Below are 57,671 nucleotides of genomic sequence, written 5' to 3'. Positions count from 1 at the left end.
GATTCTGGCATCGCGTAGCCAAGCAACATGCGTTGAATACCAAATTGCCATGTGTTTTGACGGGTTTCCGGCAGTTCAAATTCGCGCCCGGTATTGGCATCCAATCCCCAGCGAATCCCCGACTCCTCAACCCATTGTTTGGCTTGTAAGAAATCATCTTCGCTGAGTTCAAAACGCTTTAATATCGATGGCGTTTCCAGAAGCTCGAGTAGTTCTGATGCCAAACAGCGCGTATTGGGTAAGTTCACCAACTGCATAAATGCGGCCAGAATTGGGCTCTCTTGATCGGCGGTTCGGTCAGAAATCGAATATGGAATAAAACGCTCACCCGGAGCGTTACCAAAGACCGCCTGAATCGCAGGGCTGTAAGCGTTGATGTCCGCGACCATCACGATAATATCGCGCGGTTTTAACGTTGGGTCAGCATCGAACATCGCCAATAGTTGATCATGCAGCACTTCCACTTCACGCATCGGGCTGTGACAAGCGTGTAGGCTCAGTGATTTATCACCCAAGCTAACCACTTGTTTGTGATGACTGTTTTCAATCTGTTGGTCATCTTGATGTTCTTCAAGATTGAGAATATCCGCTTGCAATTGATGGAGCAGACTGTCGCGCTCAACATCAACAAACGCTTCAATTTCATGAGACTCCAGCTGAGACAACAGATACATATTGTCACGCCCGAGTTTACCCATGGACGCCAACAGACTGTTTCCGACCACATCGGTGTGCAGCTCATCGATCACATTATCTTCCAATGAGCCTTTCAGTTGCTCAGTTTCACCTTGCACTTCCGAGTGATCGTCCTGCCACACAACGTGCTGACGATGTTTCGCCGCCAAGCGAGCCAGATATTTACGATCTCGAACTTCACCCCAGTAATAGCGACAAGGGTTGGTGAACATCAGATGCACATCGATGTGCTCACCAATTGCTTTTAGCGCATCCATATAGCGTGGCGGCAACGAGGAAATACCAAAAACAAATAAACGCTTGGGTATATGGTCAAAGTTGCCGTTAAAATTCGCTAATGTGTCGATAAAGTGCTCATAAAGGTTAGCGCGGTGATAAGGGGACTGCCCAAGCGACACAGTGTGATCGTACAACGCTTGCCATAAGATCGGCTGCCACGGATGCTCATCTTCCAGCTCTGCCACACTCTGCCCAGCTTCCCAACTTGCGATCCATTCCGGACGATACACCAAGTAACCATCGAAAATATCGGCAATTTTCTCAGCCAGCTGATACAGCTTAGAGTGGTCACTGTCATCTTTGAGGTACTGCGCTAACGGCGAAAACACGTCTTGGTTGAGAAGCCCCGGTAGCAGATGCATCAACTTCCACGTCATCGCTTCTTTGTTAAACGCACTGCGCTTGGGCACGTCTGGCAACACCTGCGTAAACATTTCCCAAATGAAGGTAGCAGGAAGCGGAAAATCAATGTTCGCGGCAACACCAAACTCTTTGGCCAATTCCATTTTTAGCCACTGGGACATGCCCGGACTTTGAACCAGAATTTGTTCTTTTTCGAACGGGTTTTCCAGCGGACTGATTCGAATCAGTTCGACAAGGAGTGATTTAAGAACGTCAACTTGGTTGGAGTGATAAACAGTAAACAAATTGGGAATACCGAGCGCCGATTGAAACTGTTAGCTAGCTTAGCACAGCCCCATTTAAACCCGCAGTGATCTCGCGTTCTGAAAAAACAAAAGATTATATATCACTCAAATAGAGTATGAATCTTCTTAATTTTCACATGTCAATCAATTCTGACACCTCCGTACAAAATGTGACATTCGTCGCAACTATTCCATAATAAAAAACACTGTTTTATAATCCCACTACCCATAATTTATAAACAAACAAAAAGTATGTTTCGCAAACTGTCTTTCAACAGCGCTTGGCTGATTGCTTTTTTTGCTTGCTTTGCAGTGTATCTGTCGATCGCTTGTTATCCTTTTGTGTTGTCTAACAATCAGAATGAACCACTAACCTTGTTGCAAGGTTACTATTTGGTTTCGACTCAATATGGCTGGCTGGGCTTGATCGCTCTTCCATTTATGTTGTTGAGTTTATTGCTCTCTTTTCTACCGACTCGAGCATTCAAAGGCATCGTGATCGCTATCGCGATCTGTCTATTGATCATGTTTAAAGTCGATATCCTCGTTTTTCAGCAATACAAACTTCACATCAACGCTCTATTAATCCGTATGTTTTTCGAAGGTGGCGGTGATGTCTTCGATATTTCTTGGATGAGTTGGCTGATCTTCATCAGTGAAGTTGCCGTTCTGGTGATCGGGCTCGCTTGTACCGTTTGGGTAAGTAATCAACTGGCACAAAGCCGAGCTAAGTTCGTTTTGATCAGCGTCTGGTTTGCTGTATTGCTCAGCACACAGATGATTCATGCGTACAAAAACGCGCTTTACGACGATGAAGTCAGTCAGTTTTCGAATAACTGGCCACTTTACTACCCGCTGACGGCTCGTAAATTTATTTACAAACACGACCTAGTGGATGAGAACATTGCATCGAAGAACCGCGTAGAGTTAACCAACATTGAACGTAGCTCACTCAACTACCCGCTTGCGCCCATTCAAGTGCAAAGCAAAGAGAAGCAGCCCAATGTTTTGTTTATCTTGGTTGACGCGTGGCGCTATAGTGATGCGACGCCGGAAGTCATGCCAAATGTCAGCAAGTTCGCCGAAAAAACGGTGAATTTCACACAACACATGAGCGGCGGCAACTCAACTCAAGCGGGTATTTTCAGCCTGTTTTACAGCTTGCCCGCGACCTACTGGGAAAGCTTTTACGCAAGCCAACGCTCTCCTGTTTTTATGGATACGCTGCAAGCAGAAGGCTACCGCATGGGCATTTTTGGCTCAGCACCGCTCACCAGCCCGCCACTTTCTCGCACGGTATTCAAAAAAGTGTCGGACTTGACTCTGAGACAAACTGGAGAAACGGCCGTCGAGCGCGATCAGCAGATCACAGACAAGTTCATCGAGTTCCAAAAGCAGGACAGCGACAAACCGTACTTTGGTTTTCTGTTCTACGATGCCGCCCACGGCACAGTATTTCCCGAACCTGAATTTGCGAAATTCAAACCATACTGGGAACGCGTTGACCACATTTTGCTCAACAACGATTTTGACGCTTCGCTTTACCACAATCGATACAAGAACTCGTTGTACTACATCGATAGCTTGATTGGTGATGTGCTGAAAAACGTCGACTTAGACAATACCATTGTGGTGATTTCATCTGATCATGGTGAAGAGTTTAATGACCATAAGATGAACTATTGGGGCCACACGGGTAACTACAGTGACGTACAAGTGCATGTGCCTCTTTACGTGTACATGCCAAATCGTCAACCAGAGCAAATTGATTACCGCACGACCCATTTTGACGTCGTGCCAACCATGATGAATACGCTGTTTGACGTTCAAGGCACAACGAGTTCATACAGTGTTGGTCATAACTTGTTTGATAACTCTGCCCCTCGCGATTGGTATATTGCTGGCAGCTACTACAACTATGCATTGGTCGGCAAAGAACTGATGCTTGTGGTCAATCCTGGCGGGCACTCTCAGCAACTGAATCGCCAGTTAAAAGTCGAGAAAGAACAGAAAGTTCCTGTCGATATCATTCGTCATTCTCTGGATGAGATGTCGCGATTTTACAAAAAAGGCTAGCGCCAACATCGACGCCGATTGAAATAAAAAAGCCTCTTGGTTGTAAGACCAAGAGGCTTTTTCCTATCTGCTATTTAAGCGTGATGAGCGTGCATCAAGCGTGGCTGAATCAATAAGTTGTTGATGTATTGTAAAGCCACATAAGAGACAACAAATGTTGCCACAATCAACTCAAGACCAGCTAAGCCTCGCACTTGTTGAACATAGTGCGCAGCCAATCCTTGCAACTCCATCCAATTCGCCATTTTAAACAGCGCCGTCGCACCGATCACCATCGGGAAAGTGAACGCCGCATAGCCTGGGCTAAATGGCAGTCTAAGCAATTTAAAGAATGCGAGGTAAATGATGGCTGTCATCAATACCGCGATACCAAATAGCATAGCGATGATCACTGGTGATGGTGTCGCAGTGACCGTTAAGTACCCCGCCAATGATAGACTTGCTGGCGCTGCCATGATTGCCATTGTTGGTTTCGCTGCATCCGGAATTTCATGGGTAAACATGAAACGGTAAATCATCATTGGCAACATGATCGCGTACGCCACCATACCAAACATCAATGCACCTTGTGCCACTGGCGCTAACATCGGGTTGCCAGAGAAAGACACATCCGCAACGATGATACCCACAGGCGGTACAAACCAACTTGGAACCATGTGGTGTAATTCAAAATCTTTGGCGCGATGGTAAACAAAGCTCACCAAGAACACGATGTGCAGAACCACCGCAATCAACCAAAGCACATCACCACCCAATGGGTAAAAATGGCCGAGAGAGTTCGATACCACCATAGTGCCCATCGCAAATGTCGGAACCACGCTGCCCACAACCGGATGAGCAAGATCTTGTCTCAATAGATGATTATGTAGCAAAAACTTGGTTGCCAATATAGCCAATAATACGCTCGCGATACCCGCACTAATCCACTGTCCGTAGCCATGTAATTCGGCGAAGTTCTCCCAACTCCAGCCCAAGCTTGCAATACCAAGAGCCAAACCCGCCATCGGAGTTGGTGCTCCCATTACTTTTGCTTTTGTTCTTTGAATCATGATGACCTCAACCAGACTCACTCTTGATGGAGCGTATAATACGCTTGCACTTCGTTCCGATATATCTAATTATTTAAAACAAACGTTCAAAATTACTTAACGGTGGGGTATGGCAAGTCACATTTCTCTTAAACAACTGAAAGTGTTTACGACGATCACGCAGCACAAAACGCTCACAGCAGCTTCTGATAGTCTCTTTTTATCGAAAGCCGCAGTGAGCATGGCACTCTCAGAATTAGAAAAACAGATCGGCCATCATTTGTTTGATCGTGTTAATAACCGACTAATTTTGAACCAAGAAGGTCAAAAACTGCTGCCACTGGCGGATGAATTACTCAACCGAGCCAAGGACATCGAGAGCATTTTCGATGGTGATCAAGCGCTGTCGGGCCAACTTCGCATTGGTGCCAGTGACACCATTGGCAACCAAGTCGCGCCCTATTTGCTTAGCGAATTTCGTCAGCAAACGAACCATCGTTCTCAAAGCCTGTTTATTTCTAACTCTGCACAAATCTGCGACATGCTGACCGATTACGAGTTAGACATCGCCCTAATTGAAGGCAAAACACTTCACCCTGAATTGCAGTCCACCCAGTTTAACGAAGATGAAATGTGCGTGATTTGCGCGCCAGATTACCCAGCCGCGCACGAAGGGCCAGTAAATTTAACCGAGCTAGAAAACAGCGAATGGATATTACGAGAGGCGGGGTCTGGTTCACGCGAATTTTTTATGCGCGTTGTCGCGCCGCGCTTGGAACATTGGCATGAAGCTTTTCAGCTCAATACCACCGAAGCGTTGATCAACTCAGTATCGGCGGGGTTAGGCTTGGGCTGCTTGTCACGCTTGTCTGCTGAGCCTGCTATTCGTGACGGTCGCGTGCAACTGCTCGACATGCCTTTAGATATGAAACGTCGCTTCTGGCTACTGGTTCACAAAGAGAAATACCAAAGCCCACTACTCAGAACGTTTATCGAATTTTGCCAAGATTGGGAACGACCAAATAACCTTTATCTAGAGAATACGCCCTCCAAGTGAAACGGAGATAGTTTAAATGCTGGTCAGTTAGTTGTACGTGTCTCTCATTCTTAGGCTTGTCGCTAGACTTAACTGGTCAAAAACTGTATAAAAAGCCAGTATCAATACACCAAGTTAGGGGACCAACCATGGCTGTAATCGTCAAGTACGTGGTAGAACGCAATGGAGAAGAGAAAATGACTTTTACCTCTAAAGCGGAAGCTGACGCATACGATAAAATGCTAGACATGGCAGACGAACTATTCACGCTGCTAGGTAAAAGTGAACTTCTAGAAGACGAAGGTAAGCAAGAAGATCTTGCGATGTACCTCGCTCAAAACAAAGAAGAAGTGCTTTACGCACTGGGTGCAAAACGCAAACCGGCACCAAAGAAAGCAAAAAAGCTTGAATCTGTAGAAGAAGACAAGCAAGAAGACGCTGCATAAGCCTCTCATTTGTTAAAGAAACGCCGCATCATGTGGCGTTTTTTATATCTGAAGGCACACATCATCATGGAAAGATCGCCCTTTCTTTCGAGCACAGATACGACAAATCGCCTTCTTTCATTTCAACAAACACCTGCTAATTGACCACCTCACAACCACATTTCTCATCAGACAGACATATCTCCCAAAAGACAAAAGGTATCCATCTACAGACTTTATCTATTTCCCCTCTTTAAACTCCCTAGCACTCTCATTATGATGGCTGACAACTTAATTATTTCTTGTCAGTGAACAGACGAGACACAAGACTCAACACATGGAGATCAACTATGGCTTTCTTTTCTCTAGCCTTTGGTACAGCGACTAAAAACCGCGATGGCAAAATCATTGAAGCGTTTTTTCCAAACCCAGTTCTTAACCCAAGCGACGCACTTGTTAACGCACTAGCAGCAGTAGCAGGTTACGAACAAGGCAACCAAGCTATCGAGATCTCTGCAGCACAAAGCGCAGAACTTGCGGCGGCTTTCGAAGCAAACGGCGATGCAGCAAACGCATCTTTCGCAACCAAAGCAGCAGAATCAGCACAGCCGCTTGTACTGGTTATTCTAGCTACGGATGAACAGCCACAATCTGTTGCTGAAGGCTTCCTAAAACTTCAACTTATCTCTAACCGTCTAGTTAAGCCACACGGTACAGTACTGGATGGCATCTTCGGTCTACTACACAACATCGCATGGACTAACGAAGGCCCAATCGACCTACCTGAGCTGGCTGAGCGTCAAATCGAAGCTCGCCTAGCTGGCCGTACGCTAAGCGTAGATTGCGTAGACAAGTTCCCTAAAATGGTGGACTACGTGGTACCAACTGGCGTTCGTATCGCAGACACTTCTCGCGTACGTCTTGGCGCACACGTTGGCGAAGGCACAACCGTTATGCACGAAGGCTTCATCAACTTCAACGCTGGTACTACTGGCGTGAGCATGGTTGAAGGTCGTATCTCTGCGGGTGTGGTTGTTGGTAACGGTTCAGACATCGGTGGCGGTGCATCGATCATGGGTACGCTATCTGGCGGTGGTAAAGTGGTGGTTTCCATCGGTGAAAACTCTCTACTAGGCGCAAACGCAGGTCTTGGCTTCCCAATGGGTGACCGTTGTACTATCGAATCAGGTCTGTACGTAACCGCTGGCTCTAAAGTACTCATGCTAGATTCTGAAGGTCAAGAAGTCGAAGTGGTGAAAGCACGCGACCTTGCTGGTGTTTCTGACCTACTGTTCCGTCGTAACTCTGTAACTGGTCAAATCGAGTGTCTTGCAAACAAGAGCGCAGTTGAACTGAACAGCGAACTGCATAAAAACAACTAATAAATAGTTAAGAAAAATCCCCCAGCAGAAAACTGTTGGGGGATTTTTTAGCTAAAAGCAAAATGCGTGAGTGCTGATTACTGATTTAAAAAGCTGACCGCTTTATCTGGGAAATCAGTAAACAAACCATCCACTTTCACTTGGTTGTAGTACACATCCATCATGCCTTCAAAGCTATCCGTGTACGCAGGAATACGTCCTGGATCGGCACGGAACGTGTATGGGTGAACTTGTAAACCAGCGTCTTTTGCAGCCTTCATCAACGGCTTAATGATGATGTTGTCTTTGGTTGACTTATCATCCACCAGCATCGGCTTCCAAGGTCCAATTCCTTCGGCGTAACTCGCCACTTTCTTCATGCCGTCGGCTTCGAACATCCAATCATAGCTGTATGGCGTTGCTGTATCGCCTTTGTACACCATAGTTTCGTTCCAATCGGTGTAAGCCATGAGCTGAACGAGCTTTAAATCCATGTCCATTGCGGGCATCAACTCACTGTTAATGCGTTGCAGTTCGTTCGCATCAAAACACTGAAGGTAGACTTTGTCGTCTTGCGAGCCGTAACCGTACTGCTTCAAGACTTTAAGTACTGCTTTAGAAATGTCCTTACCTTCATGACGATGGAACCAAGGCGCTTTAATTTCTGGGTAAATACCGATGTCATAACCCAGCGTTTTGTTTAAGCCTTGGATCAGCTCAATCTCTTCAGCAAACGTCGGCACGGTGAAATCAGATTTCCACATAGGGAATCGGGTTGGATAGCCCGCTACTTTGTTGCCTTTCTCATCGATGTTGAACCCTTCGGTAACTCGTAGCGATTTGATTTCCGCCAGAGTGAAATCAATCGCGTAATAACGGCCGTCTTTGCGTGCACGATCAGGAAAACGCTCCGCAACATCCGTTACGCGATCCAAGTAATGGTCATGCAATACGACCAACTGGTCGTCTTTCGTCATTACCACATCTTGCTCTATGTAGTCAGGTTTCATTGCGTAAGCAAGCGCTTTGGCTTCTAGCGTGTGCTCAGGCAAGTAACCCGATGCGCCACGGTGTGCAATTACAAGCGGTTTCGCAATCGCACCAGCAGAGAGGCTAAGTGCTAAAAAAGTAAGACATACTGACTTTGTTTTCATTGTTATTTCCTTGATAAAGCGAAGAGGCAGTATTCCACTGCCTCTTTAAATAAATATTACGCTAGCGCTTCCTTTTCGCGCTCTTTTTGCTCGTGGTGCGCACGCTCACCTAAGAAGGCGTACATCAAACACACAATAGAAGTAATACAAGAACCCACTAAGATGATAAAGCCACCATCCCAGCCAAAGTGGTCTACCGTGTAGCCCAGAATCGCGTTTGCGGCAACTGCACCACCTAAGTATCCAAATAAACCAGTAAGACCAGCAGCAGTACCAGCGGCTTTCTTCGGAGCGAGTTCAAGTGCGTACAAGCCAATCAGCATAACCGGACCATAGATTAGGAAGCCAATTGCAATCAGCGCCATCATGTCCACCATTGGGTTACCAGCAGGGTTAAACCAGTAAACCATCACTGCAACGGTCACTAACACCATAAATAAGATGCCAGCAGGTGCACGACGACCTTTGAACAATTTGTCTGAAATCCAACCACACAATAATGTGCCTGGAATGCCGGCCCATTCGTATAAGAAGTAAGCCCATGACGATTTATCTACCGAGAAATCCTTCGCTTCTTTTAGGTAAACAGGTGCCCAGTCCAGTACGCCGTAGCGAATTAGGTAAACAAATGCGTTTGCAATTGCAATCGACCAAAGCAGCTTGTTGTTGAATACATACTTAAAGAAGATTTCCTTGGCTGTCATTTCTTGTTCGTGCGACTTGTCATAGTCATCAGGATAATCGTCTTTATACTCTTCGATCGGTGGCAAACCACAAGATTGAGGCGTATCGCGAACCGTCATCCAAACAAACACAGCAACCAACGTGGCGAAAAATGCAGGAACATAAAATGCAGTGCGCCAATCATCGTTAAATGCCCACAGGCCAAGAATAAATAGTGGACCAATCAAACCGCCACCCACGTTGTGTGCCACGTTCCAAACCGAAACGATCTCACCACGCTCTTTACGTGACCACCAGTGCACCATGGTTCGTCCACATGCGGGCCACCCCATGCCTTGGAACCAACCGTTCAAGAAAAGCAAAATGAACATCGCAGTGACGCTGCCAGTCGCCCATGGCATAAAGCCAAAGCAAAACATCACTAATGCAGACATCAGTAGGCCGCCACTAAGGAAATAGCGAGGGTTGGAGCGGTCAGAAACGCTGCCCATTAGAAATTTAGAGAGACCATATGCAATGGAAACAGCTGCCAGCGCGACACCTAAGTCACCGCGGCTAAAGCCTTGCTCGATAAGATAAGGCATCGCCAAACTGAAGTTTTTACGAACCAAATAGTAACCGGCGTAGCCAACAAATATACCGATAAAGAGTTGCCAACGGAGGCGAGAGTAGGTGCTATCGATACTGCCAGGGGACAGACGATCAATGTGCGCCTTAGGTTTGAATATTCCAAACATAGGAACCTCATTATTTTGTATGCGATGGTAAAAAACACAAAAGGAGCGAACGAAACAAAAAAATCTTCGTTCGAAAGTTCATGAATTGTATTGAGTTAGGATTTTATTTCTGTGACAAATGTTGCACATGAATTAAATATAAGTAAATACAGTAAATTAGAGCGCATTAATTAGACCATCGTTCAACTTTACTCATAATTAGTTAATATGAAACTGATGTTTCAACCTCTCATTTGAGCATTCCAATTCGAAACCAATGAAACAAAGGCTCGAATAAGAACACAAATTAACCGTAAAAAGGGTGTTTCACATCCATCCTTGTTACGCGAAACCACTAAATAACTAAAAAGATGAAAAATGTTCGCGCTTAGTATCAAACGAAATAACAAAACTAATGTTATCTGAACTCAAACCTGGACAGTGATTCACGAACACAAGACATAAACCGCGTTTATTTTCCTCTCCACTTTCATAATTAACACTAATTTGGATAACAAGTTCCTCTCGAGATATAAACATAGCAACGCATTTTCTTATATCACCGCTAGTCCTTGATGTACTTGACCTCGCCTTACCTCTTTAGGGTTAATTACTACGCAAAATCTGAGTAATAAATCCCCAAGCACGTAGCAGCTTCACAAAACTCCTCTTACCAGTTGTGCATTCTTTTTCACATCGGTAATTTGAGCGCTTCCCAAACACACTTCGTAGTAAAGAAATTCTTTTCGTTGTTTTCTTTTTCGATTAAAAGATGCGCCATTTAACAAAAACGAAGACTTTGATTAACAATTTTATGCTCAAACGCTCATTTTTAACGCGCGTTTGTTTTCGCAAACGTTTATATGTGCACAATAGTATCGTGCTAGACAGGCAAAAATGATCAAAGGACTTTTAACATGACAACGAACAAACACCCCTCTCTGCTCGGAGAATGTTTGGCCGAGTTTATCGGTACAGGACTACTTATCTTCTTCGGCGTAGGCTGTGTCGCAGCCTTAGTTCTAACAGGCGCATCATTTGGACAATGGGAAATCAGTATTGTATGGGGCCTAGGTGTCGCCATCGCTATTTACTGTACAGCCGGCGTTTCAGGCGCGCACATCAACCCAGCGGTAACCATCGCACTCGCTATGTTCCATGGTTTTGATAAGGCGAAAGTGGTGCCATACATCATCGCCCAAATGCTTGGCGCATTCTGCTCTGCTGCGTTGGTTTACAGCTTATACAGCAACCTTTTCACCGACTACGAAATCGCACATAACTTCGTCCGCAGTAGCCAAGATGCACTAGCAACCGCTGGTATCTTCTCAACCTATCCACATGCTTCCCTCTCTTTCTTTGGCGCTTTTGCTGTGGAATTCGTTATCACTGCCGTGCTGATGTTTGCGATTTTGGCTTTGGGCGATGAAAATAACGGCGCTGCACGAGGTGCAATGAACCCGCTGTTAATCGGTATTTTGATTGCCGTGATCGGTGGTTCTCTTGGTCCACTAACTGGCTTCGCGATGAACCCTGCGCGCGACTTTGGACCGAAACTGTTCGCTTACTTCGCAGGCTGGGATTACGCTCTGACAGGTGCTAAAGACATTCCTTACTTTATCGTGCCTTTACTTGCTCCGATTGCAGGCGCGTGTTTTGGTGGTTGGTTGTATCCAAAAGCGATTGCGGCTTACCTTCCACAACAAGGCCACGGCTGTACAATTCCAAACCAATGTGAGACGGAAGAAGAAACAGAAGAAGCTAGAGCTTAAAACTGACGCAACTCGAACATTTACTAAAATATAAATAACGAAACAAAAGGATTCTTACCATGACTGAGCAAAAATACATTGTTGCCCTAGACCAAGGTACGACAAGCTCTCGCGCAGTAATTCTTGATCATGACGCGAACATCGTAAGCGTCGCACAGCGCGAATTTACTCAGATTTATCCAGAGGCAGGTTGGGTAGAACATGACCCAATGGAAATCTGGGCAACACAAAGCTCTACGTTGGTAGAAGCTCTAGCTAAGTCTGGCATCCGTAGCGACCAATTGGCGGCTATCGGTATTACTAACCAGCGTGAAACCACCATCGTCTGGAATAAAGAAACAGGCAAACCCGTTTACAATGCGATCGTATGGCAATGTCGCCGTACTGCTGACATCTGTGAAGATTTAAAAGCGCGTGGTCTAGAAAACTACGTACGTGACAACACAGGTTTGGTGCTTGACCCTTACTTCTCTGGCACTAAAGTGAAATGGATTCTGGACAACGTTGAAGGCGCGCGCGAAGACGCAGAAGCAGGCAAGCTGTTGTTCGGTACCGTCGATACTTGGTTAGTTTGGAAGATGACTCAAGGCCGCGTTCACGTGACCGACTACACTAACGCATCGCGTACCATGCTATTTAACATCAACGATCTATGTTGGGATCAGAAAATGTTAGATGAGCTTGGTATCCCAGCATCTATGATGCCAGAAGTAAAACGTTCATCGGAAGTTTACGGTAAGACCAACATTGGTGGTAAAGGCGGTACTCGTATTCCTATTTCTGGTATTGCTGGTGACCAACAAGCTGCGCTTTACGGCCAAATGTGTGTTGAAGCGGGTCAGGCGAAAAACACTTACGGCACGGGTTGTTTCTTGCTAATGAATACGGGCCAAGAAAAAGTCACTTCGACGCACGGCCTACTGACAACTTTGGCTTGTGGTCCGAAAGGTGAGCCTGCTTATGCACTTGAAGGTGCCGTATTCATGGGTGGTGCTTCTATCCAATGGCTACGTGATGAATTAAAAATCCTAAACGGTGCAGAAGACTCTGAATACTTCGCAACCAAAGTGGATACCTCAAACGGCGTTTATGTCGTGCCTGCCTTTACTGGTTTAGGCGCACCATACTGGGATGCCTACGCACGTGGCACGATTGTCGGCCTTACTCGCGGCGTGAACTCAAACCACATTATCCGTGCGACTTTGGAAGGTATCGCTTACCAAACTCGTGACGTACTGGATGCGATGCAAGCCGACTCAGGTATTAAACTTGCGAATCTTCGCGTCGATGGCGGAGCGGTAGCGAACAACTTCCTAATGCAGTTCCAATCCGATGTATTGAATACAGAAGTACACCGCCCTCAAGTAACAGAAGTGACGGCTCTTGGTGCTGCCTACCTTGCAGGCCTTGCCGTGGGTTACTGGGACAGCATTGACGAGTTGCAAAATAAAGCGGTGCTTGATCGCACGTTTGAGCCGCACGATGATGAAGAAAAGCGCAATCGTCGTTACAAGGGTTGGAAACGCGCAGTGAAATGTGCGCAAACCTGGTCTGAGCTTCACGACGAAGAAGATTAATCTCACCTCCATACGAAAAAAGAGCGCCATTTGTGCGCTCTTTTTTGCGCTTTGCCCCTGATTCCTGAACTCGCTTACTTCTCACAACGCGCAAATTCGAGCACAATAGAGCTTCGAATTTGAAGCATTGGCCGTTACCAATGCACAAGGGAGTGGTAAGTGAAGCAAATACCTCGACACCAACAGATTGTTGAGTTGGTGAAAAAACAAGGCTATGTCAGCACGGATGAGTTGGTAGAAAGATTCAATGTCAGCCCACAAACCATCCGACGCGATCTTAATGAACTCGCCGACGACAACAAAATTCGTCGTTATCACGGTGGTGCAACCATCCCTCTCAGTTCTGAAAACACATCTTACAACACGCGTAAAGCGCTCAACTTCAATGAAAAAGATGTCATTGCAGACGAGGTGGTCAAGCACATTCCTGATGGCGCGACTCTATTTATTGATATCGGCACCACACCAGAAGCGGTTGCGCGAGCGCTCAATAAAAACCATAAACAGCTACGCGTGGTTACCAACAATATCAACGTGGCAACCATTCTCTTCCCCAACCCAGAGATCAAAGTCATCTTAGCTGGCGGTGAAGTTCGAAGTCGCGATGGCGGCATTGTTGGAGAAGCCACTCTCGACTTCGTTAAACAGTTCCGTCTCGACTTTGGCATTCTTGGCATCAGTGGTATCGACTTTGATGGTTCACTGCTGGATTTTGATTATCACGAAGTAAGAGTCAAACAAGCGATCATCGACAACAGCCGCAGTGTATTTCTTGCCGTCGACCACACCAAGTTCGGGCGCAATGCCATGGTGAAGCTAGGCAATATCGCTCAGCTCAACATGATCTTTACCAACAAGCAGCCACCAGAAGAAATCTTGTCGATTTTAAAAGAAGCTTCAATTCCACTTGAAGTCGTTGAAGCGAACGAGACAAACTTCGAAAACGAGTAGTTTCAATCATTAATTTGCCTCTCAAATGACCTCTGTCTTAATTAGGCAGAGGTTTTTTTGTGCCTAAATCACACAAAACGCTCACAAACGAAAATAATAGATGATCACAAACGAAACCTAAGCTAGGATTAGATCATGTTCTAAAATGCTCGTTCGCTCACCAAGAGGTCAAATTTATGAGTATACAAAAAAATGCTTCCACTACTAGCTCATCCACTACCTTAGACTTGATCGTAATTGGTGGCGGCATTAACGGGGCTGGTATTGCGGCAGACGCAGCTGGCCGCGGTTTGAGTGTTGGCTTATACGAAGCAAGTGACTTTGCGTCCGCTACTTCTTCGGCAAGTTCTAAACTGATCCACGGCGGTTTACGCTACCTTGAACACTACGAGTTTCGTTTGGTTTCGGAAGCGCTCGCAGAGCGTGAAGTTATTCTTCGCAAAGCGCCTCACGTTGCCCTACCAATGCGTTTCCGTTTGCCTCATCGCCCATTCCTACGTCCAGCTTGGATGATTCGCTGTGGCCTATTCCTTTACGATAACTTGGGTAAACGTACGACTCTACCAGGCAGCAAAACCGTTAACTTAGCGAAATCGGGCTTGCTAAAACCAGAAATGAAAACCGGTTTCGAATACTCTGACTGTTGGGTTGATGACGCGCGTTTAGTATTACTTAACGTTCTGGCTGCTCGTGAAAACCATGCAGAAGTACGTAACTACTGCCGCGTAGAAAAAGCACACCGTGAAGGTGGTATCTGGCATGTCACGATTCATGACGTGATGACAGACCAACGTTTCGAACGCAAAGCAAAAGCACTAGTAAACGCAGCTGGCCCTTGGGTAAAACAGTTCTTTGATGATGGATTAGAGCAAGCCTCTCCTCGTAACATTCGCTTAATCAAAGGCTCGCACATCGTTGTTCCTCGTATCCACAACGAACCGCAAGCCTACATTCTTCAAAACAAAGACAACCGCATCGTATTTATGATTCCTTACTTAGATAAGTTCTCAATCATTGGTACAACAGATGTGGAATACAAAGGTGATCCACGCGAAGTGGCGATCTCAGATGACGAAGTCGATTACCTCATCGACATCGTAAACCAACACTTTGTCCACCAGTTGACTCGCGAAGATGTGGTTTGGACATACAGCGGTGTTCGTCCTTTATGTGACGATGAATCTGACTCTCCGCAAGCGATCACACGAGACTACACGCTAGAACTCGATGCGGAATACGACCATGCACCTCTGCTTTCTGTCTTTGGTGGTAAGCTGACGACCTACCGTAAACTGGGTGAAGCGGCAATGAAAAAGCTGACTCCTTTCCTACCAGAGATGGGAAGCGACTGGACGGCAAATCAAACCCTACCTGGTGGTAACTTCAGCTGTAGTCGTGAACAATTAGCTAAACAAATTCATGCTAAATACGCTTGGGCGCCAGAAGCATTGATTCTTCGTTACGTGACACAATTTGGTACCCAAACGTGGAACTTAATGGAAGGCACAGCAAGCGAAGCTGACCTTGGACACGCGTTCTCATCGCAAGCCGGCGGTGTTTACCAACGTGAGATCGACTACTTAATGAACCATGAAATGGCAATGACCGATGAAGACATTTTGTGGCGTCGTACCAAGCTTGGTCTGTACATGAACGACGAAGAAAAGCTGGCTTTATCGGACTATTTAAAAGAAAAGCTACAGCAGAAAGTGGTTAATCTTTCTCAAGTTGGCTAACTGCTCCTCCCCTCCCCACTAGAAAGCCTGCCTCGTTGCAGGCTTTTTTATTTTGCTGTTTTTACACCACACTTTGGCTTGCTTCGCTTGATTACAAATAAGAGCAACTATTCATAGACATTTAGCGTTAAATGCAATCATACTCATTTAAATAATTACCCCTGAATCACTTCATGGCGCTAGGTTCAGAACGTTATCACTGATGCACTTCCCGGAAAATAATGCAGTGGAAGAACAGGCTCTTTCCAAATTATTTGGGGAAAGGCTCAGACAAGGAAAAGAAAATGGGTTTTATGATTGAACATTGGGATTTTTCAACCCCAGAAGCAACTCAGCAATCCACAACGGCGGAGCAGATTCAAGCCAAACATTGGTACCATTGTGAGCGGCTGCATCCCGATATTCGGGGCTGGCTAGAACAAAACCAAGTGCCACGTGCCACTGTTGATCACCTGTTAGCCGACGAGAGCCGACCGTCTTTCCACCCTTTTGATGACGAGAACTTCATGTTGATTTTACGAGGCGTTAATATGAATGGCGATGCTTCACCAGAAGACATGCTCAGTATTCGAATTCTCTATTTTCAAGGCGCACTGATTTCAACACGTAAGATCCCATCGCGTGCCATCATGGAAATTCGTCAAGCATTGGCGGAACACAAAGGTCCGAAAAGCCTTGCTGGTTTACTTCATCAGATTATTGAAGGATTAAATAGCAAAATAGACGTTTACCTCGATACGATTGAAGAGACGTTAAACCAGTTTGATGTGAATGATGAATCGACGTACAAGCATATGGCGACTCAAAAAGCGCTTATCTCCATCAAACGTTTTATTCGCCCTCAGCAATATGCTATTCGTGATCTCGTTGAATCAGAGTCCGAGTTGGTGGCTTTAAGGCCCCATCAATATCGCTTCGCCCACAATAATATTACGCGCATAAATGAAACACTTGAGTTTTATCTTGGAGAAGTCGCACTCTTTCAAGAAGAAATCAAACATCATCGTGACGAGAAAACTAATAAAAACAGTTATCTATTTACCTTGGTGGCGACTATTTTCTTGCCAACCAGCTTCCTAACAGGTTTGCTTGGCATCAACATTGGCGGTATGCCAGGCGTGGAATCCGCCATGGCGTTCACCTGGTTCTGTATCGCTTTAATTGTCATCTTTGCTCTAGAGTGGTGGCTATTCAAACGCTTGGGGCTCACGAATAAAACGGACGACGAAGACGAATAAGCGCTAATCCTATAAAGAACAAAAATCAAAAGAGGAGCGCGCGGCTCCTCTTTCTCTACTCACATTAGCGCCCTATCCGGGATGACCATCAACGCGAGGGGTAATAAGCATCACGCCAAAGCGCCAAACAAACAGGCCAAATGCGACAATCCACAATCCGCCACTGATGTTAATCCACAGCATCATATTGGCAGGATCAAATATCACGGCAAAACTGCGAACCAAAGCTGCCGCGGTAATCGCCGCAAACGCAAGGCTCATGTTCGGACCTTTGTAGATCATGCGACCAGTATGTCCCATCGTCACGCGTGCGATCATCGCTAAAATCAAGCCGCCTAATGCACCTATCGCAAACAGGTGAATCAGGTTATGGCTGGCAAATGCATCTCCCCAAATGCCTCGCAAAATTAAGCTTAGTGGCAAACACAAATACGCAGCATGCAGCGACCACACTAAAGGCTCGCTCAGGGTTAACCAAGGTTTCCAGCGAACAAAACGCACCAACTGAGCAACTCCTGCAAACAGCATCAACGGATTACCTAGTTCTGCAAACGTCACAGGGAAAAAGCTCAGCACAAATAGCATTACCAACGGCAAGTTCGCGAACCACTCTAACCAAGCCAATGGTTGCGCTTTTTCGAAATTAAATCGACGCGCAGTAAAGAATGGAATCACACGCCCGCCCATGACCGACAGCAACAACGTAAACCACCACAACATCGCCTGCCATACAGCAGAAGAGCTAAACGGCGGCATGCCTTTTATTGTTGCGTAGCTTGCAAAGTTCGCAAAAATGGCCAAAAGAAACAGCGGCACAAAAAACAGATTACGCCAACCTTTGGCTCGATAAACACGAATGCCTACCTCATAGGCAACAAACAACAAAAATACCGCTTCAATGCTGCTGGTTAACCATAACGGCGCTGGCGTCCAAAGCAATATTCGGGGCGCGAGCCATAAGCCAAATAAGACCAAAAGCGTGTAATGCTTGGTACCATTAATGCCAGTCCAGTTTTGTACCGCGGTCAGTACAAAACCAACCACAATCGCCATCGAAAAGCCGAACAACATTTCATGTACGTGCCACCATAATGCCGGTACAGCTAATGCGTTTGGCTGTCCGCTCTGGAACATCCACACCCACAACGCGATCGCAACAATGGCGTAAATCGACCCAAACAGAAAAAACGGCCGAAAGCCTAATCGCAGCCATGCGGGGATTTTTTCTTCCACTTTTTTATCGGTGATATTCAGCATTATCTTGCCCTCAAGCGTCTCTCGATGCTGGTTAACTCAACTACAATATTGATGCTATCATAAACATGCATAAAAAATACATGTTAATAGTTAAGATTATACTTAAGAGGTAAAGTTGTACTTCAGAGGCGGGTTAGGTATAAACGGTGAGAGACACAACCATCAGTGAAGGGATGCAACGAAGATGTACATATTTGGCTATGGCAGTTTGATTAATTCTGCGTCACGTAAGTTAACCGGACAAACGGGAGAAGCCATTCCCGTCATTGCTCATGGACTGGTGCGCTACTGGGGAAAGATTGATGACAGCTACACTCTGTCTCCTCTGGTTGTGAACCAAGGCGATGGGCAGGTCAACGGCGTTTTACTCGAAGTGAATGAAGAAGCTCTCGCAGAATTCGATCGCCGTGAGCGTGGTTATCATCGTATTCAAATTCAGCCAGATCAAATCGAATCGGACGCGAACTTTAACCAAGAACATAGCATCTGGGTTTACGTAAAAGACGAGCCATTACCACCGTGCGTAAAAAGCCCAATCATGCAAAGCTATGTCGATACCGTGCTAGCAGGTTGCTTAGAAGTATCTCATGCGTTTGCAGAGCATTTTGTGCGTCACACCATTGGCTGGCAACACGCAAAAGAAAATGACCGCCACCAACCTAAATATGGCAACCTTGCAGGCGTGCAAGAGCATCATTACGAGTTGATTGATAATCTAATCAAAAAAGGAGCCTAACGGCTCCTTTTTAGTATCTATGTTTTGCTTATGCGAGCTTAAAACTTGTAATCAACGCCAACGTACAGGCTGTCAAAATCAAATTCAAGATCGCCACCACCTTCAACATCGATGGTTACTGTAGAAGCACGGTAGCCACCAGAAACAACCAGACCTGAAGCAAATTCATAACCCACTTCAGCACCATAGTTAAAGCCAGCATCGCTACCATCAGTCTTACCAGTGAGACCAGAAAGGTTTGATTTTGCCTCTAAATCAACCCCCGTTACACCTAGACCAACAACAGCACCAACATAAAAACCAGTGCCAGAGAATTGGTACTTAGGTTTAGCATTAAGGTTGAATGAATAACCTTCAACAGTAGCTTCTAACCAATTACCCGCGCCCGATGCTTTTTCTTCGAAGCTACCGTAGTAAATGTACTCACCTTCTAAAGCCAATTTGAAGTTTTCTGAATATTGCAGCTCTTTACCTACCGCAATACCCAAACCTGTAGCTGAAGAGCTGTAAGAGTGACCTTCAACTTCAAGATCAGAGTTAAGAATATCTGCGCCAACATACCAGTTACCTTTTGCTTGAACTGACGCTGAAGCAACCACTGCACCTAAAGCCAATAATGGCAATACTTTTTTCATTATAATTTCCTATGTTTTTCATACTGTTAAACAGTTTTTAAAAGCGCGGAGATTATAAATAGAGTTGAATATATTCCTATTGATTTATTTATAAAATGAGACACAAAACATAAACACGAGCAATAAAACGTTTGCTTGATTAAACTCTAAACAATTCTCACCCCAGTCGGCATCGCTCTTTCTGGCGTTAGCAACACACTTTCGGATTCATCATCCGTTTCTGCGCACAACAACATACATTCTGAGGTTTCGCCGCGCATTTTGGCTTTGGCAAGATTACACAACACGACCACTTGTTTGCCCATCAACTCTTCCTCGGTGTAATAAGGTACTAGGCTGGTTACGGTTTGCAGTGTTTTTTCACCAATATCAATTTGCACAATGTACAGCTTGTCTGCATTTTGATGACGAGCCACTTCAATGATTTTTCCGGTACGAATTTCCAGTTTGGCAAAATCTGAGTAAGCGATAGTTTCCATAATTAAAACCTCAGTAAAGTTTTACTAAAAAGATAACGTTTACACTATCAGTAAGCTTAATAAATACAAGTGGTAAAGATCTCATTTCCGAAAGCAAATCCCCTATCAAATTGCACTTATTACACAATGGGTGTTTAATACTTCCAGTCAAAATTTTTAGCCACTAAAGGTTCTATATGGCAACGATCAAGGATGTCGCGAAAGAAGCCGGTGTTTCGGTCGCAACGGTTTCTCGCGTGATCAACAAGTCCCCAAAAGCCAGTCAATCATCGGTAGAGTCGGTCACCAAAGCAATGAGCAAATTGGGCTACAGACCCAATGCCGCAGCTCGTGCATTGGTGAGTCAAAGCACAAATACCATGGGTGTGTTGGTGAGTGATGTGTCCGATCCTTTCTTCGGCACGCTGGTCAAATCCGTCGATAATATCGCGCGCGAAAATGGCAAACATATCTTGATTGGCAACGGGTATCACAATCCAGATGATGAGCGTCAAGCCCTAGAATTGCTGATCAACAGCCGTTGCGATGCAATAGTCATCCACTCGAAAGGCTTATCTGATGAGGAGCTAATTGGCTATGCCCAAGAAGTGAAAGGTATGGTGCTTATCAATCGACATATCCCAGAGCTAGCCGAACGCTGTATTTCCCTTGATAACCGCAAGGGGGCATTCCTCGCGACAGAATATTTGATTCGTCACGGGCATCGCAAAATTGCTTGCATTGCCTCATCCCACGATATCGAAGATACCGATGAGCGATTGCAAGGTTACCAAGCAGCATTGAAAGAACATGGTATTGAACTCTCCAAAAGCTACATCGAATACGGTGAACCCAACAGTGATGGTGGCGAAGTTGCGATGACCAACCTGTTAACCAAATCTTTGGAGATTACTGGAGTGGTGGCCTACAACGACTACATGGCCGCTGGCGCACTCGCAGCGTTAGATCAAAATGGCATTGACGTACCAAGTAAGGTTTCTATGGTCGGGTTCGATGATGGCTTAATCGCCCGCTTTGTTCACCCTAGCTTGACTACTATTCGCTACCCAATCGAGATGATGGCAGAACGCGCCGCCCGTTTGGCTTTGGCGCTATCTCGTGACGAAAAAATTGAAGACGAAACCATTATTTTTAGCCCAACTTTAGTACGAAGAAACTCTGTCGAGCGTTGTTGATGGTGAATAATCTGTAATTTGAAAACGAAAAGCCCGCTCAGGTTATTGAGCGGGCTTTTTCTTTGAGCACTTGTCGAGACGATATGGACTCTAGCTCAAGGCTTCGTTCGGTTTTGCAGACTTCACGTCAACGCCTTGCGCAAACTCATCACGCTGTAATTTTTCTCGTAAAATCGCGTGTTGGTCTTCGGTAAATGTGTAGCGAGACATAATAAAGATGCGCACTAAAGCTCCCAATGCGGGTAGCAACGCAATACAGAAGAACATGCCACTGAGCGCGGTTTCCGTTTGCACCGCATTTGGTACATAGCCAATCATCGTCAAGATAACCCCCGTTAAGCCACCCGCTACCGCAACAGAGAGTTTGCCTGTAAAGGTCTGTCCCGAGAACGTGATCGCCGCGGTACGTTTGCCGCTGTGGTAGTAAGAGTACTCAACTGTATCTGCAATCATGGCCGAGATAAGAGGGTTAGTCATCATAAAGATGCCTGTGATCACCGCTAACCACGCCATCACGACCGTTGGATTATCATAGCCAGTAAAATAGAACCCAATGCGAGCGATGATCTCTAAAACGCACAGCGCAATAAAGATGTCACGTTTTTTGAAACGCTTCGTCAGCACTGGCGTAGCCAAACACGCAATCGCACTTACCAAAGTGATGGTACCAATCAGAGAGACTAACCCTGCGTCCCCCATGTTGTATGTGAAGAAGAAAATGTACAGGCCATTCACTAGATTGAAAAACACATTCATGAAAAACGCTGCCAGAATAAAAAACAACGGCTTGTTTTTACGAACGGCTTGAAAGGTTTGTTTTAGCGTGACTTTTTCACAGCTCTTCGTCGAGATGCGTTCTTTGGTGTTATAAAAACCGTTCAGCATGAAGAACAAACCCGCGATCATCAACACAATCACAGCTGGTAAGTAACCCTGATCTGCTCGGCCATCAGCGAAGTAAGCGCTCAGTTTCGGGAACACAACCAAAGTTGCACCAATACCTGCATTCACCCCTAACATGGCACAAGTTGCCGCTTTTGCTCGCTCTTGCGGTTCATCCGTCATAACAGAAGACATAGACCAAAACGGCACATCAGAAATGGTGTAAAGCGTACCCCAAAGAATGTAAGTGATACCGGCATACATCACTTTTGTCGACGTATCAGCATCAATGTTATAGAACGCGGCAACCGTGACCAGAACAATCAGAATCGGCGTAAACAGCATGTAAGGGCGGAATTTACCAAAGCGAGAGTCTAGCGTGTCCATGTATCCGGCAATGAGCGGATCGTTCACCGCATCCCACACACGAGCAATCAAAAAAATCGTACTCGCCGCAATTGGAGAAATGCCCAAAATATCGGTATAGAAATAAAGAATAAAAGAGCCGACTAGACCAAAGCTAAAGCACTGGCCTACCCCATAGCCGAAGTAAGACATCAGCTCCTTATTGGTGAGTTTGTTTTGTAGAGTAGTCATTGTTCACGTCTCAATTGATTTTATTGTAAATAAGAAACCGACCCATTTCTCAGAGTCGGCTCACAGGCAATTAATCCACTTCTGCGAGTGTTTTGATCAATTGCACTTCGCTTGCGTCATACGGCTGTCCTTGCTCATCAAGCAGATCGTGGAACCATTGACTCGCATAGTTTGCATCGCTACGTTTTATCTCTGGCCAAGGCAGATGCGTTTGTGTTTTTCCTTTCACTAATCCCCACTGGTAGCAGCCAATGTTTTTCTGTTTAAAGACCGGAAGCTGTTCGTGCATGTACGATTGCGCATGACGAGCAAGCCACTCAGTACACATCATTGGTCGGTTGTAGCTTTCTACAATTTCAACGGCTTTATGGAACAGATCGAGTGGTAAGTAAGCGTGGAAAGTAATGATGTCCGACAGCTCCATCGCTTTGCGATCGGTTGGGTGTTCATAAATCGGCAGGCTTCGGTCAAGAATGCTTGGCGCATGCCAAGCGCCGACGGTGAGAGGCTGAGTTGGGTTTTCTTCACGTGCCCACTCAAACGCTTGTTCCATCAGCTCATGACTAAAGGTTTCCATTTCTTCGTCGTAAGCAATCTCACCCGTGGTGGTGAAAATCATACGGTTGGTTGGCTCGTTATAGAGATCCCAAATAACGATTCGAGGGTCATTTTTGTAGGTAGAGATGATGTCGCGAATATACGCTTCGACCTCACCCCACATAGATTTGTCCATCACCACATTGCGACCAGGACTTGCTGCTGCTTGGCTGTTGTGCAAATCCGGTACGGGCGCTTTTTGTTCACCAAGATAAGGATGGTCGCCCGAGAAACCGCAGTCATCCATCGGCGTGAGCATCACTTTGATTTGATTGCGTTCGCAAATATCCAGAAAGCGCTCAATTCGCGCATGTAAACCATCGCGATCCGCTTGCCAAACTATAAATGGTAAGTTGGTACGTAAAGTGTTGTAACCCACATCATGCGCCCAAGCTAACTCTTGTTCCATCACCTCAGGTGCAAAAGATTCCGCTTGCCACATCTCATTCCAGTTAACCGCTGTGCGCGGTAAATAGTTAAAGCCACGTAGCCAGCCATGCTCTTTTTGCCATTGCCACGCTTTCTCTTCCGACCATCTTTTCATCTTACTCACCTTAAAACTAAATTATTAACTAATAATATTAGCTAATATATTAATTGATAATTTAATGACTAGGTGATCAAAGAATAAACGTGGTGAAAATCACAGCTTTTAAGTTGCTCTGACTTACTTTTGTGATCTTTATCTTTAAAGGATGATCCGAACTTAATCTTTAGCTAATATCTTTAGCTAACGAAATTACGTAAAAGAGCAGAATGGCTAAAAAAATCACCATGAGTGACATTGCGGCGGCGGCTGGCGTCTCTCAGTCGACCGTATCGCTGGTATTGAATGGCTCAACTTCCGTAAAAATCGCGGAAGCGACCAAACGTAAAGTGCTCGAAACCGCAGAATCACTTGGCTACAAAAACAAAAAGGTTGCCCATGCTTTGGGACGCCCTAAAAAGATCGCATTGGTGATCAACGGCTTAACCAGTTATGACCCATTTATCGATGCCATCAATGCAGCGAGAGAAGAAGCGTGGTCGAACGACTACATATTGGTGACGTTCAATTACAGCCATGATGAAGTGTTGGCAAGCAAGATTGAGTCGGAGATCAACGGCGGTGATTACGCAGGCTTGGTTTACGCATCCAGTATGACGCGAGAGTTGGAGCAGCAACGCGTCACAACTTCCTTACCGACTGTACTGCTGAACTGCACCAACGAAGAACACACCGAAACGCCAAGTATTTTGCCGGCCGATATGATTGGAGCTTACAAAGCAGTTTCACACCTCACGACGCAAGGCTATCGTCGCATTGCCATGCTGTCTGGTGAAAGTTGGATGCTAGCCAGTAAGCAACGTGCCGATGGTTATCGTCAGGCTCTCATTGATGCAGACATCATTCCTAACTCAGAGTATTTAGTCGATGCAAACTGGTCGCTAAAAAAAGCGCACCAGCAAACACTGGCACTACTGAATATGGAGCAACCGCCAGAAGCGATTTTCTGTGGCAGCGACTATATGGCAATGGGGTGCTACCAAGCGATAGCGGAGTTGGGGTTGAAGATTCCTCAGGATGTTGCCGTTGTCGGTTACGATAATCAGCAAATCGCCTCTGAAAGCTTTCCAGCATTAACGTCGGTTGAACTGCCCTACTCAGACATGGGTAAACTCGCAATCGAATCGTTGATGGCACTGATTGAAGCGCAACCGTTGCTTTCTAACAAACGCAAAGTAGAGGGTGAGCTCATCGTTCGAACCTCTTCGACAAAAACAAAAAAGGTGGGCATGTAGCCCACCATAACACCCAAAGTCGTTGGAGTTGCAGCATCGCTGCCGCTGCAAGTTCAAAGGGCAGAAGTGCTATCTAAAATTCAAACTGATAAGTAGTTTGATGCTGATAGCAATCCCCAGAGCTCAACACCCCATTGTTGAGTCCCCATTCTGGTTTGTTTGGCCCGTCTGGAAAGTACTGCGTTTCCAATGCTAGGCCGTCATAGCGTTCGTAAGTTTTACTTGCACCTGGCGTACCGGCTAAGAAATTACCTGAATAGAACTGGATGGTAGGTTTGGTGGTTTTCACCTTCATCACCACATCTTCTTTTGGTGCAATTAAAACCGCAGCGACAGATACGCCATCGGTCACTTCAGGCGTGAATACAAAGGCGTGATCGTAGCCACCAGCAGTTTTCTGATCTTGCTCGGCAAGAAATTCTTGGCCAATCGATTTTGGCTCGGTGAAGTCGAAACTGGTGCCCGAAACTGGCTTTTGTTCACCGGTAGGAATTAACCCCGCATCCGTTGGCAAGTAATGCCCAGCATTGAGCTGTAACGTATGATCCAAACTTTTCGCGCGGCTCGCCTCACCAGCCAAGTTAAAGTAAGTGTGATTGGTTAAATTCACTGGTGATGTTTTGTCGGTCTTAGCATCATAGGCGATAGCTAATTCATTCTCATCAGTGAGCGTGTACATCACCTTCACATCGAGGTTTCCCGGATAGCCTTGGTCACCGTCCGGGGAGCGAAGTGAAAAAGTGACCTGTTGATCATTTTGCTCTTCAACCTTCCAGCGGCGTTTATCAAACCCTTCCAGCCCACCGTGCAGTGAGTTTTCACCGTTATTGATACCAAGTTGATACTTCTCTCCGTCTATCTCAAACTGCCCTTTCGCAATTCGGTTAGCAAAGCGGCCAACAATGGAACCGAAGTAAGCGTCTTGCTTCATGTGTTCAGCCATATTTGGTGAGCGCAACAACACTTCACGGTTTTCACCATTTACCGGTAATGTGCAACTCAACCACGTCGCACCGATATCCATAAACGACGCTGTCATACCATTCGCGTTGGTCAAATGAATCAGATTCGCAGTTTGGTCATCAAACGACGGCGTTTGCGCCATCGCTTGTTCTAGTTGTTGAAAATAGGCTTTCATCATCATTCCTTACAGCACTTCAACCAAACCCGCACCATTTTTGGCTTGGCAAACATAAATCGACTCTTTTAAGCCCGTAGCTGCTTGGTACTTCACTTCAACTGCCGCTTTCACGTCATCAACCAGTGCTGGCGGTACAAGTGCCACGATGCAACCACCAAAGCCACCGCCAGTCATGCGCACGCCGCCTTGATCGCCGATCACCTCTTTGACTATCTCCACCAGCGTATCGATTTCTTTTACCGTGATTTCGAAATCATCGCGCATCGAGGCATGAGACTCGGCCATCAGCTCACCCATGCGCTTCATGTCGTGTGCTCGTAGCGCTTGTGCCGCTTCCACCGTACGATCGTTTTCTGTGATGACGTGACGGGCACGCTTGGCCACCATTTCATCCAGCTCAGCAACTTTCTCGTTGAACTGCTCAATTGTCACATCACGCAAAGCTTTCACACCGAAAATGCGCGCCGCTTCTTCACATTGCTGACGACGAGTGTTGTATTCACTGTCGACCAAACCACGTTTTTTATTCGAGTTGATGATCACGACTGCCATCTCTTCTGGCATGGAAACCGATTCCGTTTCTAGGCTACGGCAGTCCAATAGCATCGCGTGATTTTCACGCCCTTCCGCTGAAATCATTTGGTCCATGATGCCGCAGTTACAACCGACGAATTCGTTCTCGGCTTGCTGACCGTTTAACGCGATTTCGGCTTGGCTGATCTCAAGATTGAACAGCACTTTAAAAGTTTGACCGATCACCACTTCCAATGCCGCCGATGAGCTCAAACCCGCGCCTTGAGGCACGTTGCCGCTGACTGAAATATCCGCCCCAGTAAACTGGTAGCCACGCGCCAGAAGACACTTCACCACGCCGCGAATGTAGTTCGCCCACATTTTGTCTTGCTGGAAGGTAATGGCTTGCGTGATATCGAATTCATCCACTGCGTTGCCATAATCGACCGAGACCACACGCACGATATTGTCTTCACGCTTTGCCGCCGCCACAACCGTTTGGTAGTTAATGGCACACGGTAGGACAAAACCATCGTTGTAATCGGTGTGCTCACCAATCAAGTTCACACGACCAGGCGCTTGGATAATATGGCTAGGTGCGTAGCCCAACACTTGCTCAAATGACGCTTTCACATTTTGGATAAGTTCAGACATAGGGACGTTCTCTTAAAATAGTAATTTGTGTGGGATAGCGCGTTGAGCCTAACTTTCTATCTGTAAAGTCGCGCTATCCCGTTATTCGTAATCAGTCCAATTTAAAGATTTAGCATTCTTTGTAGTGGACATCACTCACATCACGCAGACGCTGCGCCGCTTGCTCTGCGGTAAGGTCACGTTGGCTTTCTGCCAGCATTTCGTAGCCCACCATGAACTTACGAACCGTGGCACTGCGCAGTAGTGGCGGATAAAAAAGTGCATGAAGCTGCCAATGGTCGATGTCTGTGCCTTGGTCAAAAAACGGCGCGTAGTGCCAGCCCATTGAGTAAGGGAAAGAGCATTGGAATAAATTGTCGTAACGGCTGGTCAGCTTCTTAATCGCTAGCGCTAAATCGTCTCGTTGCTCATCGCTGAGTTCGCTCATGCGACGAATGTGCGTTTTCGGCAACAACATGGTTTCGAACGGCCAAGCAGCCCAGTAAGGCACCACCGCCAGCCAGTGTTCGGTTTCCACCACAATGCGTGAACCGTCTTTGAGTTCCGCTTGTACGTAATCCACCAGCAAGTTGCTGCCGTGCTCTTGGTAGTACGCTTTTAGGTTGTGCTCTTTGCTCTCAATTTCATTGGGTAAGAAGCTGTTCGCCCAGATTTGACCGTGCGGATGAGGCTGAGAACAGCCCATGATTTCGCCTTTGTTTTCGAACGCCTGAACCCAAACGTACTCTTTGCCGAGCTCTTCAATTTGCTCATTCCATGTATCAATCACGCCACGAATTTTATCCACTGGCAGCTCCGGTAAGGTTTTACTGTGATCTGGCGAGAAGCAAATCACTCTGCTCAAACCGCGCACGCCTTGCGTTTTGAATAACGGGTTGTTTGACTCCGGTGCATCTGGTGAATCCACCATTAGCGCAGCAAAATCGTTATTGAACACATAGGTGCCTTGGTAGTCTGGATTGACATCGCCAGAGATACGTTCGTTGGTTGGACAAAGGAAACATTTACCGTCATAGCTTGGTAGCTCATCCAATGCGGGCTTTTCATCTGCGCCGCTCCAAGGGCGTTTTGCACGGTGAGGTGAAACCAAAATCCATTGCCCAGTCAGAGGGTTGTAACGGCGGTGTGGATGATCCACTGGGTTAAATTCGACATTCGACATGTTACTTACTCAACTCTTTAAAATTCTTCAAACTCAGCTTCCCAAAACCGTGAGAAGCGCAGATGGCAACGCGGCGACTGCAATTACTCCGGGGAATAGCCACTAGGGTTATTTGACTGCCAGTTCCACGTATCGGCGGTCATTTCAGCTACCGTGCGTGTTGCTTTCCAGCCTAGTTCACGCTCGGCTTTTTCCGTGCTTGCCCAACATTCAGCAATATCCCCAGGACGACGCGGGCATAACTCGTAAGGCACTGGTTTACCGCAAGCGGTCGCGAACGCATCCACCATCTCAAGTACGCTCGAGCCTTTACCTGTACCTAAGTTGTAAATGTGCAAACCCGATTTCTCACCCACCGATTTCAAAGCCGCAATATGGCCGTCGGCCAGATCCATCACATGGATGTAATCACGTACGCCAGTGCCGTCAGGGGTTGGATAGTCGCTACCGAATACCGCGAGTTTTTCTCGGCGGCCAACAGCGACTTGGGCGATAAATGGCATCAGGTTATTGGGAATTCCTTGTGGGTCTTCCCCCATGCTGCCCGATGGGTGCGCGCCAACTGGGTTGAAGTAACGCAGTAAGGTGATGCTCCAGTCGTTTTCAGCATGGAACAGATCGCTTAAGCATTGCTCCACCATATATTTGCTGCGTCCGTATGGGTTGGTGGTTGCGCCTGTTGGTGAATCTTCCGTAATCGGCACTATTTCAGGGTCACCGTAAACCGTTGCCGATGAACTGAATACGATGCTTTTCACGCCCGCTTTACGCATGCTGCGCGCTAACACCAATGAGCCATTGACGTTGTTGTCGTAGTACTCAAGTGGTTTTGCCACCGATTCGCCAACCGCTTTGAGGCCAGCAAAGTGGATCACGGCTTGGATTTCGTGCTGCGCGAATACCGTATCCAAAAAGGCTTCGTTACGGATGTCACCTTGGTGGAACGCAGGCTGTTTGCCAGTCAGCGCTTCAATACGGTTTAACACTTCCAGTTTGGCGTTACACAAGTTATCAACGATGATAGGTTCCATTCCCGCTTCAATCATCTGAACGCAAGTGTGACTACCGATGTATCCCATACCGCCTGTGACAAGAACTTTCACTTTTTGCTTCTCCACGTTTGCTGCTTTCTGTTCATACCTCACTCTGATGCGCTAAAAGCCAATCGCCATTGCATCGAATCGGAACGCCCATTTCTTAACTGGCTAAAAGTCTAGCAACCAATCTCGATCCAGATCCGTGATCGAATTCAAATTGTGTAAACGTTTCCACAAAATTACACAAAAGCTTTATTTTAGATGCTAACTTTAGTTAAATTAAACCAAGAAGATGATGAGCTGTGAAGATGAGTCGAGCAGATACCGCTCTCTCTCGTGGGTCGCACGATTTTACTAAAAGTTTGTGCATCCCTAAGTAGCTGTTTACAATAGCCAGATTATTGAGTTCTCACTTGGACTGTGAGCAATGCCAACGGGAAATGTACATGGCAACACTAAAAGATATCGCCACTGAAGCGGGCGTCTCACTTGCAACCGTATCGCGAGTTTTGAATGACGATCCGACGTTGAGCGTTAAAGAAGAAACCAAACGCCGCATTTTAGAAATCGCAGAAAAGCTGGAGTACCGCACCAGCAGCTCGAAGAAAGCCACCAAAGAAGCCAAGCAAAAACATCACTTTTTGGCCTTGTACAATTACAAACAAGAAGCAGAAGTGAATGACCCGTACTACTTGTCGATTCGTCATGGGATTGAAACTCAGTGCGACAAACTCGGCATTACGCTAACCAATTGCTACAACAGCGAAATTGATGTTGAAACGCAAAAGATCACGGGTGTCCTTTTAGTCGGAAAAGTCGACCAAAAAGTGGTCAATAAGTTACCTAAACGCTTAGCCGATAGCATCTGTTACATCGACTTTTCAGATCCAACTAGTCCTTACGATTGCGTTGATATCGATCTTGTAAGAATCAGCAAGCAAGTGGTTGATTTCTTTGTACAACAAGGCTACGAGCGCATCGGATTTATTGGTGGACAAGACGAGCCCAACACCGCAGACATTCGTGAAAATGCGTTTGTGGACTACGGCAGTCTAAAAGGTGTGGTTTCTGAAGACGACATTTATCGTGGCGATTTCTCTAGCTTGTCCGGTTATGACTTAGCGAAAGAGATGCTGGCCAAAGGCGATTTCCCAAAAGCGATGTTCATTGCTTCGGACTCCATTGCGATTGGTGTGTTACGAGCAGTGCATGAGTTTGGTTTAAACATTCCTGATGATATTGCGCTGATCAGCGTGAACGACATTCCTACCGCGCGCTTTACCTTCCCACCTCTATCTACCGTTCGTATTCATTCTGAAATGATGGGGATTCAAGGCGTGAACTTGTTAGTAGAAAAATACCGTGACGGACGCGCACTGCCCCTTCAAGTGTACGTTCCAAGCAAGCTCAAGCTACGCGGCACAACTCGATAAAAACACCCTCAAAACTGTTCAAATAAAGCACTGAATTTTCAGTGCTTTTTTATTTCTTCTTTTATTTTCTACCGAATTTTTACTGTTTTTACTTTCCAAAACAATCTAGATCTCATTCCTTTACGCTGATCACATCTTGCTCAACATTGGTCATTTAAAACGTGACCAAGTTAAAGTAAAACGTTTTCACTGATTTATTTTAGTAAAACTTTTACTAATATCTTTCTCAGATTATTCATAAGCATTTTTCACAATACATCGGCCGTTATTTTTGCACTGATGTTGAGCCGCGATGAAACCAATCCGCACTCCAACATAAGCGCACCAAGCCGAGGGGAGATCAAAACGTGAACAATTGGGAAAACTTCCAACACTTACACGAGAATCGTATGGCACCGCGTGCGTACTTTTTCTCCTACGACTCTGTTCAGAGCGCACAAACCTTTCAACGTGAACTGAGTCGCCGCTTTATGTTGCTCAGCGGCCAATGGACATTCCGTTATTTCACCAACCCAATGTTGGTACCTGATGAGTTTTACTCACAAACAATGAACGACTGGGGACACATTACCGTCCCAAACATGTGGCAAATGGAAGGCCACGGCGATCTGCAATACACCGATGAAGGCTTCCCATTCCCGATCGATGTCCCGTTTGTACCAACCGACAACCCAACGGGCGCTTATCAACGCACATTTACACTTGGTCCACAGTGGGATAACCAACAAACCATCATCAAGTTCGACGGCGTGGAAACCTACTTTGAAGTGTACGTGAACGGCGAGTACGTCGGCTTTAGTAAAGGCAGCCGACTCACAGCGGAATTCGACATTTCCAAGTTCGTCCAACAAGGCGAAAACTTGCTCTCTGTACGCGTGATGCAGTGGGCCGATTCCACTTACATTGAAGACCAAGACATGTGGTGGACGGCGGGGATCTTCCGTGATGTTTACCTAATCGGAAAAGAGAACATTCACGTCCAAGACCTCACCATTCGTACCGATTTCGCCAACGATTACCAAAGTGCGACGCTCAGTGCTCAAGTCGAATTGGAAAACCTTTCCACCGCTATCGCGTCTGGCTACACGCTGGAATACGCGCTGCATGACAAAGGCACTGTCGTAGCCAGTGGTCAATGCGATTCACTGACTATCCAAAACCACAACTCAACAAGCTTTGCGATTGATATGGTGAATCCAACGCATTGGACGGCTGAAAATCCTTACCTTTACCACTTGTTCATCACCTTAAAAGATCACCAAGGCAACGTAGTGGAAGTGATCCCACAACGCGTGGGTTTCCGTGACATCAAAGTGCGCGATGGCCTGTTTTACATCAACAATCAATACGTGATGCTGCATGGTGTAAACCGTCATGACAACGACCACCTAAAAGGTCGCGCAGTGGGCGTGGACCGCGTGGAAAAAGATCTGATTTTGATGAAGCAACACAACATCAACTCGGTTCGCACCGCACACTACCCGAACGACCCACGCTTCTACGAGCTGTGTGATATTTACGGCCTGTTTGTGATGGCAGAAACCGATGTGGAAACCCACGGCTTTGCCAACGTTGGCGACCTGAGCCGTATCACCAATGATCCTGCTTGGGAAGCGGTGTTTGTCGATCGCGCAGTGCGTCATGTTCATGCGCAAAAGAACCACCCTTCGATCATCATGTGGTCACTCGGTAACGAATCGGGTTATGGCTGTAACATCCGCGCCATGTACGCCGCAACCAAAGCCCTTGATGACACCCGTTTGGTTCACTACGAAGAAGACCGCGATGCTGAAGTCGTCGATGTGATTTCGACGATGTACTCACGCGCTCAACTGATGAATTACTTTGGCGAACACCCACACGAGAAGCCACGCATTATCTGCGAATACGCACACGCGATGGGTAACGGGCCGGGTGGTCTGACGGAATACCAAAACGTGTTCTATGCGCACGACCACATTCAAGGTCACTACGTTTGGGAATGGTGTGATCACGGCATTCTAGCGCGTGATGAACACGGCCAAGAGTTCTACAAATACGGCGGCGATTACGGCGATTACCCAAACAACTACAACTTCTGCATGGATGGTCTGATTTACCCAGATCAAACCCCGGGCCCAGGTCTCAAAGAATACAAACAAGTCATTGCACCGGTGAAAATCCGCGCCGTCGAAGGTTGCCATGATCGCTTCATCGTTGAGAACAAATTGTGGTTCACCAACCTCGATGATTACACCATTACTGCTGACGTGCGTGCCGAAGGTGAAACCCTGCGTAGCGTGCAATTCAAAGTCGAAGCTTTGGTCGCCAACAGCGAACGTGAAGTGAGCATCGACTTGCCAGAATTGGATGAGCGCGAAGCCTTTGTTAACTTCACCGTACGCAAAGACAGTCGCACGCTTTACAGCGAAGCCAACCATGAAATTGCGGTGTATCAGTTCCAACTGAAAGAAAACACCGCCACGTTGCCTGCGTTGGTCAACCACAATGTTCAACCATTGGTGCTTGAAGAAAGCCGTCTAGAGCACGTGATCACAGGTCATAACTTCACGCTTACCTTCTCGAAAGTAAACGGCAAGCTGACTTCTTGGCGCGTAAATGACGAAGAGATCATTCAATCTGAGCCGAGACTGAACTTCTTCAAACCGATGATTGATAACCACAAACAAGAGTATGAAGGTTTGTGGCACCCAGCCCATCTGCAAATCATGCAGGAGCACTTCCGTACTCTTGCGGTGGAAGCAACCAATGATTCCGTCTTAATTACGACCACCAGCATCATTGCGCCGCCGGTCTTTGATTTTGGCATGCGTTGTACCTATCGCTATCAAATCAATGCTCAAGGCCATTTGAACGTGGAACTGAGCGGCGAACGTTACGGCGACTACCCTCACGTGATTCCGGTCATTGGCTTGGATTTGGGCATTAACGGCAGCTTTGACCAAGTGAGTTACTACGGTCGTGGCCCAGAAGAAAACTACCAAGACAGTCGCCAAGCTAACCTCATTGATGTTTACCACAGCACCGTAGAAGACATGTTCGAGAACTACCCGTTCCCGCAAAACAACGGCAACCGCCAACACGTGCGCTGGGCATCGCTCACCAACCGTCATGGCACAGGGTTATTGGTGAAACCTCAGCAAGAAATCAACTTCAGCGCGTGGTTCTACACCAACCAAAACCTGCATCAAGCGCAACATACGATCGAGCTAGAAAAGAGTGGCTACATCACCCTTAACCTTGACCATCAAGTGATGGGGTTAGGCTCGAACTCATGGGGCAGCGAAGTGCTCGACTCTTACCGCGTGTACATGGACGAGTTCCGTTACGGTTTGACGCTGATGCCACTGCAAGCAGGCGATTGCAACGCACAAGTGATGGCAAACCATGATTTCGACAACGCGTTTTTCACTCAAACCAATACTCAATCAGTCAACGAGGCGTAACCCATGATCGTGTTAGACAGCTTAGAGCAATTCAAACAGGTATATCGCAACGGTCGTAAATGGAACCGCTGTGTGGAAGCCATTGGCAACATCGGCAACATCAAAGATGGCGTGATGCACTCGATTGGCGATTCACTGGTGTACATGGTTGAAGATGGCATCGCGAAACAAACCGAAATGTTCATCGGTAACCGTCGTTACTTCGACGTGCATTACTACCTCGAAGGCCGAGAAACCGTTGAGTTCGCGGATAAAACCGCGTTAACACTAGAACAAGCTTATCGTGATGAAACTGACCGCGAATTTTTTTCTGGTCAGGGTGAAACACGTGAGCTTTGCGAAGGCCAAGTGGCGATTTTTGAAAACAGTGAAGCGTACCGCTTCCATGGAGACAACCGCGTAAGAAAAGTGATGCTCAAAGTGACCATCGAAGATGGCTACTTCCTAAATAAATAAAACAAGAGAAGGGCTGTGGTCACAGCATTACAAGCCCTTCCTCCCTACAATTCCAACGTGATTCACCGGAGATAGAACATGTCTGAATCCAAACGTAATACGATAGGCAAATTCGGGTTGTTGTCCCTCACCTTTGCCGCAGTATTTAGCTTTAACAACGTAATCAATAATAACATCGAGATCGGCCTAGCTTCTGCGCCAATGTTCTTTCTGGCGACCATTTTTTATTTCATCCCTTTCTGTTTGATCATCGCAGAATTCGTATCTCTGAATAAAGATTCTGAAGCGGGGGTCTACGCATGGGTAAAAAGCTCACTCGGCGGTCGCTGGGCGTTTATCTCTGCCTACACTTACTGGTTCGTTAACCTATTCTTCTTCACGTCCTTGCTGCCGCGTGTTATCGCTTATGCGTCTTACGCGTTCTTGGGCTATGAATACATTCTGACGCCATTCACCACTACCGTGCTCAGTATGATTTTGTTTGCGTTTGCGACCTACGTATCGACGAACGGCGCGAAAATGTTGGGGCCAATTACGTCGGTGACCTCCTCCCTCATGCTGCTACTGACAATGTCGTACATTTTACTGGCTGGCGCAGCGTTGATCGGCGGCGTAGAACCGGCTGACCCAATTACTGTAGAAGCGATGATCCCTGATTTCAGCTGGGCATTTTTAGGCATTACTACATGGATCTTTATGGCGGCAGGCGGTGCGGAATCGGTCGCGGTTTACGTAAACGATGTGAAAGGCGGCTCGAAATCGTTCGTTAAGGTCATCATCATCGCAGGTATCTTTATCGGTGTGCTTTACTCAGTCGCGTCTGTGTTGATTAACGTATTTGTTCCTAGCGAAACCCTAAAATACACGGGCGGATCGGTTCAAGTATTTGAAGGTTTGGCTGCGTACTTTGGTTTGCCAGAAGTATTGATGAACCGCTTCGTAGGCTTGGTATCCTTCACCGCTATGTTTGGCTCTCTACTGATGTGGACAGCAACGCCAGTGAAAATCTTCTTCTCTGAGATTCCAGAAGGCATTTTTGGTAAGAAAACCGTAGAGCTGAACGAAAACGGCGTACCAGCTCGCGCAGCTTGGTATCAGTTCCTTATCGTTATTCCATTGATGATCATCCCAACATTAGGTTCTAACACCGCTCAAGATCTTATGAACACCGTAATCAACATGACGGCAGCCGCTTCGATGCTGCCACCGCTGTTCATCATGTTGGCGTACCTGAATCTGCGCTTAAAACTGGATCACGTCGAGCGTGATTTCAAAATGGGCTCACGCAAAATGGGCATCGCTACCGTATCGGTACTGATCGCTATCTTTACGGTTGGTTTCTTAGCATCGACCTTCCCTACTGGGGCCGACATCATGACCATCATTTTCTACAACGTTGGCGGTATCGTGATTTTCCTTGGCTTTGCTTGGTGGAAGTACAGCCAATACGAAAAATCATTGAATCAGGAAGAACGTATAAAAGAGGCCGCGCCAGCTTCGCAAGCGGTATAACACAGACTCTCAATGACAAACATTCTGGGCACCCTTTGGTGCCCTTTTTATATGTGAGAGGTGATGGTCGAAGAAACCAACTCGCGTAGCCAAATGCCTTTGTCTTCATTGTTTCGGCTGGAATGCCACAGCATGGCAATATCAAAATCCGCAACGGCGATCGGCGGCTTAACAGTAATGAGATCGTCCGAAAAGCCCTCCGCCAACGCCATTTTTTCTGGCACGATGGCAATGAGATCGCGCTTTTTCAATAAATGCCGAATGGTGAGAAAGTTGCGCGACGCCACGGTGACTTGACGGCTCAAGCCATGTTCTGCGAGCTTTTGGTCTACTTGTGTCTTTAAGCTCCCATCGGGACTTACCAGAGCTTGCTCTATGTTCGCGAACGCTTCCAGAGACAGCTGTGTTTCCCCTTTCAATACCTGTTTATCACACATACACACGTGTTTTTCCGTGTACAAGTACAAGCTCTCAAAGTTGTCATCCAACACCGGCATGCTGCCAATAATGACATCGAGCTTTTCGTGCTCAGTTAATGCCACGTAGTTGCTACGATTGACGTTAATAAAACTGATCTGCGCCTCTGGTGCGCGCTGACGTATTTCGTCATAAAGCCGAGGAGCAAAAATAAACTCGGCATAATCCGTTAACCCAATGCGACATACACCCGCGTAATTTTCAGGTTGGAAGGCAGACTTAGTGAGCAAGTCTTTGGCGATAGAGTCCAGCAAATGATGCACGGTTGGCGCGATGTGGTGAGCGTGCTCGGTGGGCTCCATCTTGTGTCCTTTTCGCTCAAAAAGCGGGTCGTCAAACAACAACCTTAAACGAGACAAACTATGACTCATCGCCGACTGGCTAACGTAACTTTTCTCTGCCGCGACGCTAACGCTTCGATGGCGATACAAGTAGGAAAACGTCACCAATAGGTTCAAGTCAATGTTGCGCCACTGAATGTCCTCTTTCACCTCAACACCTTTATCCCATCTCATTCATAAATGAAATTAAATTTATCAATTTGAGTCATTTTAGAGCATCCGATAAATTAGCAACAATGCTTTTTAGATAAACAGGCTCGACATGTTCACCATCTTCAAAACTTTTTTCTGGCTGGGTTGGTTCAGCTTCGGCGGCCCGGCGGCTCATATTGGTTATTTTCGCCAAACCTTTGTTGAGAAACTGAAATGGCTTGATGACAGCGAGTACGCGCAAATTGTCGCGCTCAGTCAGTTTTTGCCGGGACCCGGCTCAAGCCAAGTCGGCTTTGCATTGGGTTATAAACGCGGCGGTTTAGGTGGCGCATACGCAGCATTTGTCGGATTCACGCTTCCTTCGGTGATCATCATGTTGGCGCTGGCGATGGTGAGCAGCCAAATCACCGACACCGCAGTGTTCCAAAACATCGTTCACGGCCTAAAACTGCTCGCAGTCGTCGTCGTGGCGGATGCGGCTTGGGGCATGTACAAAAACTTCTGCCAAAGCAAACTGACCGCGGGTTTGTGCGTCGCTACTGCAATTGCGTTGCTGGTGGCACCAAGCATCATGACGCAAATGTTCGTGTTGATCGCAGCAGGTTTTGTCGGCATACGATATCTGAAGAAAGACTCCGCGCCATCAGCCGAGCCGTTTAAACCGTCTATCGCGCCATTGGCTCTATTTGCGGTGCTTTTACTCGGCTTACCATTAGTAGCTCATTCATTGCCTTTGCTTGGGCTGTTTAGTGATTTTTTCCAAGCTGGTAGCTTAGTGTTTGGTGGTGGTCATGTGGTGCTGCCGCTTCTGCAAAACATTGTTGGCGACCAGCTCAGCCAAGATGCATTTTTAACAGGCTACGCCGCTGCACAAGCTGTACCAGGGCCAATGTTCACCTTTGCGACTTTTATTGGTTATGAGCTTTCGGATACGCCAATTTTAGGTGCGCTGATCGCAACGCTTGGCGTATTCCTCCCAGGGTTTCTTTTACTGCTTGGCGTTCTTAAAAACTGGCAAGCACTGGCAGGCAAACCGCTGGTCTCCGGCGCCATCAACGGTGTCAATGCCTCGGTAGTAGGGTTGCTACTCGCGGCACTTTACCAGCCAGTATTTAGCAGCGCAGTTGTTACTCCCATCGACATGGCGTTAGTGGTTGCGGGTTTCTATCTACACAAAAAGCTCAACCTTTCGGTGCTATGGATGATCGTGTTTTTTGTGGCGGCAGGCCTTGTCACGGGCATGATGTAAAAATCTTAAACGACAAACTCTTAGCGGGCACTTAAATACAAGTGCCCGTTTTCTCAACTAAGCTTAATGACATTGGAAGGATAGAGATGACGGATCGTCGATGGAACAAGACAACAATTACCAGATCAACGTAAGTTGGCAGCAAAAAGCAGCGACTTGGCTCCAGTCTGTGAAGAACGAGTTATTGATCGATAAGATTTTCTACACCTATTGCTTTATCTCGACTGCTGTCATTTATCTTTGTTCTTTATATCTCGATTTCCCTATTGATTACTCTTTTACCACTTACCTTGAAACGCTCATGCAAGCTTTGTATGTCACAGGTTTAAGCTGGTGTATCTATTATTACTTCTATCTCATACTGCGCAAAGAAAAACAGCCAGCAAAGCGCTTCATACGAAAACTGAAACATCTTATTTTTCCACTGCACCGCCCTGTATCAGTGTTTGTTTCGATGATGGCACTTAACCTGATTTTCTCTAACCACACGTTTTTGAAATCGCTTATTCCAATCATCAATCCTTTTAAATGGGATCTAACCTTTGCGAATATTGATACGCTGTTGCACTTCGGCGTTGCACCTTGGGAATTGACCCATGCATTATTCTCCAATGCTTGGGCCTCACTGACGCTAAACGTTGCCTACAACGCATGGTTTTTTTGTATGTGGGGTATACTCATCTTTTTCCTTATCTACAAAAAATACCCGTTGGTAAGGCAACAATTTTTACTCACGTTCGCATTGTCTTGGATGATTTTTGGTGTCTTCTTCGCCACGTTACTCTCTTCAGCAGGTCCTTGCTACGTGGAGCTTATCACCGGAGATGAACAGTTTGTTCCTCTGATGAAAACGCTCGAAGCCCAAAGCCAATATCTTACCAATGTGGACGCTGGGCAATTGTGGGCATTGCCTACACAGCAATATCTTTGGGATGAGTACATCGCGAATGCCAATGGTATTGGCTCTGGCATTTCGGCAATGCCGAGTTTGCACGTTTCCATTGCTGTTTTGATGGCGCTATCAATTTATAGACTCAACAAAACCACCGGCTACTTTGCTTACGCTTTCGCCGTCATCATTCAAATCGGTTCGGTACATTTAGCCTGGCATTATGCTATTGATGGTTACCTCGCAACACTCTTAACGGTGATGTTATGGAAGATAGTTGGTTGGGCTTTGCGGCGCTATGCTTCTTACCCTGAAAGAAGCGAATGAACGGTTACTTGAACAAACACCTTTGCAACGGCACTACTCCCCAGAAATGAAAAAGTCCCCAAAAATGAAAAAGCCACTCCATCTTGCTGAGTGGCTTTATTTTTAAATAGACTGTGAAGTTATTGGAGAAGCGCGGTAGAGGTATCCCCTCGCTCTCTTACCATTGCTAATGCTCGCTCTAAGTTTTTATTTGCCAGTTCATAGTAGGCCGGATTCTTATCAATAGCCTGTTGTAGATAAGGAATCGCCTCGCCTGGTTTGCCTTGAAGGATCAAGAAGTAACCAACATTGTTGAGTGCTTCCGGCTCTGTCATGTGTCGACTAAAAATACTCAGCGCTTGTCGTGGTTGATCTTTTGCCAGTGCAATGAGACCCAAGTTATTGATTCCCTTTTCATCCCCCGGCTTAATGCTCAGCGCAGCTTGAGTAAAGTGCGCCGCTTTTGAATAAGCTTTTTCCATGTAGTAGGAATAGCCTAGGCTGACTAAAGCGTTGACGTTTCTTGAATCAATATCCAACGCTTTTCTAATTAATGCCTGCGCAATATCGTGGTCGCCACGAATGTCGTAAAGCACACCTAGACCGGAGTAAGCAGAGACAGGTGATTTATCATCATAGCGATATGTTGCAACGCTCTCTGCAGTAATGTTGTCTTTAGTGATAATCGGATCGCCATCCATGCGAATTTGGTCAGCATTCAAAGCGCGTATGTAGTAACTCTTCCCGACGTCCTTTTCGCCACGTTTCGTATACAGAGTGCCAAGTTCTGTGAGGGAACCAATGTGATCAGGGTTCTCTGCTAAAGATGCTCGAAATGATTTATCCGCAAGTTCTGAATTCTCTCTTGCCAAATGGATACGCCCCACGGTGTATAAGGTTTTGTCTTTATGGACCGCATTCGGGAAAGAGAGCGAGCGAATGTATTCATACAACGCTAAGTCGACATTTTTATTACTTAATGCAATATCCCCTCGAGAGATTGCCTCCTCCTCTGTTTTTGGAGGTTCATCATTGGTGAGTGACTCAACGGGCTTACCTGAGTACAGCGTTGAATCGAAGTCTGATGACTGTTCAGTTGTTGAACATGCGGTAAGCACCAACAACGAGATGATGACGTATTTCTTAATCCACATAACGATCCCTATTTTGCTTTTTAATTAGAAAATGCCTCAGCCAATGAAATTAACGCAGGTCCAATAGCCACGATGAAAAAACATGGCCAAATAAACAGCACCATTGGAAACATCATTTTGACTGGGATTTTTGCAGCAATTTCTTCTGCTGCTTGTTGACGCTTATCCCTATAGTCTTCGGTATACTCACGCAAGGAGTTGACTAAGCTCCCACCTATTCGAGAGGCGTGGCTAAGCATGCTCACCAGCCCCATCAATTCTTCTAACCCTGTCCTTAATACTAGCTCTCTTAAGGCTTCAGGCATTGGTTTACCCGCTTTAATTTTATTGCACACCGTGTCTATTTCATCGGCAAGCTCTGGGTGAGAGATAACCAGCTCATCTGCAACGCGACGCAAAGCCGCATTAAAGCCAAGCCCTGATTCGGTACAAACCACCAGCAAATCGAGCATGTCGGGCACACCTGCACGAATCGCTTGCTGACGCTTGTTGACCATTCGGCGCAAAATAAAATCAGGAATCAGAAGCCCAATAAATACGGATAACGCCATGTAGGTGTACAGATATTTAGATTCCGGAATCGAGAAATACACCAGTGCCGCCACCATCACACCTAGTATTGTTGTGACCGATTTAATGGCATAGAACATCGACAATGCATTGCTTTCATGAAACCCAGCATGCATCAGTTTATTGCGTGTCGTTTGGCGCTCTTTTTCACTGGTTGGCGAAGTTAAAGGCGCTAACGACTCCAATGTGTCAGCCATTTTTTTGTTGTGGTGAGAGACTTCCTTTTTATCACCAGACAGTTCGGCTAACTTTCTTTTAATTGGCGAGTTGACCCCGATAATTATCGAGCCCAGCGTCATCACCACTAACACGGTGGTGATGAGGATCAACCCCATGAGTAACGTCTCTTGGCCGACAGCAAAACCGTTTAACCATCCTTGAATGCTTTCCATAGCTACACCTCAATATTGACGATTTTACGAATCCACAGCGTCCCGATAAATAAGGCCACCATCCCACCAATCACCATTTTGATCCCCATTGGGTGCGTATGAAGCAGCTCAATATACTCAGGCCGAACGAGTGAAATGATGACGTACAACCCAAAAGGCGCTAATACTAATACCCATGCCGACATTCGAGATTCCGCAGAAATGGTTTTGATTTTTCGAGCGAGTTTGAAACGAGCACGTAGGATATGAGAGAGCTTTTCAATGTTTTCGACTAAGTTACCACCCGTTTCTTTTTGCAGTAACACCGCACTCGAGAAAGCAAGCATGGATACCGTAGGGGTTCTTTCCGACATTTGCATAATCGCCAAGCGGAGGTCATAACCATAGTTGAGTAAGTTAAAGGTATTCATGAACTCAGGGCCAAGCGGCGCACTGACCTCTCTGCCTACTTCCCCAAACGCTTGTGTAATTGGCTGACCGGCCTGTAGTACTCGCTTAATGATATCGAGCGCCTCTGGCAGTTGCTCTTCGAACTTCATTAAACGATCTGCAATTCTTTTCTGTAGGTAGAAGTAAACCGACACCCAACAAGCGACAGCAACACCGGCACAGAGGTACCAGACTTGCCCGAATAAGAACAGAAATAGCCCAACCGCAACCCCACCGAGGAAGGTGAGAAAAATAAACCGACTGAACCCCATGTGTATCCCAGCCAATTCCAATTTCTTCTTAAAGTTATCGAATAGGCTGAACCTCACAAGCCATCGCTCTAATGGAGAAAGGTTTTTGAGCGAGTTTTCCCTTAGTAGGGAAATACTCTCTTGATCGATGTGTTTATGGCTTTCGTGTATCCGCTTAATTAACTGCTTATGCTTAACCTTTTTACCCGCAGAAGGCAGAATTAACGCCTGGCTAATAAAGAATACGGACAAAAAAAGCAGCACAAGAAAAAGGGGGAATTGACTATCCATAGCAATCTCCTAACGGGCTTTTTCATTGAATATTTCAAATGGTACGTCTAAGCCTCGTTTTACTAATTGGTCATGACAGCTTGGTACAATCCCTGTTGCCATGTAATCACCTAACACATTGCCTTCTTGATCGACCCCTCTTCTTTGGAAGGTGAAGATCTCCGACATGGTGATAACGTCGCCTTCCATGCCATTGATTTCTTGTACGCTGACCATGCGGCGTTTACCGTCTTCTTGGCGATCCATTTGCACGACAATATTGATGGCGGAGGCAATCTGCGCTCTCAAGTTTTTGGTCGACACATTCCAACCCGCCATCGAGAACATATTCTCAATACGGCTCAACGCATCCCTTGGTGTGTTAGCGTGAATGGTGGCCAGCGACCCATCATGACCCGTGTTCATTGCCGATAACATATCCACCGCTTCTGAGCCACGAACCTCACCAACAACTATCCGGTCAGGACGCATACGTAGCGAGTTTTTCACTAAATCGCGCTGAGATATTTCGCCTTTACCCTCGATATTAGAAGGACGTGTTTCTAAGCGAATAATATGTGGTTGTTGGAGTTGTAACTCTGCCGAATCCTCAATGGTCACAATACGTTGATCACTTGGAATGAAGCCCGACAAAATATTCAGCGTGGTTGTTTTACCAGAGCCTGTACCACCAGAAATCAGGATATTCATTTCCCCCACAACCGCAGCATTGAGAAACTTCGCCATCTCTGGAGATAACGAACCAAGCTCTAATAGGTTATCCATATTCAAACGTTCAACCGCAAAACGTCGAATAGAAACGGAAGGGCCATCAATGGCAAGAGGAGGAATAATCGCATTGAAACGCGAACCGTCTTTGAGTCGAGCATCCACCATTGGTGATGCTTCATCGATTCTTCGTCCAACCTGGCTAACAATGCGATCAATGATGTTGCGCAGATGGCGCTCATCTAAGAAGGTATGTGGCGTTTTCTCGAGCTTACCAAAACGTTCGACAAAGATATTTTTCGGACCATTGACCAAGATATCTGAAATCGTTGGGTCTTCAAGCAGCGGTTCCAGCGGCCCTAGACCAAACACTTCATCTTCAATTTGATGTATCACGCGATTGCGAGCTTCAGAGCTCAACGGGTGTGTTTGATCTTCAGCAATGAGCTGAACGACCGCTTCGCGTAACTCCTCTTTCGCACGATCTTCTTGCAAGTGCGATAGAAGCCCGAGATCCAAGGTATCCAGTAGCTTTTTGTGATAGTAGTGTTTGATCGAGAGATCTTGTTCTAGCTGTTTTTTCTGCTCCTCGATCGCTTTCATCTTGGCTTCAACAGGCGATAAAGCCCTTTGCTCATCTGACGTATCTTCGTCAGATTTTGCCAACTCGACATTCACAACTTTGGATTCTTTTGTTTCATCTACGGAATTGAAAGAACTCCCGACGCCTTTCCGTTTGAAAAACATAACTCCCCCTTACTAAGAAAATAGTTTTTTGATCCAACTTTGATTCTCTTTGGTCGGACTTTCTAATAAGTGCGATATTTCAGCCAAAGAAGCTTTCAGCGCACTATTTTTCTTAGATTGAACAATTGGGTTACCCAAATTAGCGCTCTCGATAGCAATAGCAAAATTATTAGGTACTAAATGTATCGCATGTCCACTAACTGCATTTTCAATGTCTTTCAAAGATATTGTTGATTTCTTTTCAAAACGATTAACAATCAGTTCAACCTGATGACTACTTAAACCATAGTCTAATTCTAAAGAACGTATGTAGCTGACAGCATGCTTAACCGAAGTAACATTCTGCTGCATAATTAAAAAGATATGCGTAGCCGGAGAAACAATTTGTTGATAAACATGCTCAACACCATGAGACAAATCCACAATAATATGTGAGTAAAACTGTCTCAGAATAGGTAATAACTTACTGACTTGAACTGCGTGTTTATGATTATCCTTGGTATCATTTTGGTTAAAACATAAATAATTCAAACCTGAAGGATGTTGATATACGAGACCTTCTAGTGATAACTCATCCAAATCATTAACAGAATCAATCACATCATTAATGTTGTATTTTGGCTTACAGTTTAAATAATCGGCCGCATCACTAAACTGCATATCTAAGTCAATGAGCAATACTTTACTCTTCGCATAACTTGACAGTTCTATCGCGGTGTTGATCGCCAGTGTTGTTGCACCCGAACCACCTTTTGTATTGATAAATAAAGTTAAATCGCCCATTTGTTTATTGGCAATCTTTTCATCCGCGGTCGATTTTAATAGCGGATAAAGCTCACCAAGATCAACAGAACGCGACAAATAGTCTGTTGCCCCAAGCCTCAATGCCATTTTGAGAGATGCAGTATCGTTTTCATCACCAAAGACAATCAAAGCGGTGTGATTATGCTGTAAGCTACTGTCACTAGAGTACACATGAGCCACTTTCTGCGCCCAACTTTCACCGGTTTCAATATAAATAAGATCGGGAATTTGCTTATTTTTAACAAAGTCTAAATTAAAAGACTCTAGCTCTATCCAATCAATATTTAGATTGACACATCCAGATAATTCATCAGCAATATGAATTTTAAAGTTTGACGTAGAATAAACTATCCAAACAATCAAGTTAGTTTTTAAACTTTTATATGTTTCTTCATTTATTTTAACTGGTTTCAACATAAAGCTACTCCATTAGCAATCCGTAATGACATTGGTCCCTTCGGGTCTAAGTATTCCTAAACTCTCTGCAGGCAATATAGTTTCAAAAGCTGGAGTACTCCCTACTGCATTAATTAAAGCAGCTAAAACAAAAAACTGAAAAGTATAATTCACCGCTCTTGCTCGAACATATTTAATTTGAGAAAACTGCGCATTTAATACGTCATTAGACGCTGGAGGGGTAGAAAGAAAGCCTGATACGTCAACACTTGCACCAGCTTCATCAAGATAATCTATCTGTAAATTACTCGCAGAAAAGCCTGATGGATAGAGATCTGATACAGCTGGTAAGTTAGGAATGTCATCCCTATCAGCGATATAGCACACGGTAGCAAGCCTCGCAGCTCTTCGTGTTACCTCATTGACCATTTGCACCGAAAAGAAATAGATCGCAAACTCGATGATCAAAAACAGGACTAATATAACGGCCAAAGCGATTACCGAGAACTCAAGCTGCGTCACTCCTTTTTGTTTCGTTATCAATCGTTTCATGGGCCTGTCCTCATAGACGTGGTCGCCCCAATGCTAAATTGCAAAGAAGTGCTCGAAAAAGGTAAGGTCGAGAATATCGGCACGTAATTGTAAGTCGCCGATAGAGTGACCACCTTATTGGTACTCGTTGGTTGGGTAATGACAATATCATCCACACTGATATGGTCTATCACAGGTGTAGTAGAGGCAATTGGGCTTCCATACACAACGACATTCTTGATACTGGTTTCGTCAGCAATTGACTCAAAGTTCAACGTGCCGTACGTATCAACGACGGCATACCTTGCCCCATTCTGCAGCGCTTTATTGACCTCGGTATACTGAATAAAAGCTCGGCTCACATCGATCACTAAAACGGTTAGCATCAATAGCACTGGCAAGGCGAGAATAAACTCTATGATTGCCAGCCCTTGTTGACTGCAAATATTTGGCCTTTGATGCTTTCTATTTGAATACAACATATCAAGAGGCCCCGCTAAACGGATCTTTGTATAGCTGGATACGGTAGAAGCCTTTATCTGTCGGATCCGTGCCAGTCGAACCGTTATTAATTAAACAATCATAAAGAAATTGCCCAAACACTGATGATTGACCTGAGTTACTGACTTTTTGTAATAAAAAGAAGCAACCAAAGCCCAAAACATCAAAATCAGACTTACCTGTCGAGGCCGTACAATCTACGATAGGGATACGCAAAATACGGCGTCCGTTCAGACCACCATCACCGGTATAACTATTGCCATCACAAGCACCACCGCTTTCACAAGAGCTTAGCTCCTGACGATAGTTGGCGTAATACAGATCGCCTGCGTACTCCGCATCGGTCTCAGCCAAAACATCGGGCTCTCTCACGTATTTGTCTGGTAAAACCGTTCCGTCATTTTTAATCGGTCCCGAAAAGTCGTTGAGCCTCACATTCAGTCCCTGTGCAACTGGACCTGCACTATTACCAGGTTTAGTTGTAACGGTATCGCCAATTGATGCGCAACCGTTGTAAGCCCCAGACAATGCATCACGAACCAAGGCCGCACCACTATTACCCGTTCCTTGTCCAAAATCGAGCAACTGAAAGTTCCCGGGTCCCATATCGGTGTTATTCTGATCCCCGACTTTCAGCTCATGCACTAGAGAAGGATCCATATCTACATTAGGGTCATAACCCGGCGGACGATACCCCCATGCATCACTCACATCACCGGCAGGGTCACCACACATGGCGATTGGCGTTAAATTACACGTATATGCAATCGCCGCACTTCGCCCCGCAACCGCACTCGCAGAGACCTCTTTATTAATCCCAAACAAACCACTCAAATACTGCGTTAGGCTAATATCGGTGACCGCTACGCGGACATAAATATCGTACTCCCCCAATGGCGGTGTAAAACTTGCTGCAGTTACAAACGTCTGCATATCATGCGAGAATGTCACCGCTGTATTACTGTCACTAAACGTCAGCTCAGAATTTCCAGGCTCGGTTGATATTCCACTAAGCGTTGTTCTCACTGCGGTTTCAGCCTGATTCACATCCTCTGTCTTATCGGCAACGACAGCACCTGCAAGGGCCGCAGTATCGACCGCATTCTGTAAACGTGTTTTATTAAGAACTTGGTGATTTAAATCAATACCAAACGCCGCAACGCCTAGCAGAATCAACAAAACCAAGCTTATCAACACTAAGGTAATCCCTTTCTGGGTTCGCCTTGGTGCTATATGCATATTCCTTCGCATAGCCCCTCCTAAGTGAACACATCACTTACTCATCTTTGGCTACCCCGTTGTTGTTATATACCTCTAAGCTAACTTGTGTACGCTCACCACTACCTTCCGGTAAATAACCCAAATTCTCATACCACGCTTCTGGATTAAGAGTTTGTTCAGCGCGCAACTGGCTAACCGAGATACCAAGCTCGGGGTCATTCGCACAGCCAAACAAGCCGAATGATGTGAAACAAATGGTCATTATCATTATGCTTTTCATCTTGCTCTCCCACTTATAGACTGTGCCCAAACTTGCCCTCAGAGCCACCTTCTGACGAACCGTATTGAATAAAGTTGTTGTTAGTATCTTCTTCGCTGATGTCGTTTAGCTGGTATCTATCGAAATCCAACTCAGCACCTTTACCAAGCAAATAGAACTCCACATCGTTCGGAGCCACAAAGCCATCCGTTGGCAGTGTGATTCGACGTCGATCGATTGGGGTTGCTAATCGAGGGGTGACCAGAATGACAAGTTCTGTTTCCCCTGAGGTAAACTCTTCACTCTTGAACAAGCGCCCCAAAACAGGTAAATCACTCGCTCCAGGTATGCCATCCGCGACATTACGTGCGTTTTCACTCAATAAGCCTGCAATACCAATGGTTTGGCCATCAGCCAGCTCAATCGTGGTGCCAGCACTTCGTTTGGTGATTGGCGGAATAAAGAACGTGGCATTCACTTCGTTTGGATTAAACGTCAGCACACCTGAGTTGGAGATTTCACTCACATTGACGTTCAATTTGAGGTTGATTCTCTTATCACTCAAAATAAACGGAACGAAGTCGAGTTGAACACCGTACTCTTTATAATCGATGGTAATACCATCTTCATTTGGTACTGGAATTGGGAATTCACCACCAGCGACAAACTCGGCTTGCGTACCACTTAATGCGGTAAGGCTAGGCTCTGCCAACACTTTCGCCACACCATTTTGTTTCGCCACATCAAGTGCGAAGGTAAACAAGGTATTGCTGTCGATAAACGACCCAAGAAAACCGAAATCTTCGACTGTTGGGACGTTCAAAATCGGTCCAATACCATCAATACCGCCACCAGCAGTCGTACCACCCCAGGTAAAGTCTCCACTTCTTTGAAAAAAGTGGAAGTTTGAATCAAAACGTCTTACCAGTGTGCGCTGCACTTCAGCAACGGTCACTTCTAGCGTCACCTGTTGAGCCCCGCCAATAGAAAGTAGATTGATCACCATGCTGTCATCATCTTTAGAGCTGTCATCTTCTTCATCTGCCGCTTCACCCAAAGCGAAGGTTTCAGCAATTTTAACCGCAGTGTCCATGTTTTGCTGACTGCTGACCAAGCCTCTAAGTACCACTTTTTCTTGCGCACTGTGCACTTCGATATTTTCATCCGGCAAGAACTGATAAAGCTTTGATTTAAGCGTGTTTAGATCATGCGTGACTTCCACGTTAAACTGCTCAATTAACCGGCCTCGGCGATCCCACACCGACACATTCGTGGTACCTAACTTCTTACCAATAAGAAACAGCTCGTTCGATCTGAGCACTAAAATATCCAAGACTTCTGGATCCCCTAACGTCACTTTCTTCGCTTGGCCGGATATCATCAATTGGGTTGATTGGTGATGCGCAACGGTCACGACTTTTCCTGACTGCACCGTGGCTGCGTTAACAGACAAGCTGACAAAAAGTAACTGGCTAACGAGTAATATTATTGTTTTCATAATTCACCTAATTGCTGACTCGGACACTGGATGCCTGAGATCCCTTAATAATGGTCACACTAGGTCGTGGCGTGTATTTTCTTGCTACAACAGGTTTATCCACTTCATGAGGGTTGCGTAGAGCAAGTTGAATGTCGCCTTTGCTGTTCGCCGATAGGAGCTTTTCAGCCTCTTTCGGTGTTACTTCTAAAGTCACCGCACGCACAATAACGGGTTTGTTATCATTGGTTTTGGCTGTTTGGTCGACCGCAAGAACGTTGATGTTTTTAAGCACCGTTTTTGTTGTGGCATTTTTACCTTGTCCATAACTCACGGTATTCAATACATCGACCTTATTGCCCGGTAACAAGAACCCAGCCACACCGATAACGTCATTGACACGAATGGTGATTGCTCGTTTGTTTTCAGGAATTAAAGCAGCAAGTGTCGCGCCCTCACCGGGCAATGCAAGACGATTCGAGTTAACCAGCTCGCCCGCATAAATGGTATTGGCAACAATTCTTCCCAATGCCTGTTCTTGTACTTTTAGCGTTTCATCGTCTATCCAATCCACTTCCATGAGCTTAGTAGACAAATGTTTCTCAGATAGAATGGTCCCTGGCTCTAGTTCCATGGCGGCAACTAAAACTGGGTGTCTTTCGACCTCTTCTAACTCGACAGTTGGTTGGTTTCTGCCATCCATCCATTGTTTAGCTATCAAAACGGCGGCAAGGCCGAAAACAATGGAGAGCAACAGCAACATGATGACTTGAGTCCGACTCATAATTTAGATCTCCCTATTCATCCACTGTGAAGTACAGTCCCCAGGCACGGGTTAAAATGTCTGATGAGACGACCTTCTCTTTCCCTTCGAACACCAAAATATCGCGGCTAATACCGAGTAAGTCTTTTGGTAAACAAGGGTAGTTGGCGACATCATTGTCGCGATGTAACTGACTTAACGTATCGAAAAACTCAGGCACAAGCGTCATTTGGTAATCTTTAGCAAGCGAAACCCAAAGCGCTTGATAATCTGTCAAACCAAGCGGTGTAAACTCGATCTTGTAGCCCAAACGACGTAAAAAAGCGGGGTCTGCAATTTTGCTTGGTGCAAAGTTGGAGGAGAATGCCAGAGTGAGCATAAACGGCACCGTGACTTGTTGACCATTTGGCAAAGCTAGGTGGTCAAATAAGTACTCCATTGGAACGATCCATCTGTTTAGCAGGGCATCAACAGGCATTGACTGACGACCAAGGTCATCAATTACCAAGATTCCGTTGTTAGCCATCATTTGCAGTGGCGCAATCCATACACGATTATGCTCGCTGTGGTTTACCTCAAGCATATCCAATGTCAGCTCACCGCCCACTTGAATGTTTGGTCTTTCACAAAGAACCCAGCGTTTGTCGTAATGCGTTTCCAACTTGACGAAAACCTGAGAATGGGAGTTGTCTAAACGACGGTGATGATGCTCTGAGAACACTTTGATGATGTTGCCATCGGCATATACGGCATAAGGAATGAATACCGAAGTGTTCATTGCATTGAGCACTCTTGATGCGACGTAGCTTTTACCGGTACCCGCATGACCATACAGCAACAAAGCGCGCCCCGAGTTAATGGCTGGTCCTAAAACGGGTATCAAATGATCCGAACCAAACACGTCAGACAGCGCTCGCTCAACATCATTGCGATTAATAGGATGCTTGCGAAGATCTTGTCCCTCAACAACCGTCCAATATTCTTCCAAAGAAACGGGAACAGGACCGATATACGGATCTTTTCTATACGCAATGTCTGCTTCTGCAAGCCCAAGCTCAGTTAAACTGTAGCGTACGTTGGAATACGATGTACTCAACTTGTCTGATGCTGGCTGATAAACTTCTACCCAACTTCGCTTTCTTAACTGCGCCAAAGCAAGCTCGACAATATTCGAAACAATACAAAGCCGTTGCGTTAATTCGATTAAGTCACATTTGGGATAGGCAGACAGATGTTTCAACACTAGGTTTTCAACAACTGAAGACGGCACGCCAAGACCCTCGACAGACGAAGGCACCTTTGGTGGATTTATTTGTGGCACGAGTTTTTCCCAATACACAGAGCCCATCACACTTCCCCTCTTGAAGTTGCCTAGTCAACTGATGCTGCATGCCATTTTTTATTATTATTTAATGGGTGTAGGAGAAATAAGCTAATCCAATTACGATTATCGGCGCGAAAGGAATGACTAACGGCTTATTAGACCTAAAGCCTGGTGTTACTTTTTCTAAGCAATACCCTTTTATCTGGTGTGATAGAGCAACACTAGTCGATGACACGTGTAACATTAGATAAAAAATGCCCACGATGCCTCCAGCAAGTATTATTCCAGTAGACGCTTCCCCAAGGTTACTCAGACCCAGCCATGCCCCTATGACGGCGAGTAACTTAACGTCTCCTCCAGCCATTACTTTGAACAGATACAGCGCGAAACACACTGCAAACGCAACCAACCCACCATATAAATGATCCAAGCCACTTGTTGCTGGGTTGTAAATTACGTTTGCAGTAACAGCAACCAAAAGCATAAGCACCGCTTTGTTTGGTATTCTGTGTTTCTGAGCGTCTGATACTCCAATCGCAATAAGCAATGACCAAATAACTAACTCGCTAACCATTACGAGCTGCTGATACGACCAGCTACTGAAGTAAACTTGTTAGACAAAGTCGTCCAGAAGCCTGAAGTCAAGAACGCTGTAACAATTAATGCCGCACCTAGAATGTACTCTAAAAGTGTTAGCCCCTCTTCATCTTCCATGAAGTCCTTGATTAGATTGCGAAAGTTATCCATATGATTATCCCCTTTAACGTATCTCGCTATTAATGATACAGGTCTCATGTGCACCTGAATCATGCTTAAACATTAGTCACCGAGAATTAGGGGGGTTAGGACTTTTTTGCCAAAGGTTGGTACTTTCTTGCCTACCTGCGCTTCAGAATCAAAATGTATCAATAACGAGACACATCGCCACCAACTATGTGACACCTTTCACACTTGCAGTATGACTATATAAGCCTAAGCTTAATAAACGAAAGGGTGAGGTCTGAAGCTCAAGGAATGAGGCTCGACTGACCTCAATACATACTAACGTTGGTGTAGTACGTACTGAGCAGGATTCATATGGATAGACTGACCAAAGCTTATTGGATTGGAGAGACTCTTTGCTCGCTGCCGGAATCACTTCGCTGTGAGTTTGATAAGAGCTTTGAGATTATGGACTGTAGCAAAGATATCTCTGTGCTTAGCGATAAAGAACACAGCTATTTCTTCTACTACATGACTTGCGATCATCGAGAGCACCTGAAAGGCGTCATCACGCTCTGTGAAAATCTCGACAAAAAACTGATCGTTATACATCCAACCGGTATCGAGCCTCACTTACCGCCAAAGCATATTTGTGCGGAATATTATACGTTGAATGAAATCACCCTCCCGATTTGGCTATCACAGATAAAATTGAAATACTTTTTGCATAGCAAGGTCGACGAAGAACAAATTTCGGTCGATAAACTCTTTTCTCGAAGCGGAAAATCGAATTTTTCTGACGTGGTTCATTACATCGCCAATAATGTCCATAAAGACCTAAGGGAAGAGGAAGCTGCTGCGCTTTGTCACTACTCACCGAACTACTTTTCCAAAGTATTTCATCGCAAAGTTGGTATGTGCTTTCGTGATTATGTCACTGCGAAACGCATTTCATTAGCAAAGAAAATGCTCGTTGAAAATGAATCCATGAAAATTGCCTATATTGCTTATCAATGTGGATACCGAGATGTCTCTTACTTTTCTCGAATTTTTAAGAAAAAAACAGGCCTGTCCCCAGCGAATTATCGGCAACAGTTTTAGGCGCTATTAGTACCAACTTTAGGGGTAACTAACGCTATCCTCCCCACATATTTCATCAAAATGCATTCCCGTGTCGTTATTTAACATGCTAAAGTTAACAATGCGTTAACAATTATAAATACAACGAGAAGACATGGAGTCACTAAAAATGAATCAGCCGAATCTAAACAGCGCTGCTGGTTGCGCTCTCCCACCACCAAATGAAATGATTCTCAAATGGGCTCAAGAGCGCCCAAATGAGGTCTACCTAAAGCAAATTATTAACCGACAATTTGTTGAATACACGTTCGCTGATGTTGCCGATCAAGCCTTAAAACTCGTCAGTGCACTACGCAACCTCGGAGTACAGCCTGGCGACAAAGTGGCGTTAGTGTCTAAAAACTGTGCAGAGTGGTTTATTTGCGATCTTGCGATGATGCTTGGCGATTATGTCAGTGTGCCAATCTTTCCTACCGCGGGCGCGGACACCATCGAATACTGTGTGACTCATAGTGAGAGTAAAGCGCTCATTGGCGGAAAACTCGATGATCCTAAAGCAACCCAGCAAGTCATTGATGCAATGCCGGAGCTCATTAGTATCGCGCTCCCCTACGATACCGCGCCAAAATGTCAGTATGAATACCAAGCACTCATTGCCGATGCAATGCCAAGTGAAGAGCGTCCACAGCACTACGACGATAAGCTAATGTCTTTGGTGTATACCTCTGGTACGTCAGGATTACCGAAAGGTGCTATGCTGACCTACGGAGCGTTTAACTGGTCAGTACAACAACTGATAAACCATATCGGTATTCAAGAAAATGATCGTCTATTTTCTTACTTACCTTTGGCTCATATTACAGAGCGCGTCTACATTTTTGGCTCATCCATCATGGGTGGTGTACCAACAGCATTTCCAGAATCATTGGATACCTTTATCGAAGATGTAAAAATGCACCGCCCGACTCTGTTTATCTCAGTCCCGCGATTATGGACGCTATTCCAACAACGTATTCAAGACAAACTTCCACAGAAGAAGCTCAACATTCTATTGAAAATCCCATTCGTCAATTCTCTGATCAAGAAAAAGCTCGCAGAAGGATTGGGGTTGGATCAGGCTCGAGTATTAGGCTGTGGCTCTGCCCCGGTATCACCAGCACTGCTGGAATGGTACCACTCTGTAGGACTCAATATTACTGAAGCTTGGGGCATGACAGAATCATTTGCTTATAGCACGCTCAACTACCCATTTAGAGCTGACAAAATTGGTAGTGTCGGTAATGCTGGACCAGGTATTGAGTTAAAAATCGCTGACGATGATGAAATCATGGTGCGTGGCAAAGGGCTATTTTCTGGCTACTACAAAAATGACATTGCCACCCAAGAGTCTTTTGATTCAGAGGGCTGGCTACACACAGGCGATATCGGCTCTATCGACTCAGATGGTTACCTAACCATTCAAGGCCGTAAAAAAGATAACTTTAAAACCGCCAAAGGTAAGTTTGTCTCTCCAGTTCCTATCGAGAAAAAACTTTTCGAATACAGTCGCGTAGAGATGATGTGTCTAATCGGTTTAGGGCTACCAGCCCCGATTCTTTTGGTTGTGCCACATGATTTTCCTAACTTTGATCGAGAGCGGTACGCACGAACCACCCGCAAAGTCATTGCAAAAATGAATCAAGAACTCGCCTCTCATGAGCAAATCAAAGGCGTATTAATGATTAAAGAGCCTTGGAGCATTGAAAATGGCGTATTGACGCCAACACTCAAAATTAAACGTCATGTGCTTGAGCAAAAGTATCATGAAATTGGTCACAACTGGCCGAAAGGTGAATTGGTTGTGTGGGAAGAAGACTTATAGCCTTGTCTGCACTCCTCAATATCATTGGGGAGTGCAGTTTAATTCTGAGCTTGAATCAAACTCATAAACTACTCTCTCCAAAACGGCTTCCTCACTTCACTATTAATCTCCTTTTCATCTAATCCTATATCGTCCCAAAGATGTTCTGGTAACTCTCTCAAGTGACGACGTGTCTTGTAGTTTCTTCTCCAACTAGCAAGTTTAGAATAAATTAACTGTAATCCGGTCTGATGGTCAGCTGATAAAGTGCGCTCACAAGTGTGTGTCATGTTTTCCATGTAACCAACTCCTATAACAATGTTGACCACTTAATAATCAGCGACTACGCTGATATCCTCAAACGATAGAATCTGCCATTGAGTTAAGGAAAACTAATGTGAAAGATCGAATGCCTCCTTTACAGGGCTTGTATTACTTCTTCGTTGCAGCAAAGGAAGGTAGCTTTAAAACAGCGGCAAAAGAATTGTTTGTTACGCCAGCTGCCATCAGTCAGCAAATTCGTCATCTTGAAGAGTTTTTAGGAACGGACTTATTTGTTCGCCAGCACAGAAAAATAGTGCTCACACCTGAGGGAGAGCTGCTGTTTACTCAGGCAGAAAGAGGGTTTGCTCATTTGCAGCAAGGGGTGAGATTGGTTAATCAAGATCCTAATCCTAACCACCTTTCAATATCAACACTCCCCTCTTTCGCTCACCATTGGTTAGTCCCGAAAATTACAGCTTTTCGTCAGCGTCACCCTGATATCGCCTTACTATTAGAACCAACCAATGATTTGGTGTCTTTTCAAGATAGTCAGATCGATTTGTGTGTCCGTTACGGTTTAGGAAAATACCCTAATTTAGAATCACAATGGCTAATGGATGAAGCTTTTTATCCTGCCTGTCACCCGGTATATCAGAAAGAGCACGGCATTTATCGCATTGAAGATTTAAGCAAAGCAGAGCTCATCGAAGACGTTTGGCCAGATCTGGACTGGAACATGTGGTTAGCGAGACTTGGTCATTCAGCGGCAAAGCCTGCTTTAAAATACAGTGGCTCACACTTAGTGTTAGAAGCCGCGTTATCACTACAAGGCGTAGCGCTCGTCAAACACAGTTTAGCTCATCAATATTTCCGTTCAGGCAAACTGGTCCGAATTGGTGATATAGCCATTAAACCCAAATTTGCGTATTACCTGTGCGCTCCAAAAGGCTACTTAAAGCGACCTAAAGCCCAATTGTTTGCACAATGGTTGAGAGAAGAAATAGAAACATTTGAAAAGTCAGTGATACCAGATTTTAAAACCATCGACCTCAATGTTAGTAATACTGGCTCAGCTTCAGAATAGTCGGTAAACAATACCAAAGGCGTATATCAGCGAAACAAAAACGCGCTGTGTGTAAGCGGTTAGATACAAAAAGCCCCACACTAGGCGGGGCTTTCAAGTTATAGAGTTAACTTAAGAATTACTTCTTAGCGTTACGCTCTTTAACGTCAGCAATTACTTGCTCAGCAACGTTTGCTGGACATGGTGCGTAGTGTGAGAACTCCATAGAGAACTGACCACGACCAGAAGTCATTGTACGTAGAGTACCGATGTAACCAAACATTTCTGATAGAGGTACATCACCCTTGATACGTACGCCAGTAGACGCAGCTTGTTGGTCTTTGATCATACCACGACGACGGTTAAGGTCACCGATTACGTCACCAACGTGATCTTCTGGAGTGAACACGTCAACTTTCATGATTGGTTCAAGAAGTTGCGCGCCAGCTTTAGGCATAGACTGACGGAATGCGCCTTTAGCAGCGATTTCGTAAGCGATTGCTGAAGAGTCAACTGCGTGGAAACCACCGTCGAATAGTTCAACTTCAACGTCTAGAGTAGGGAAGCCAGCTAGAACACCGTGCTCCATCATTGACGCAAAGCCTTTCTCAACTGCAGG

General features: G+C 45.7%; 51 protein-coding genes (2 of these 51 running past the window's edge). 21 read left to right on the top strand and 30 right to left on the bottom strand.

The window, feature by feature from the left end; all coding sequences use genetic code 11:
• On the bottom strand, nucleotides 1-1,622 hold the beginning of the coding sequence (gene recC, locus L3V27_RS18510; RefSeq protein WP_237312487.1) for an exodeoxyribonuclease V subunit gamma. Its footprint begins 1,870 nt before the window's first position; the window shows 1,622 of its 3,492 coding nt (coding positions 1-1,622); its start codon is at nucleotides 1,620-1,622; its stop codon lies off the left edge, out of view.
• A gap of 252 nt (nucleotides 1,623-1,874) precedes the next feature.
• Here recC and L3V27_RS18505 point away from each other — a divergent pair, with 252 nt between their 5' ends.
• On the top strand, nucleotides 1,875-3,698 hold the full coding sequence (locus tag L3V27_RS18505; RefSeq protein ID WP_237312485.1) for a DUF3413 domain-containing protein: 1,824 nt from the start codon (nucleotides 1,875-1,877) through the stop codon (nucleotides 3,696-3,698).
• A 74-nt stretch (nucleotides 3,699-3,772) separates the two neighbouring features.
• Here L3V27_RS18505 and L3V27_RS18500 read toward each other — a convergent pair whose 3' ends face one another.
• A complete protein-coding gene (locus L3V27_RS18500; protein WP_065645487.1) occupies nucleotides 3,773-4,747 on the bottom strand; it encodes a TDT family transporter in 975 nt (324 codons plus the stop codon).
• Nucleotides 4,748-4,856: 109 nt separating this feature from the next.
• Here L3V27_RS18500 and L3V27_RS18495 point away from each other — a divergent pair, with 109 nt between their 5' ends.
• From L3V27_RS18495 to dapD, 3 genes are all read left to right on the top strand, one after another.
• Nucleotides 4,857-5,783 carry a LysR substrate-binding domain-containing protein gene (locus L3V27_RS18495; protein ID WP_237312483.1) on the top strand — a complete coding sequence of 309 codons (927 nt, stop codon included), beginning with the start codon at nucleotides 4,857-4,859 and terminating at the stop codon, nucleotides 5,781-5,783.
• Nucleotides 5,784-5,911: 128 nt separating this feature from the next.
• Nucleotides 5,912-6,208, top strand: coding sequence for a YebG family protein (locus tag L3V27_RS18490; protein ID WP_041852896.1), 297 nt, complete (start codon nucleotides 5,912-5,914; stop codon nucleotides 6,206-6,208).
• A 329-nt stretch (nucleotides 6,209-6,537) separates the two neighbouring features.
• Nucleotides 6,538-7,569 (top strand): 2,3,4,5-tetrahydropyridine-2,6-dicarboxylate N-succinyltransferase, encoded by a 1,032-nt coding sequence (dapD, locus tag L3V27_RS18485; RefSeq protein ID WP_237284009.1) that lies wholly within the window; start codon nucleotides 6,538-6,540, stop codon nucleotides 7,567-7,569.
• A gap of 77 nt (nucleotides 7,570-7,646) precedes the next feature.
• Here dapD and glpQ read toward each other — a convergent pair whose 3' ends face one another.
• Nucleotides 7,647-8,702, bottom strand: a complete 1,056-nt coding sequence (gene glpQ / locus L3V27_RS18480) for a glycerophosphodiester phosphodiesterase (protein ID WP_237312482.1) — start codon at nucleotides 8,700-8,702, stop codon at nucleotides 7,647-7,649.
• A gap of 56 nt (nucleotides 8,703-8,758) precedes the next feature.
• Nucleotides 8,759-10,123: a glycerol-3-phosphate transporter gene (glpT, locus tag L3V27_RS18475; protein ID WP_006742417.1), complete on the bottom strand. Its 1,365-nt coding sequence runs from the start codon at nucleotides 10,121-10,123 to the stop codon at nucleotides 8,759-8,761.
• Between the two features lie 896 nt (nucleotides 10,124-11,019).
• Here glpT and L3V27_RS18470 point away from each other — a divergent pair.
• From L3V27_RS18470 to L3V27_RS18450, 5 genes are all read left to right on the top strand, one after another.
• Nucleotides 11,020-11,874, top strand: a complete 855-nt coding sequence (locus L3V27_RS18470) for an MIP/aquaporin family protein (RefSeq protein ID WP_046875005.1) — start codon at nucleotides 11,020-11,022, stop codon at nucleotides 11,872-11,874.
• Between the two features lie 59 nt (nucleotides 11,875-11,933).
• Nucleotides 11,934-13,451, top strand: coding sequence for a glycerol kinase GlpK (glpK, locus tag L3V27_RS18465; RefSeq protein ID WP_006742415.1), 1,518 nt, complete (start codon nucleotides 11,934-11,936; stop codon nucleotides 13,449-13,451).
• 159 nt (nucleotides 13,452-13,610) lie between these two features.
• Nucleotides 13,611-14,402, top strand: coding sequence for a DeoR/GlpR family transcriptional regulator (locus tag L3V27_RS18460; protein ID WP_006742414.1), 792 nt, complete (start codon nucleotides 13,611-13,613; stop codon nucleotides 14,400-14,402).
• Between the two features lie 176 nt (nucleotides 14,403-14,578).
• On the top strand, nucleotides 14,579-16,138 hold the full coding sequence (glpD, locus tag L3V27_RS18455) for a glycerol-3-phosphate dehydrogenase (protein WP_237312480.1): 1,560 nt from the start codon (nucleotides 14,579-14,581) through the stop codon (nucleotides 16,136-16,138).
• A 284-nt stretch (nucleotides 16,139-16,422) separates the two neighbouring features.
• Entirely contained in the window at nucleotides 16,423-17,376 is a 954-nt protein-coding gene (locus L3V27_RS18450; protein ID WP_237312479.1) for a CorA family divalent cation transporter, read from the top strand.
• Nucleotides 17,377-17,448: 72 nt separating this feature from the next.
• Here L3V27_RS18450 and L3V27_RS18445 read toward each other — a convergent pair whose 3' ends face one another.
• Nucleotides 17,449-18,633 (bottom strand): NnrS family protein, encoded by a 1,185-nt coding sequence (locus L3V27_RS18445; RefSeq protein ID WP_237312477.1) that lies wholly within the window; start codon nucleotides 18,631-18,633, stop codon nucleotides 17,449-17,451.
• 184 nt (nucleotides 18,634-18,817) lie between these two features.
• On the opposite strand from L3V27_RS18445, the gene L3V27_RS18440 reads away from it, so the two are divergent.
• Nucleotides 18,818-19,369 carry a gamma-glutamylcyclotransferase family protein gene (locus L3V27_RS18440; protein WP_114323574.1) on the top strand — a complete coding sequence of 184 codons (552 nt, stop codon included), beginning with the start codon at nucleotides 18,818-18,820 and terminating at the stop codon, nucleotides 19,367-19,369.
• A 38-nt stretch (nucleotides 19,370-19,407) separates the two neighbouring features.
• On the opposite strand, the gene L3V27_RS18435 is transcribed toward L3V27_RS18440, so the two are convergent.
• Together L3V27_RS18435 and L3V27_RS18430 are read right to left on the bottom strand one after the other, a co-directional pair.
• Nucleotides 19,408-20,004, bottom strand: coding sequence for an outer membrane beta-barrel protein (locus tag L3V27_RS18435; protein WP_048625919.1), 597 nt, complete (start codon nucleotides 20,002-20,004; stop codon nucleotides 19,408-19,410).
• Nucleotides 20,005-20,150: 146 nt separating this feature from the next.
• Complete coding sequence (locus L3V27_RS18430) at nucleotides 20,151-20,483, bottom strand: tRNA-binding protein (protein ID WP_005494151.1); 333 nt, start codon at nucleotides 20,481-20,483, stop codon at nucleotides 20,151-20,153.
• Nucleotides 20,484-20,659: 176 nt separating this feature from the next.
• On the opposite strand from L3V27_RS18430, the gene L3V27_RS18425 reads away from it, so the two are divergent.
• Nucleotides 20,660-21,658, top strand: coding sequence for a substrate-binding domain-containing protein (locus L3V27_RS18425; RefSeq protein WP_134647114.1), 999 nt, complete (start codon nucleotides 20,660-20,662; stop codon nucleotides 21,656-21,658).
• 90 nt (nucleotides 21,659-21,748) lie between these two features.
• Here the strand turns inward: L3V27_RS18425 and L3V27_RS18420 are convergent, their stop codons facing one another.
• On the bottom strand, nucleotides 21,749-23,137 hold the full coding sequence (locus L3V27_RS18420; protein WP_237312475.1) for an MFS transporter: 1,389 nt from the start codon (nucleotides 23,135-23,137) through the stop codon (nucleotides 21,749-21,751).
• 70 nt (nucleotides 23,138-23,207) lie between these two features.
• Nucleotides 23,208-24,278 carry a cellulase family glycosylhydrolase gene (locus L3V27_RS18415; RefSeq protein WP_005456695.1) on the bottom strand — a complete coding sequence of 357 codons (1,071 nt, stop codon included), beginning with the start codon at nucleotides 24,276-24,278 and terminating at the stop codon, nucleotides 23,208-23,210.
• A 212-nt stretch (nucleotides 24,279-24,490) separates the two neighbouring features.
• On the opposite strand from L3V27_RS18415, the gene L3V27_RS18410 reads away from it, so the two are divergent.
• Complete coding sequence (locus L3V27_RS18410) at nucleotides 24,491-25,516, top strand: LacI family DNA-binding transcriptional regulator (protein ID WP_167426284.1); 1,026 nt, start codon at nucleotides 24,491-24,493, stop codon at nucleotides 25,514-25,516.
• A gap of 73 nt (nucleotides 25,517-25,589) precedes the next feature.
• On the opposite strand, the gene galM is transcribed toward L3V27_RS18410, so the two are convergent.
• From galM to galE, 4 genes are all read right to left on the bottom strand, one after another.
• The gene (gene galM, locus L3V27_RS18405) at nucleotides 25,590-26,654 is read right to left on the bottom strand and encodes a galactose-1-epimerase (RefSeq protein ID WP_237312473.1); all 1,065 of its coding nucleotides are present in this window, start codon (nucleotides 26,652-26,654) and stop codon (nucleotides 25,590-25,592) included.
• A 9-nt stretch (nucleotides 26,655-26,663) separates the two neighbouring features.
• Nucleotides 26,664-27,824, bottom strand: a complete 1,161-nt coding sequence (gene galK / locus L3V27_RS18400; protein ID WP_089203056.1) for a galactokinase — start codon at nucleotides 27,822-27,824, stop codon at nucleotides 26,664-26,666.
• Nucleotides 27,825-27,933: 109 nt separating this feature from the next.
• The gene (locus L3V27_RS18395) at nucleotides 27,934-28,986 is read right to left on the bottom strand and encodes a UDP-glucose--hexose-1-phosphate uridylyltransferase (RefSeq protein WP_152811683.1); all 1,053 of its coding nucleotides are present in this window, start codon (nucleotides 28,984-28,986) and stop codon (nucleotides 27,934-27,936) included.
• A gap of 83 nt (nucleotides 28,987-29,069) precedes the next feature.
• On the bottom strand, nucleotides 29,070-30,089 hold the full coding sequence (gene galE, locus L3V27_RS18390) for a UDP-glucose 4-epimerase GalE (protein WP_237312532.1): 1,020 nt from the start codon (nucleotides 30,087-30,089) through the stop codon (nucleotides 29,070-29,072).
• Nucleotides 30,090-30,469: 380 nt separating this feature from the next.
• On the opposite strand from galE, the gene ebgR reads away from it, so the two are divergent.
• The 4 genes from ebgR to L3V27_RS18370 all read left to right on the top strand — a co-directional run bounded on the left by ebgR (nucleotide 30,470) and on the right by L3V27_RS18370 (nucleotide 36,870).
• Nucleotides 30,470-31,456, top strand: coding sequence for a transcriptional regulator EbgR (gene ebgR / locus L3V27_RS18385; protein WP_005494135.1), 987 nt, complete (start codon nucleotides 30,470-30,472; stop codon nucleotides 31,454-31,456).
• Nucleotides 31,457-31,803: 347 nt separating this feature from the next.
• Nucleotides 31,804-34,902, top strand: a complete 3,099-nt coding sequence (gene ebgA, locus L3V27_RS18380) for a beta-galactosidase subunit alpha (protein ID WP_237312470.1) — start codon at nucleotides 31,804-31,806, stop codon at nucleotides 34,900-34,902.
• 3 nt (nucleotides 34,903-34,905) lie between these two features.
• The gene (locus L3V27_RS18375; RefSeq protein WP_229611233.1) at nucleotides 34,906-35,358 is read left to right on the top strand and encodes a beta-galactosidase subunit beta; all 453 of its coding nucleotides are present in this window, start codon (nucleotides 34,906-34,908) and stop codon (nucleotides 35,356-35,358) included.
• A gap of 78 nt (nucleotides 35,359-35,436) precedes the next feature.
• A complete protein-coding gene (locus L3V27_RS18370; protein ID WP_006742400.1) occupies nucleotides 35,437-36,870 on the top strand; it encodes an amino acid permease in 1,434 nt (477 codons plus the stop codon).
• 47 nt (nucleotides 36,871-36,917) lie between these two features.
• Here L3V27_RS18370 and L3V27_RS18365 read toward each other — a convergent pair whose 3' ends face one another.
• Nucleotides 36,918-37,862 carry a LysR family transcriptional regulator gene (locus L3V27_RS18365; RefSeq protein WP_237312468.1) on the bottom strand — a complete coding sequence of 315 codons (945 nt, stop codon included), beginning with the start codon at nucleotides 37,860-37,862 and terminating at the stop codon, nucleotides 36,918-36,920.
• Between the two features lie 88 nt (nucleotides 37,863-37,950).
• Between L3V27_RS18365 and chrA the strand changes: the two genes are divergently transcribed.
• Nucleotides 37,951-39,090: a chromate efflux transporter gene (gene chrA / locus L3V27_RS18360; protein ID WP_237312466.1), complete on the top strand. Its 1,140-nt coding sequence runs from the start codon at nucleotides 37,951-37,953 to the stop codon at nucleotides 39,088-39,090.
• 100 nt (nucleotides 39,091-39,190) lie between these two features.
• Nucleotides 39,191-40,306, top strand: a complete 1,116-nt coding sequence (locus L3V27_RS18355; protein WP_237312464.1) for a phosphatase PAP2 family protein — start codon at nucleotides 39,191-39,193, stop codon at nucleotides 40,304-40,306.
• 119 nt (nucleotides 40,307-40,425) lie between these two features.
• Here L3V27_RS18355 and L3V27_RS18350 read toward each other — a convergent pair whose 3' ends face one another.
• The 14 genes from L3V27_RS18350 to L3V27_RS18285 all read right to left on the bottom strand — a co-directional run bounded on the left by L3V27_RS18350 (nucleotide 40,426) and on the right by L3V27_RS18285 (nucleotide 52,850).
• Nucleotides 40,426-41,439 carry a tetratricopeptide repeat protein gene (locus L3V27_RS18350; RefSeq protein ID WP_006742396.1) on the bottom strand — a complete coding sequence of 338 codons (1,014 nt, stop codon included), beginning with the start codon at nucleotides 41,437-41,439 and terminating at the stop codon, nucleotides 40,426-40,428.
• Nucleotides 41,440-41,459: 20 nt separating this feature from the next.
• Entirely contained in the window at nucleotides 41,460-42,401 is a 942-nt protein-coding gene (locus L3V27_RS18345; RefSeq protein ID WP_047008928.1) for a type II secretion system F family protein, read from the bottom strand.
• A gap of 2 nt (nucleotides 42,402-42,403) precedes the next feature.
• On the bottom strand, nucleotides 42,404-43,372 hold the full coding sequence (locus L3V27_RS18340) for a type II secretion system F family protein (protein ID WP_006742394.1): 969 nt from the start codon (nucleotides 43,370-43,372) through the stop codon (nucleotides 42,404-42,406).
• A 9-nt stretch (nucleotides 43,373-43,381) separates the two neighbouring features.
• Nucleotides 43,382-44,827, bottom strand: a complete 1,446-nt coding sequence (locus L3V27_RS18335) for a CpaF family protein (protein WP_006742393.1) — start codon at nucleotides 44,825-44,827, stop codon at nucleotides 43,382-43,384.
• Nucleotides 44,828-44,839: 12 nt separating this feature from the next.
• Complete coding sequence (locus tag L3V27_RS18330; RefSeq protein WP_048625931.1) at nucleotides 44,840-46,048, bottom strand: AAA family ATPase; 1,209 nt, start codon at nucleotides 46,046-46,048, stop codon at nucleotides 44,840-44,842.
• Nucleotides 46,049-46,060: 12 nt separating this feature from the next.
• Entirely contained in the window at nucleotides 46,061-46,579 is a 519-nt protein-coding gene (locus L3V27_RS18325; protein WP_041852895.1) for a TadE family protein, read from the bottom strand.
• On the bottom strand, nucleotides 46,576-47,040 hold the full coding sequence (locus L3V27_RS18320; protein ID WP_012841464.1) for a TadE family protein: 465 nt from the start codon (nucleotides 47,038-47,040) through the stop codon (nucleotides 46,576-46,578). Before L3V27_RS18320 ends, L3V27_RS18325 begins: the two co-directional genes overlap by 4 nt.
• 1 nt (nucleotide 47,041) lies before the next feature.
• On the bottom strand, nucleotides 47,042-48,310 hold the full coding sequence (locus L3V27_RS18315) for a pilus assembly protein TadG-related protein (RefSeq protein ID WP_170903268.1): 1,269 nt from the start codon (nucleotides 48,308-48,310) through the stop codon (nucleotides 47,042-47,044).
• A gap of 25 nt (nucleotides 48,311-48,335) precedes the next feature.
• Complete coding sequence (locus L3V27_RS18310) at nucleotides 48,336-48,560, bottom strand: hypothetical protein (protein WP_012841463.1); 225 nt, start codon at nucleotides 48,558-48,560, stop codon at nucleotides 48,336-48,338.
• Nucleotides 48,561-48,573: 13 nt separating this feature from the next.
• Nucleotides 48,574-50,037, bottom strand: a complete 1,464-nt coding sequence (locus tag L3V27_RS18305) for a type II and III secretion system protein family protein (protein WP_006742390.1) — start codon at nucleotides 50,035-50,037, stop codon at nucleotides 48,574-48,576.
• 7 nt (nucleotides 50,038-50,044) lie between these two features.
• The gene (gene cpaB / locus L3V27_RS18300) at nucleotides 50,045-50,800 is read right to left on the bottom strand and encodes a Flp pilus assembly protein CpaB (RefSeq protein WP_006742389.1); all 756 of its coding nucleotides are present in this window, start codon (nucleotides 50,798-50,800) and stop codon (nucleotides 50,045-50,047) included.
• Between the two features lie 13 nt (nucleotides 50,801-50,813).
• Nucleotides 50,814-52,127, bottom strand: coding sequence for a hypothetical protein (locus tag L3V27_RS18295; RefSeq protein WP_006742388.1), 1,314 nt, complete (start codon nucleotides 52,125-52,127; stop codon nucleotides 50,814-50,816).
• A 61-nt stretch (nucleotides 52,128-52,188) separates the two neighbouring features.
• A complete protein-coding gene (locus L3V27_RS18290) occupies nucleotides 52,189-52,677 on the bottom strand; it encodes an A24 family peptidase (RefSeq protein WP_041852894.1) in 489 nt (162 codons plus the stop codon).
• Nucleotides 52,677-52,850, bottom strand: a complete 174-nt coding sequence (locus tag L3V27_RS18285) for a hypothetical protein (protein ID WP_031781043.1) — start codon at nucleotides 52,848-52,850, stop codon at nucleotides 52,677-52,679. Before L3V27_RS18285 ends, L3V27_RS18290 begins: the two co-directional genes overlap by 1 nt.
• A 330-nt stretch (nucleotides 52,851-53,180) precedes the next feature.
• Between L3V27_RS18285 and L3V27_RS18280 the strand changes: the two genes are divergently transcribed.
• Nucleotides 53,181-53,906 carry a helix-turn-helix domain-containing protein gene (locus L3V27_RS18280; protein WP_182036650.1) on the top strand — a complete coding sequence of 242 codons (726 nt, stop codon included), beginning with the start codon at nucleotides 53,181-53,183 and terminating at the stop codon, nucleotides 53,904-53,906.
• Nucleotides 53,907-54,054: 148 nt separating this feature from the next.
• Complete coding sequence (locus L3V27_RS18275; RefSeq protein WP_012841461.1) at nucleotides 54,055-55,746, top strand: AMP-binding protein; 1,692 nt, start codon at nucleotides 54,055-54,057, stop codon at nucleotides 55,744-55,746.
• A gap of 68 nt (nucleotides 55,747-55,814) precedes the next feature.
• Here the strand turns inward: L3V27_RS18275 and L3V27_RS18270 are convergent, their stop codons facing one another.
• Entirely contained in the window at nucleotides 55,815-56,024 is a 210-nt protein-coding gene (locus tag L3V27_RS18270; RefSeq protein ID WP_047008935.1) for a DUF1127 domain-containing protein, read from the bottom strand.
• 98 nt (nucleotides 56,025-56,122) lie between these two features.
• Between L3V27_RS18270 and L3V27_RS18265 the strand changes: the two genes are divergently transcribed.
• Entirely contained in the window at nucleotides 56,123-57,073 is a 951-nt protein-coding gene (locus L3V27_RS18265; RefSeq protein ID WP_065645470.1) for a LysR substrate-binding domain-containing protein, read from the top strand.
• Between the two features lie 118 nt (nucleotides 57,074-57,191).
• Here L3V27_RS18265 and fusA read toward each other — a convergent pair whose 3' ends face one another.
• A protein-coding gene (gene fusA / locus L3V27_RS18260) for an elongation factor G (protein WP_012841459.1) crosses the window boundary here: on the bottom strand, nucleotides 57,192-57,671 show its end. Its footprint extends 1,611 nt past the window's final position; 480 of the gene's 2,091 nt are visible here — the last part of the coding sequence; the start codon falls outside the window, past its right edge; its stop codon occupies nucleotides 57,192-57,194.

The sequence above is a fragment of the Vibrio sp. J2-3(2022) genome (genome assembly GCF_021725735.1).
Taxonomy (GTDB): domain Bacteria; phylum Pseudomonadota; class Gammaproteobacteria; order Enterobacterales; family Vibrionaceae; genus Vibrio; species Vibrio diabolicus.
The sequence above is the reverse complement of the archived record's forward strand: the minus strand, read 5'-3'. Positions and strand labels throughout refer to the sequence as shown.

What these genes read in the sequence shown, in the direction of transcription:
- L3V27_RS18340 (WP_006742394.1), bottom strand. Translation starts at nt 43,372, where the DNA reads ATGGATAGTCAATTCCCCCTTTTTCTTGTGCTGCTTTTTTTGTCCGTA.
- L3V27_RS18270 (WP_047008935.1), bottom strand. Translation starts at nt 56,024, where the DNA reads ATGGAAAACATGACACACACTTGTGAGCGCACTTTATCAGCTGACCAT.
- ebgR (WP_005494135.1), top strand. Translation starts at nt 30,470, where the DNA reads ATGGCAACACTAAAAGATATCGCCACTGAAGCGGGCGTCTCACTTGCA.
- glpQ (WP_237312482.1), bottom strand. Translation starts at nt 8,702, where the DNA reads ATGAAAACAAAGTCAGTATGTCTTACTTTTTTAGCACTTAGCCTCTCT.
- L3V27_RS18425 (WP_134647114.1), top strand. Translation starts at nt 20,660, where the DNA reads ATGGCAACGATCAAGGATGTCGCGAAAGAAGCCGGTGTTTCGGTCGCA.
- L3V27_RS18470 (WP_046875005.1), top strand. Translation starts at nt 11,020, where the DNA reads ATGACAACGAACAAACACCCCTCTCTGCTCGGAGAATGTTTGGCCGAG.
- L3V27_RS18285 (WP_031781043.1), bottom strand. Translation starts at nt 52,850, where the DNA reads ATGGATAACTTTCGCAATCTAATCAAGGACTTCATGGAAGATGAAGAG.
- L3V27_RS18415 (WP_005456695.1), bottom strand. Translation starts at nt 24,278, where the DNA reads ATGAAAAGATGGTCGGAAGAGAAAGCGTGGCAATGGCAAAAAGAGCAT.
- L3V27_RS18290 (WP_041852894.1), bottom strand. Translation starts at nt 52,677, where the DNA reads ATGGTTAGCGAGTTAGTTATTTGGTCATTGCTTATTGCGATTGGAGTA.
- L3V27_RS18295 (WP_006742388.1), bottom strand. Translation starts at nt 52,127, where the DNA reads ATGGGCTCTGTGTATTGGGAAAAACTCGTGCCACAAATAAATCCACCA.
- L3V27_RS18410 (WP_167426284.1), top strand. Translation starts at nt 24,491, where the DNA reads ATGGCTAAAAAAATCACCATGAGTGACATTGCGGCGGCGGCTGGCGTC.
- galK (WP_089203056.1), bottom strand. Translation starts at nt 27,824, where the DNA reads ATGTCTGAACTTATCCAAAATGTGAAAGCGTCATTTGAGCAAGTGTTG.
- L3V27_RS18345 (WP_047008928.1), bottom strand. Translation starts at nt 42,401, where the DNA reads ATGGAAAGCATTCAAGGATGGTTAAACGGTTTTGCTGTCGGCCAAGAG.
- L3V27_RS18275 (WP_012841461.1), top strand. Translation starts at nt 54,055, where the DNA reads ATGAATCAGCCGAATCTAAACAGCGCTGCTGGTTGCGCTCTCCCACCA.
- L3V27_RS18430 (WP_005494151.1), bottom strand. Translation starts at nt 20,483, where the DNA reads ATGGAAACTATCGCTTACTCAGATTTTGCCAAACTGGAAATTCGTACC.
- L3V27_RS18435 (WP_048625919.1), bottom strand. Translation starts at nt 20,004, where the DNA reads ATGAAAAAAGTATTGCCATTATTGGCTTTAGGTGCAGTGGTTGCTTCA.
- L3V27_RS18445 (WP_237312477.1), bottom strand. Translation starts at nt 18,633, where the DNA reads ATGCTGAATATCACCGATAAAAAAGTGGAAGAAAAAATCCCCGCATGG.
- L3V27_RS18280 (WP_182036650.1), top strand. Translation starts at nt 53,181, where the DNA reads ATGGATAGACTGACCAAAGCTTATTGGATTGGAGAGACTCTTTGCTCG.
- galM (WP_237312473.1), bottom strand. Translation starts at nt 26,654, where the DNA reads ATGAAAGCCTATTTTCAACAACTAGAACAAGCGATGGCGCAAACGCCG.
- L3V27_RS18440 (WP_114323574.1), top strand. Translation starts at nt 18,818, where the DNA reads ATGTACATATTTGGCTATGGCAGTTTGATTAATTCTGCGTCACGTAAG.
- L3V27_RS18305 (WP_006742390.1), bottom strand. Translation starts at nt 50,037, where the DNA reads ATGAAAACAATAATATTACTCGTTAGCCAGTTACTTTTTGTCAGCTTG.
- L3V27_RS18355 (WP_237312464.1), top strand. Translation starts at nt 39,191, where the DNA reads ATGGAACAAGACAACAATTACCAGATCAACGTAAGTTGGCAGCAAAAA.
- L3V27_RS18395 (WP_152811683.1), bottom strand. Translation starts at nt 28,986, where the DNA reads ATGTCGAATGTCGAATTTAACCCAGTGGATCATCCACACCGCCGTTAC.
- glpD (WP_237312480.1), top strand. Translation starts at nt 14,579, where the DNA reads ATGAGTATACAAAAAAATGCTTCCACTACTAGCTCATCCACTACCTTA.
- L3V27_RS18325 (WP_041852895.1), bottom strand. Translation starts at nt 46,579, where the DNA reads ATGAAACGATTGATAACGAAACAAAAAGGAGTGACGCAGCTTGAGTTC.
- L3V27_RS18500 (WP_065645487.1), bottom strand. Translation starts at nt 4,747, where the DNA reads ATGATTCAAAGAACAAAAGCAAAAGTAATGGGAGCACCAACTCCGATG.
- L3V27_RS18450 (WP_237312479.1), top strand. Translation starts at nt 16,423, where the DNA reads ATGGGTTTTATGATTGAACATTGGGATTTTTCAACCCCAGAAGCAACT.
- L3V27_RS18370 (WP_006742400.1), top strand. Translation starts at nt 35,437, where the DNA reads ATGTCTGAATCCAAACGTAATACGATAGGCAAATTCGGGTTGTTGTCC.
- L3V27_RS18335 (WP_006742393.1), bottom strand. Translation starts at nt 44,827, where the DNA reads ATGTTTTTCAAACGGAAAGGCGTCGGGAGTTCTTTCAATTCCGTAGAT.
- L3V27_RS18495 (WP_237312483.1), top strand. Translation starts at nt 4,857, where the DNA reads ATGGCAAGTCACATTTCTCTTAAACAACTGAAAGTGTTTACGACGATC.
- L3V27_RS18310 (WP_012841463.1), bottom strand. Translation starts at nt 48,560, where the DNA reads ATGAAAAGCATAATGATAATGACCATTTGTTTCACATCATTCGGCTTG.
- L3V27_RS18505 (WP_237312485.1), top strand. Translation starts at nt 1,875, where the DNA reads ATGTTTCGCAAACTGTCTTTCAACAGCGCTTGGCTGATTGCTTTTTTT.
- L3V27_RS18350 (WP_006742396.1), bottom strand. Translation starts at nt 41,439, where the DNA reads ATGTGGATTAAGAAATACGTCATCATCTCGTTGTTGGTGCTTACCGCA.
- L3V27_RS18375 (WP_229611233.1), top strand. Translation starts at nt 34,906, where the DNA reads ATGATCGTGTTAGACAGCTTAGAGCAATTCAAACAGGTATATCGCAAC.
- L3V27_RS18365 (WP_237312468.1), bottom strand. Translation starts at nt 37,862, where the DNA reads ATGAGATGGGATAAAGGTGTTGAGGTGAAAGAGGACATTCAGTGGCGC.
- dapD (WP_237284009.1), top strand. Translation starts at nt 6,538, where the DNA reads ATGGCTTTCTTTTCTCTAGCCTTTGGTACAGCGACTAAAAACCGCGAT.
- glpK (WP_006742415.1), top strand. Translation starts at nt 11,934, where the DNA reads ATGACTGAGCAAAAATACATTGTTGCCCTAGACCAAGGTACGACAAGC.
- chrA (WP_237312466.1), top strand. Translation starts at nt 37,951, where the DNA reads ATGTTCACCATCTTCAAAACTTTTTTCTGGCTGGGTTGGTTCAGCTTC.
- L3V27_RS18315 (WP_170903268.1), bottom strand. Translation starts at nt 48,310, where the DNA reads ATGCGAAGGAATATGCATATAGCACCAAGGCGAACCCAGAAAGGGATT.
- glpT (WP_006742417.1), bottom strand. Translation starts at nt 10,123, where the DNA reads ATGTTTGGAATATTCAAACCTAAGGCGCACATTGATCGTCTGTCCCCT.
- L3V27_RS18320 (WP_012841464.1), bottom strand. Translation starts at nt 47,040, where the DNA reads ATGTTGTATTCAAATAGAAAGCATCAAAGGCCAAATATTTGCAGTCAA.
- L3V27_RS18330 (WP_048625931.1), bottom strand. Translation starts at nt 46,048, where the DNA reads ATGTTGAAACCAGTTAAAATAAATGAAGAAACATATAAAAGTTTAAAA.
- L3V27_RS18490 (WP_041852896.1), top strand. Translation starts at nt 5,912, where the DNA reads ATGGCTGTAATCGTCAAGTACGTGGTAGAACGCAATGGAGAAGAGAAA.
- L3V27_RS18420 (WP_237312475.1), bottom strand. Translation starts at nt 23,137, where the DNA reads ATGACTACTCTACAAAACAAACTCACCAATAAGGAGCTGATGTCTTAC.
- cpaB (WP_006742389.1), bottom strand. Translation starts at nt 50,800, where the DNA reads ATGAGTCGGACTCAAGTCATCATGTTGCTGTTGCTCTCCATTGTTTTC.